Genomic DNA, 57,671 nt, shown 5'->3' with positions numbered 1-57,671 from the left:
GTCGCTGGTGGTGTTCACCGCCTTTGTCGGACTGGTCGCGGCACCGGTGACCATCAATCCGCTGCTGGCGGTGATCGCCATCCTGGCCATTGCGATTGGGGCCGGCGCCTCTGGCGCGCTCAACATGTGGTACGACGCCGACATCGACGCGGTGATGACCAGGACCGCCAGCCGCCCGGTGCCTTCCGGCCGGATCCAGCCGCACGAGGCGCTGAGCTTCGGCTTGGTGTTGTCGGTGCTGTCGGTGATGACGCTCGGCGTGTTGGTCAACTGGTTGTCGGCGACGCTGCTGGCCTTCACCATCTTCTTCTATGCCGTGGTCTACACGATGTGGCTGAAACGCTCGACGCCGCAGAATATCGTCATTGGCGGTGCAGCGGGCGCCATCCCACCGGTTATCGGCTGGGCCGCGGTGACCGGGTCGGTCAGCCTCGAAAGCATCATCCTGTTCCTGATCATTTTCCTGTGGACGCCGCCGCATTTCTGGGCGCTCGCGCTGTTCAAGTCCGAGGACTATGGCCGCGCCGGCATCCCGATGATGCCCAACGTCGCCGGCCATGCATCGACCCGCCGTCAGATTTTCGCCTACGCACTGGTGCTGGCTCCGGTCGGCGTGCTGCCCTGGCTGCTCGGCTACACGACGCCGTTCTATGGCGTGGCCGCCTTGCTGCTGGGGGCTGGTTTCGTCTGGTATGCCTGGAAAGTGCTTGGCATGGCCGACGATGACCGCGCCATGAAGCCGGCCAAGGCCCTGTTCGCCTATTCGCTGCTCTATCTCTTCGCGATCTTCGCTGTCTATCTGGCTGACAGTGTCGTCGAACGCGCGCTTGCCATGGGTGGGGCATGACCATGGTCGAGAAAGAACTCGAAACGGTCACCTTGACCGATCGCCAGAAGAAGGCCCAGCGCAGCCGTTCTATCGCCATCGGCGTGGCGCTGGCGGTGCTGGTCGTGATCTTCTACATCGCGACAATCGTGAAGTTCGGCCACAATTTGTCGGGCTCGATGTGATGAGCGCCGAGACGTCCAAGAAGACGGTAGGCAAGACCGGCAACCGCGTTGTCGCGGCTGTCTGCCTTGCCTTCTTCACCGGCATGATCGGCATGGCCTATGCCGCCGTGCCGCTCTACAAGATGTTTTGCCAGGCGACCGGCTATGGCGGCACGACGCAACGTGTCGAGAAGCAATATGCCGGCCGCGTGCTCGACCGCGAGATCACCGTCCGCTTCGACGCAAACATCGCCGGCGTGCCATGGGAGTTCCAGCCGGTCCAACGCTCGATGACCATGAAGATCGGGCAGACCGTGCAGGCGCATTATCAGGCGACCAACAAGTTCGATCGCCCCGTCACCGGCCGCGCGACCTTCAATGTGCAGCCGGAACTGGCGGGCCCGTATTTCAACAAGGTCGAATGCTTCTGCTTCACCGATACGACGCTGAAACCGGGCGAGACGCTGGACATGCCGGTCCTGTTCTATGTGGACCCCGACATCGTGAATGTGCCGGAACTGAAGGACGTGAAGACGATCACCCTGTCCTATACGATGTTCCCGGTCGAGAAGACCAAGCCGGTGGCGTCGTCCGGGCCGGCCCAGGGCAATAGCAAGACAGTTTCAGATACCGAAGGAAATCTCGGGGGTTGATATGGCAGACGCGCACGCAAAACCACACCATGACTACCATCTCGTCGACCCGAGCCCGTGGCCCTTCCTGGGATCGGTCGGGGCGCTTGTCACCGCTTTTGGCGGTGTCTGCCTCATGGAATACCTGAAAGGCGGCTCCTTCCCGATCTTCGGCGTCAACATCGCCAATCCGTGGCTGTTCTTCATCGGCATTGTGATCGTGCTGTACACCATGTTCGCCTGGTGGTCGGACACGATCAAGGAAGCGCATGAGGGCCACCATACGCGCGTCGTGTCGCTGCACCTGCGCTATGGCATGATCATGTTCATCGCCTCGGAGGTGATGTTCTTCGTTGCCTGGTTCTGGGCCTATTTCGATGCCAGTCTTTTTGCCGGTGAGGTGCAAAACTACGCGCGTCACACGTTTACCGGTGGTGTCTGGCCGCCGAAGGGCATGGAGGTTCTCGATCCCTTCCATTTGCCGCTCTACAACACCATCATCCTGCTGCTGTCGGGCACCACGGTTACCTGGGCGCACCACTCGCTCATCCATGGCGACCGCAAGGGCCTGATCAACGGCCTGGTGCTGACCGTCGGGCTCGGCATGCTGTTCACCATGGTGCAGGCTTACGAGTACATGCACGCGCCGTTCGGCTTCAAGGATTCCATCTACGGCGCCACCTTCTTCATGGCGACCGGCTTCCATGGCTTCCATGTCATCATCGGCACCATCTTCCTGCTGGTCTGCCTGATCAGGGCGATGAAGGGCGACTTCACCCCCAAGCAGCATTTCGGCTTCGAGGCGGCCGCCTGGTATTGGCACTTCGTTGACGTGGTCTGGCTGTTCCTGTTCGCCTCGATCTACGTCTGGGGATCGGTCGGCGCGGTGATCGAAGGCCACTGATCCAGCCTTTTGGATGTCGATTTCGGGAAGGCGGTCGCGGCGACGTGGCCGCCTTTCTTCTTTTCGGCGCAAGGGCAGCCGATCAATGAAAGATGCGGCTGACTTCGATTTGCGCATTGGCATTCCGGCTCTTGCCGCTGAGAAGGTCTGGTGCGCGTCGACCGGGCGAAGCGGCTTCGGCTGGTCGGGCTGGCTGCTTCAATTGGTCGACTGGACCGATGGCTGCATTGGGGTTACGGAGTCCGACATGGACCAAGTCTGGGCGATGGTGGCCGATGGGGCGCCGATCGAGATCGAGCAATAGCCATGAATGACGGCACTACGCATGAGTGAGGACAAGGCGATCTGGCCTCCGATCGATCCGATTTCGGCCGGCCTGCACGGCCGCTGCCCGCGTTGCGGCGAGGGGCGGCTGTTTTCCGGCTTTCTCACCGTAGGCAAGCGCTGTGTCAATTGCGGCCTCGACTATTCCTACGCCGATGCCGGCGATGGACCGGCGGTGTTCGTCATCCTGATCATCGGCTTCATCATCGTCGGTCTGGCGCTCTGGGTGGAAGTGACGCTGAGCCCGCCGCTCTGGCTGCATCTGCTGATATGGATCCCACTGGCACTGGTGCTGTGTCTGACGGCGCTTCGGTTGATCAAGGGCGTTCTGCTCACCCTGCAATACAGCAACAAAGCAGCCGAGGGGCGGCTGGATCGCGGCGAATGAGCGAAGCATCCTTCAAAGATCGCGGCCATTCGCGGCCACGATCGGCACTGTTGTTCGTCCTTGGCCTTGTGCTGTTCTTGATTCTGCTGGCGCTGGGCACCTGGCAGGTCCAGCGCCTGCACTGGAAGGAAGGCCTGCTACAGACCATCGACCAGCGCACCCATTCGGCGCCACGACCGCTTTCCGAGGTCGAGAAGGAATTCGCCTCGACCGGTGACGTCGACTACACCCCGGTCACGGTCACCGGCACTTTCCTGCATTCCGGCGAGCGGCATTTCTACGCGACCTGGGAAGGGGATGCCGGCTTCAATGTGTATACGCCGCTGGTCCTCGACGACGGCCGTTTCGTCCTGATTAACCGCGGCTTTGTTCCCTACGACCTCAAGGACGCGACGACACGCGCCAAGGGACAGGTAACAGGCAGGGTCGCGGTCACCGGGCTGGCCCGCAACCCGCTGCCGACAAAGCCCTCCATGATGCTTCCCGACAATGATGTGGGGAAGAACATCTTCTACTGGAAGGACCGCGACGTCATGGCCGCGAGCGCCGGCCTGCCGGCTGGGTTCAACTTGGTGCCGGTCTTCATCGATGCCGACAAGACGCCAAATCCCGGCGGCCTTCCGATCGGGGGCGTCACCATCATCGACCTGCCGAACAGCCATCTGCAATATGCCGTCACCTGGTACGGGCTTGCCGCGGCACTCGCCGCGGTGCTTGTCCTCCGGCTTCGCCGGCCCGCGAAAGAGGAATGAACGCAAGCTACGCTCCCTTTCCACCGATACCCTTGACAGGGTAGGGGTAGGCACCTCATTTCGGCGCTGACCAACCGGCAGGATTTGATGCTTCACACAATCGCCAAGCCTCCTCTGACGATCCGGCTCTGCCAGCCGCGCGGTTTTTGCGCGGGCGTGGACCGTGCCATCCAGATCGTCGTGCTGGCGCTGAAGAAATATGGCGCCCCGGTCTATGTCCGCCACGAGATCGTCCACAACCGCTATGTCGTCGAGGGGCTGCAGAGCCTTGGAGCCGTTTTCATAGAGGAACTTTCCGAAATCCCGGCCGAACATCGGCAGTCGCCGGTCGTCTTCTCCGCGCACGGTGTGCCCAAGTCCGTGCCGGCGGACGCGCAGGCGCGCAACCTGTTCTATCTCGACGCAACCTGTCCGCTGGTTTCCAAGGTCCACAAGCAGGCGATGCGTCACCAGCGGCTTGGCCGCCATGTGCTGTTGATCGGTCATGCCGGGCACCCCGAGGTGATCGGCACGATGGGGCAGTTACCGGAAGGCGCGGTAACGCTGATCGAGACCGAGGCCGACGCCGCCCGGCTTGTGCCCGCCGATCCAAAAGCACTTGGTTTCGTCACCCAGACCACGCTCTCGGTCGAGGATACCGCCGGCATCATCCGCGCATTGCAGGAGCGCTTTCCGGACCTGCAGGCGCCGGCGGCGGAATCGATCTGTTACGCCACCACCAACCGCCAGGAAGCGGTCAAGGACACGGCGCCCGGTGCTGATCTCTATCTGATCGTCGGCGCCCCCAATTCCTCGAATTCGCGCCGCCTTGTCGAAGTTGCGGAACGGGCAGGTGCCTCGATGTCGCTTCTCGTGCAGCGCGCCGCCGAAATTCCGTGGAATGACATCGGCACCATTTCGACGCTTGGCCTGTCGGCGGGAGCATCGGCGCCGGAGATCATCGTCGATGAGATCATCGACGCGTTCCGCCAGCGTTTCGACGTCACCATCGACCTGGCCGTCACGGCCACCGAAACAGAGGATTTTCCGGTCATGCGGGTACTGCGCGATGTCGAACTGACGCCGGCCGACATGGCCTTTGTCAACGGGACCGCGTGAACGGCCATGGCGGTCTACACCGACGTTGCGGAGGGCGAACTCGGCGCTTTCCTGAAGCACTATCCGGTCGGCGATCTCCTATCCTACAAGGGCATCGCCGAAGGCACCGAGAATTCGAACTTCCTGCTGCACACATCGAGCGGCTCCTACATCCTGACGCTCTATGAAAAGCGAGTCGAGAAGGCGGATTTGCCGTTCTTCCTCGGGCTGATGGGCCATCTCGCCAGCAAGGGCGTGTCCTGCCCGCTGCCGGTGACCGCGCATGACGGCAGCGTCATCGGCACGCTGGCCGGCCGGCCGGCCGTCATCATCACCTTCCTCGAAGGACTTTCGCTGCGGCGACCGGCCGCAACGCATTGCGCCGAGGTCGGCAAGGCGCTGGCGGCGCTGCACCTGGCCGGCGCCGATTTTTCGATGACGCGTCCGAACGCGCTCGCCCTCGACGGCTGGCGCAAGCTTTGGGATGCATCTCGCGGCCGCGCCGACGAGGTCGAGCCGGGCCTTGCGGCCGAGGTCGATGCCGACTTTGCCGATTTCGAGCAGAACTGGCCCAAAGGCCTCCCCAAGGGCATCATCCATGCCGACCTTTTCCCGGACAATGTCTTTTTCCTAGGCGAGAAGCTTTCGGGGCTGATCGATTTCTATTTTGCCTGTGACGATCTCTATGCCTATGATGTCGCCACCTGCCTCAACGCCTGGTGTTTCGAGAAGGATTTTTCCTTCAACCTTACCAAGGGCAAGGCACTGCTTGCCGGTTATCAAAGCGTGCGCCCCCTGAGCCATGACGAGAAGGCGGCGCTGCCGATGCTGGCGCGCGGTTCGGCGCTACGCTTCATGCTGACCCGACTTTACGACTGGCTGACCGTCCCAGATGGCGGACTGGTGATGAAACGCGACCCGACCGAATACATCCGAAGGATGCGGTTCCACCGGGCGATCAGATTTCCTTCGGAATATGGACTGGCCGAAAACGGGGTGTCATGAGCAAGCAGGTTGAAATCTTTACCGATGGCGCCTGTTCGGGCAATCCCGGCCCCGGCGGCTGGGGCGCCATCCTGCGCTTCAACGGCACCACCAAGGAACTCTTCGGCGGCGAGGCCGAAACCACCAACAACCGCATGGAATTGCTGGCGGCCATTTCGGCGCTGAATGCGTTGAAGGAGCCTTGCACGGTCGTGCTTCATACCGACAGCAAATACGTCATGGACGGAATTTCCAAATGGATCCATGGCTGGAAGAAGAATGGCTGGAAGACCGCCGACAAGAAGCCGGTAAAGAACGGTGAACTCTGGCAGGCGCTGGACGAGGCCAACCGGCGCCACAAGGTCACCTGGAACTGGGTCAAGGGCCACGCCGGCCACGTCGAGAACGAGCGCGCCGACGAACTGGCAAGGAAAGGCATGGCCCCGTTCAAGAAAGGGCCTTTCAGGCCGGTGGTGTCGGCGCCAAAGCCGGATGTCCAGGCCAAGCAGCCGCTGGCCTCGAAGGCGCGTCGTTCGACCCAGAGCTATTGAGCTTCTGGCATTCCCGGCGGGCCGACAGGAGAATTTCTGTTGTGCCGATCGCCTATTACATCACCCATCCTCAGGTTCAGATCGACGCCAGCGTGCCCGTGCCGGATTGGGGTCTGTCCGACATCGGTCGTGCCAGGGCGCATGCAATGCTGAACCAGCCGTGGATTGGATCGATCGGGCGCGTGGTGTCGTCGGGCGAACGCAAGGCAGTTGAAACCGCCGAGGTGCTCGGGCGGCACCTCGACCTTGCGGTGCAGGTGAGCGAACGGATGCATGAGAACGACCGGTCGGCGACGGGTTTCCTGCCGCCTCCGGCGTTCGAGGCGGTCGCCGACCGGTTCTTCGCCAATCCGCACGAAAGCATTCGTGGCTGGGAGCGGGCCATCGACGCACAGCAGCGCATCATGAGTGAGGTCGAGGCCGTGCTCGGTGCCGGCGGCGCCTGCAACATCGCCCTTGTCGGCCATGGCGGTGTCGGCACGCTCCTTCTGCTGTCGCTCAGCGGCAGGCAGATCAGCCGCGAAGCCGATCAGCTGGCGGGCGGCGGCGGCAACTATTTCGCCTTCGATCGCTATGAGTACGGCTGCGGTACGCCGATCAAGACAGCCTGTCGATCGGCCGCCATCCACGCCTAATTTGGCGGCGAAAACATACGGCGGGCCGATCATTACTACGATCGATTAGAAGCGCGGGCCATGCAGCTGGCAGACCAGCCGCGCATGGGAGTCAGTCGACCCGATAGCAGGCCTTCTGCACGAATGCTGGTGGAGGCGCCGTTTGTAATGCTCCACGAAACGATTCCAGACACGGACGATGGCCCGGTGGAGTGGGTTGAAACCGTCCGTGTGGTCGATGGGCGGCGGGATCTGAACCGTCTGTGCTAGCTGTCTAACGGATCAGCAGCGCCGTGCCCCAAAGCCCGAGCGCGAACACCGTGTGCGAGACCAGATTGAGCGCCCGGACCCGCATCGGATTGGGCCGCTTCGAGGCGGCCCAGCCGGCGCCCATGCCCGGCGCCAGCAGGAACCAGCCGGCGCCGACCGTGACGATGCCGAGGATGAAGGCCGGCAGGAAGGTCGGCGCGACCAGCCAGCCCGCACCCGCCAGCACGACCAGGATGATGCCGTAGACGATACCGACGAAGTAATGGAAAGCCCAGCCCAGCGCCTGTTCATACGCGTAGGGCGCCGCATCGCCGATATTGTCGTGAAACACCTGGTCGCGGAGGTGCCAGACCCAGCGCCCGACCGGGCCCCAGTTCGGGCGTGGCTGGCCGAATGCCTTGTGCAGGAAAAAGGCCCACACATCCATCAGGACGGTCGCACCGACGCCGATCGCGATAGCGCGCCAGAGTCAGACATCGTAGAATCCCCCCGAAAGCCGGCAATTCTGGAGCGCCGCCATTTGTCAGGCGAGGCCATTGCGGCCTCGCGTGATTGGTCGTCGAAGTTCAGAGCTGACCGAGAATATGAGCCGCGCCGGACTCGTCGACGCCGGGTTTGGTCTCGACATTGAGGGCGGTGACCTTGCCGTCGTCGATGATCATCGAAAACCGCTTCGAACGCAGGCCCATGCCGCCACCGGAGTAGTCCGCGTCAAGACCGACCGCCTTGGCGAAATCGCCATTGCCGTCGGCGAGGAACAGGATCTTGCCTTCGCCGCCGGTGAAGCGGGCCCAGGCGCCCATGACGTGGACGTCGTTGACCGAAACGACGGCGATGGTGTCGACGCCGCGCGCCAGGATCGCGTTGTGGTTCTCGAGATAGCCGGGCAGATGGTTGTTGCTGCAGGTCGGCGTGAAGGCGCCGGGAACGCCGAACAGCACCACTTTCTTGCCCGGAAAAATCTCGGCCGACGTGATCGGCTTGGCGCCGTCGGCGGTCATTGTCTTGAAGGTCGCCTCGGGCAGCTTGTCGCCAACGGAGATGGTCATGAGTTCCTCGCTCGGGATGGGGGAAGACGCGTGCTTGCGTAGCGAACTCGGCGGCTTCCTGCAACTATCGCGGCAGCGGCATCAGTACATGCCGCGGTTTTGGGATAACGACACGTACAAGAAGATGACCTTGCAGCGCATCGTATGGGATTCGTTTTCAATACGACGCGCTTCAAGGGAAAGGCAGCAACCCTTCGACCGCNCCCGCCGAACTCGTCAACGTGTAGTGAAGCCCGCCGTCGGTCGGCGTCGTCGAGGGGCGATCGAGGATCGGCACAGTGAAGATCAGCTTGCCGTCCTTTTCCGAGCGGGAAGGTGTTCCGAACATATAGTCGCGCTCGCCGGCAACGAAGAAATCCGCTGCCTGCGGATCGCCAGGAAAACTCGCCTCGACAACCAGCGTCTCGTGATCGCCGGACAGCACCTTGATGCCGAAGTCAGGCTTTGCAGCCGCCGGTAGTGCGGTGAAACCAGCCTTCACCAACGCCGCGTCGTCGGCATTATCGGGATCGGAAGCGGGGTCGACGCTCAGCCGTGTCTGCACGGGAATGCAGATGGATTCACAAATGCCGAGAAAGATGTCGGCATCGATGACGGCCGGCTGGTTCGGCGTCGCCAGCGTGAAAGTCACCGGCAGGGAAACCGGATAATTGTAACCGGCCCATTTGCCATAGCCATCGTCATGACGCTGCGGCGCTGGAAAAGACAGCGTCGCATCGGCTATATTGGTGCTGGCCGAAACGTCGAGCTGCGGCGGCACACCTGCGTCGCCCGGGTCGCGCCAATAAGTCTTCCAGCCGGGTTTGAGCGCGATATCGAGAACACCCTGGATGCGGCCGGCGTCGTCCGGCTTGCCTGATGTCACCAGCCGCACCTTGCCGCCTTCGCTGTTGTACCAGGCGGATGAGGAGGCGCTGGCAGGGAGGGCGGCCGCCAATCCAATGGCGGCGCCGAGCAACAGGATTTTCAAGCTTTGCATGACGGTGATTTGATCGTCCCTTCGTGGCCGCGCAATGATTTCATGGCCGTGCTGATATCATATTTGCGTGACCTTTGCGGGCAAGCCAAGGCCGGACCCGCAATATGAGCTTTGGTCGAATCCGCTACGGCGCATCTTTTCGGCGCCGGGGAAACGCGTTACCTTCCCTGGCATGGATTTGTTGCGCCACAAAAAGACAGCCGCCGGCCGCGGCTTTCTCGACGATCAGTTCCTGATTGCCATGCCTGGTATGAAGGACGACCGTTTCACGCGCTCGGTCATCTACATCTGCGCCCATAGCGATGAAGGCGCGATGGGCCTGATCATCAACCAGACGCAGCAGATGCTGTTCCCGGACCTTCTGGTACAACTTGGCATCATGAACGAGCAGGAGGCGATCCGCCTGCCGGCACAGGCGCGCGATTTCGTCGTGCGCAATGGCGGGCCTGTCGACCGCAGCCGGGGCTTCGTCCTGCATTCGGGCGACTACCGTGTGGATTCCTCGCTCACCGTTTCCGACGACATCTGCCTCACCGCGACCGTCGACATACTGCGGGCGATATCGTCAGGGCGTGGGCCGCGGCGCGCGCTCATGGCGCTCGGTTATTCCGGCTGGGGCGCCGGTCAGTTGGAAACCGAGATCGCCGAGAATGGCTGGCTGACCTGCCCGGCGACGCCGGAATTGCTGTTCGACGCCGACATCGAACGCAAATACGACCGGATTCTCGCCTCGATCGGCATCGATCTCGCTCATCTCAGCCTCGCCGCCGGACATGCTTGAGCCTCGTCTTTGCCGGCCAGGACTCCTTCGCTAGGTTAGGCGCAGCCGGAACGCTGCGGCGTTAGCGCAATCTCATCCCATGGCGGTGCGCGAGAACTGTTCAGGCTTGGAATTGCGCAAACAGGCGAAACCGCCTGTCCGCTTGTTATCCGCTATGCCGGCTCATGGCCGTACGCTTTGTCCTCATGCATCACGCGGCCGACGCCCGGCCAGCCAAGGTGCGCTCCAGCGATCCATGTTCCAGCCTCGGCCGCGTCGCGGAAAATCTTCCGGCGTGTCGCACGTGCGATCCGTTGATCGAGGGATCTCAAGGATCACCAGTGCATAGCCCTGCGTCTTCCAGGCGGTCCATCTCGGTGGGAGTTCGAGCGTGCGAGAAAGTCGGTCACGATCAACGCCAGCGGCTCGCTCATAATCGACGATACTCACCTGGTGATTGAGGCGGCGCTGGCCGCGTTGGTCTCGGTCTCGCCTATGATGAGCAAGTCGCGGAGTATATCGCGGAGCGACGGCTTGTCCGTGTCCTGGAGGAATGGACGCCGTCAATCCCAGGCTTTTTCCTGTATTATCCCAGTCGTCGGCTTCAGCCAGCGGCGCTGTCAGCATTGGTCAATGCGCTGCGACTCTCGCAACAATAGTCCGTGCGCGACGCGTTAGGTGTCGAGACCCTCCGTCGCTTGCGTGGAAGCGGCCGGCGGCACGACGCGATGGGCATCTACGGCATGTCGCGGCCAATAGGATTGGCCCGACCTGCTGCAACCTTCTGGTTTACACATGTCGTTGGTCCGGAACCGAGGACACGTCCGGGCGACATGCATTAGGCCTGCGTGAGCGGATACTGCTCCTTCAGCGTCTTCAGCACCTGGTCGCCCGGCATCGGCGCGCCGAACATGAAGCTCTGGACATATTCGCATCCCATCTGGCGCAGCTCCAGCGCATCGCGCTCGTCTGATATGCCCTCGGCGACTACCGAAAGGCCGAGCTCATGCGCCATGTTGACCATGGATTTGAGCAGCACCGTGCGTTTTGGCGTGCTGTCGTCGACGAAGCTCTTGTCGATCTTGATGGTATCGAACGGGAACCGCGTCAGATAGGCGAGCGATGAATAGCCGGTGCCGAAATCGTCCAGCGACAGGCCGATGCCGAGCTGCTTGAGCTTGGTCAGCACATGGGCCGTCTGCTCGGGATTGTCCATGACCAGCGACTCGGTCAGTTCGAGCCGGAAGCAGCGGGGCTTCAGATTGGCGCGCGCGATCACGGAACGCACGTCGCTGACCAGGTCGCGGCGGATGAGCTGGCGGCTTGACAGGTTGACCGACACCGACAGCGGCGCGTCGCCGATCTGCTTTTGCCATCCTGCCAGATCCTCGGCCGCCTGCTGCATGGCAAACAGCCCAAGCTGCACGATCAGCCCGCAGCTTTCCGCGACCGGGATGAAATCGGCCGGCGGGATCATGCCGCGGCGCGGATGGTCCCAGCGCAGCAGGGCCTCGAAGCCGGCGACGCTGCCATCCTCGAGCCGCACGATCGGCTGGTAGGCCAGGGTGAATTCGCGCCGCTCAATGGCGCGCCGCAGATCGGATTCGAACTGCAGGCGATCGGTGCCGACGGTGCGGAACGCCGGGCGGAACGGCTCGATCCTGTCGCCGCCGAAGCGCTTGGCCTGGTGCATGGCGAGCTCGGCGTCCTTGACCATGTCCTCGGCCGAGGTTTGCGCGGAGGTCCAGGTAATCAGGCCGATCGAGGCGGTCAGCACGATTTCGCGCTTGGCAAAGGTGATCGGATTGTTGATCGCATGCTTGATCGCATCGGCCACCCCGGCGATGCGGGCAGGGTCCTGCTCGGACAGCAGCATCAGGGCAAACTGGTCGCCGGCGAAGCGCGACAGCGAATCCTTCGGCTTCAACAGCCGATGCAGGCGGCGCGCTATAGTGAGCAGGATGGTGTCGCCGGCTGAAATGCCGAGCCCGTCATTGACCTGCTTGAAGCGGTCGATATCGATGACGAAGACGGTCGGCCGCACCTTCTCTTCGGTGCGAGCGATCGAAATGATCGCCTCCAGCCGGTTCATGAACAATTCGCGGTTCGGCAGGCCGGTCAGATTGTCGTGCACGGCGTCGTGCAGCAGCCGTTCCTCGGATTTCTTCTGTTCGGTGACATCGACCATGGTGCCAACGCAGCGGATCACCTCGCCGTCCGAACCGATGACGGGTCGCGCGCGCAGGGCAAACCAGTGATAGTGCCCGTCGGCGCCGCGCAGGCGGAAATTCTGTGCTACCCGGCCACGACGGTGTTCGAGAACCACGTCGAGCGTCGTGCGGAATGTGTCGCGGTCGTCGGCATGCAACACCGGCAGCCAGTTGCGCGCGGCACCGCCCAGGCTGTTGGGGGCGAGGCCGAGCTGGATGCTGACGTCGGGTTTGGTCACAACGCGGTCGCGCAGCACGTCCCAGTCCCACACCGTATCGCCCGATCCCGCGACGGCCAGCGCCTGCCGCTCGAGGTCGGAGAACAGCCCCTGATGCAGCGCACCGCCAGCAAAGGCGTGCTGCATGACGGTGAAGCCGATCAACAGGATGATCAGGATCAAGCCGCCGCCAAGTGCCGGCTGGGCGATGTCGTTGTCGAGCATGCCGGTGATCGCCATCCACGATCCGCATAGCCATAACAGCACCATGACCCAGCTGGGCACCAGCATGATCGCTCGGTCATAACCACGAATACCGAGGAAGATGATCAAGCCCAGCCCGGTCAGTGCGGTCGCGGCGAACGAGATGCGGGCGATGCCGGCGGCGACCGCCGGATCGACGATGGCGACACCGGCGATCAAGAGCAGCCCCAGAATCCAGACCAGGGCGCCATAGCTGAAATGGCCGTGCCATCGGTTGAGGTTGAGATAGGCAAACAGGAACACCACGAAAGTCGCCGCCAGCGCCACCTCGGTGCCGGCTCTCCACATCTGCTCGTTGCCGGGCGAGATCTCGATGACCTTGTTGAGGAAGCCGAAATCGACACAGATATAGGCAAGCACCGCCCAGGCGAGGGCCGCCGTCGCCGGGAACATCGACGTCCCCTTGACCACGAACAGGATGGTCAGGAACAGCGCCAAAAGGCCGGCGATACCGATGACGATGCCGCGAAACAGCGTGTAGGAATTGACCGAATCCTTGTAGGATTCAGGATCCCAGAGGTAGACCTGCGGCAGCTTCGGCGAGGCGAGTTCGGCAATGAAGGTGATCACCGTGCCGGGGTTCAGCGTCACCCGGAACACGTCGGCGTCGGGGCTGGTCTGGCGGTCGAGCGCGAAGCCTTCGCTGGGCGTGATGGCGGCGATGCGCGTAGAACCCAGATCCGGCCAGAAGATGCCGGAATTGACCAGCCGGAAGTGCGGCGCCACGATCAGCCGATCGAGTTGCTGGTCGGTGGTGTTGGCGAGCGCGAAGACAGCCCAGTCGCCGGTCGAGCGGGCATCGTTGGCTTCGACCTCGATCCGCCGCACGATGCCGTCCGGCCCGGGCGCGGTCGACACCTGGAAGTTCTCACCCTGGTTGCGGTAGATTTCGACGGCGCGCGAAAGATCGAGCGCGACATCGTCGCGGGCGATCTTGATGGGTTCCACGGCAAAGGCCGACGAAGCCGCGCACAGCGTCAGCATCGTCGCCAGCAGAAAGGCGAACAGCGGCCCGTTTCGCAGGGAATTCGTCAAAAATCAGTCCTTCGTTCCAGCGCCCGGCGGATCGTCGGCGATCCGGGCGTAGAGGTAGTGGTCCTGCCAGATGCCGTTGATCCTGAGATAGGATCGCAGAAGTCCTTCGCGCCGGAATCCGGCTTTTTCAAGCACGCGGATCGACCTGATATTGTCGGGAATACAGGCGGCTTCGATCCGGTGCAACCTCAGTGTATCGAAGGCGAAGCGGGCCACCACCTTGACCGCGTCTGTCATCAGGCCGCGGCCGCCGAAGCGCTCGCCGATCCAGTAGCCGACATGGCCGCTTTGCGAGACGCCGTGGCGTATGTTGCCGAGCGTGATGCCGCCCGCGAGCTTGCCGCTCGATTTCTCGAAGATGAAGAAGGCGATCGCGCTTCCCTGTGCGTAGTCCTCGCGATAGCGGCTGACGCGCAGGCGCCATGCCGTGCGGTCGAGTTCGTCGGGGGTCCAGCGCGGCTCCCACGGTTCCAGGAACGCCCGGCTTTCGCCGCGCACCGCCGACCACTCGCGGTAGTCATTGGTGAGCGGCACGCGCAGCGTGACGAGGTTGCCCTTCAGTGCCGGCAGGTCACGGCGAAAGAAAGGGAGCGCGAACACGGCGCTTGGGACTTAGACGGCGAGCCTGCGGGCCGTGGTCTGCGTGCCCGGAAGCGAATCGAGGATCGCCTCATATGGTGCCAGCGTACCCACGGGCCCGACAGCGGTAAGCGTCGGCTTGGTCGAGAACATCCGCGACGACAGGTCGGTCAGGCGCTCGATCGTCAGCGCCGCCAGGCGCTCCATCAGCTCTTCCTTCGCGATCGGCCTGCCGAAAAGGAGTAGCTGCCGCGCGATCTGCGAGGCGCGGCTGGCCGGGCTCTCGGCCGACATGATCAGCCCGGCGCGATATTGTGCGCGCGCGCGGTCGAGTTCTTCCTGCAGGATGCTCTCGCCGGCCTTCTGCAACTCGTCGATGATGACAGGCACCAGCTTGGCGATATCGCTTTGGCCCGTCGCGGCATGAACGCCGAATATGCCCGTATCGGAAAAGCCCCAGTGGAAGGCATAAACCGAGTAGCAGAGGCCGCGTTTTTCGCGGACCTCCTGGAACAGACGCGATGACATGCCGCCGCCGAGGATCATAGACAGCACCTGCGAGGCGTAGAAATCGCGCACATGGTAGGCGCGGCCCTCGAAGCCCAGCACGATCTGCGCATCCATCAGGTCGCGGTCCTCGCGGAAGTCGCCGCCGACATATTGCGCGTATTGTGGAATGGTGCTGTCGGCCTTGCTGCGGAAACCGCCGAGCCGGTTTTCGACCTCGCGCACGAACTTGTCGTGCTTGATGTCGCCTGCGGCCACGATCACCATCCGTTCGGCGCCATACTGGCGTTCGATGAAATCGTGCAACTGCTTGGAGGTGAAGGATTTTACCGTTTCGGGCGTACCCAGGATCGAGCGGCCGATGGTCTGGTGGCGAAAGGCCGTCTCGGTGAAACGGTCGAAGACGATGTCGTCGGGCGTGTCGTGCGCGGCGCCGATCTCCTGCAAGATGACGTGCTGCTCGCGCTCAAGTTCCTGCGGGTCGAATTCGGACTCCTGCAGGATGTCGGACAGGATATCGACGGCCAGCGGCATATCGTCGGAGAGCACCCTGGCGTAGTAGGATGTGGTCTCGACGCTGGTGGCCGCATTGATCTCGCCGCCGACGTCCTCGATTTCCGAGGCGATCTCGAAGGCGCTTCGCCGCTTCGTCCCCTTGAACGCCATGTGCTCGAGCAGATGGGCCATGCCGTGCTCGTCTTCGCGTTCATTGCGGGCACCCGATTTGACCCAGGCACCCAAGGCAACCGATTCGATACTTGGAAGGGTTTCGGTGGCGACTGTCAGGCCGTTCGACAGACGGCTTACCTCAACACCCATATGGCTCGTACTCCCTAACGCGCCGCCCGCGCGCGGCGACTGACGTAATCTTCCACCATTTTGAGGTCGGATGGAAGTACCGTGTATTTTTCCTCGAATGTCATCAATCCCCCTAACCATGCGGGCAGGGCGGGCGAGACACCGCTGGCGGCTTCCACGGCGGCCGGGAATTTCGCCGGATGGGCGGTGCCGAGCACCACCATCGGCACGGCGCCGGCAGCCCTGGCCGTCGCCACATGCATGGCTGCCGCCGTATGTGGATCGAGCAGGTAGTTGCTGTTTGCCAGCGTCGAGCGGATGGTGGCGGCGACCTCGTCCGTATCGGCGCGGCCGGCGTCGAATTCGGTTCGCATACCGGCGATTTCCGCGGCTTCGATGGTGAAGGCGCCCGATTGTTTGAGGCCGGCCATGTAGCGCCGCACCGTTGCGGCGTCGCGGTTTGACGCCTCGAAAAGCAGGCGTTCGAAGTTCGACGAAACCTGGATGTCCATCGACGGCGAGGTGGTCGCAAAGACCCCTTTGGTCCGGTATTCGCCGGTCGCGAAGGTGCGTGCCAATATGTCGTTATCGTTGGTGGCGATGACCAGCCGGTCGATCGGCAGGCCCATCTTCTTGGCGGCGTAGCCGGCGAAGATATCGCCGAAATTGCCGGTCGGCACGGTGAAGGACACCGGCCTGTCCGGTGCGCCGAGCGACAATGCCGAGGAGAAATAATAGACGATCTGGGCCATGATGCGCGCCCAGTTGATCGAATTGACCCCCGATAGCGACACCTGGTCGCGGAAGCCGTGATCGTTGAACATGTCCTTCAGCAGGCCCTGACAGTCGTCGAAATTGCCTTCGATCGCCAGCGCATGGACATTTTCAGCCTTCGACGTCGTCATCTGCCGCTGCTGCACCGGCGAGACGCGGCCATGCGGAAAAAGGATGAAGATGTCGGTGCGGCTGCGCCCGGCAAAGGCGTCTATGGCCGCGCCACCGGTATCGCCCGAGGTGGCGCCGACGATGGTGGCGTGCTGGTCGCGTTCGGCAAGCACATGGTCCATCAGCCGGGCAAGCAACTGCATCGCCACGTCCTTGAACGCCAATGTCGGTCCGTGAAAGAGTTCGAGGACAAAAGTGTTGGCACCGGTCTGCACCAGCGGGCAGACGGCCTCATGGCGGAAGGTGGCATAGGCTTCGCGGACCAGGCGCTCGAAGACCGGCGCGGCGATCTCGCCGCCGAGGAACGGCGTCAGCACGCGCATTGCGAGGTCTGGATACGCTAGGCCGCGCATGGCTCGAATCTCGGATGGAGAGAAATGCGGCCATTCGCGCGGTACATAGAGCCCGCCATCGCGCGCCAGGCCGGCCAGGACGGCGTCGGAAAATCCAAGCGCGGGCGCTTCGCCGCGGGTACTCACATAATGCATGTCACAGATCCGTTTGCCGCCTGTTTTTCCGTTCACCACAAGGTGGTTAATTTCTGCACCGGCTCTAGTCGCATTTTTGCCGCGCGGTTGATATACGTCACCAGCTTTGCGAGAGGGAAGTGCGGTTTCATGGCGTTTCGTATATCAAGTGGTCGCTTTTTGGCGGGTCTTGCGCTCACGGGCTTTATGCTTGCCGCCGCGGGCTGCCAATCAGGCGACAATGGCATCCTGAACCTCGGTTTCGGCAAGAAGGATCCGACGGCGCCACCGCCGCCCCAGGACCCCAAGGTGTTGGCCAGCCAGCTGAACGCCTATTGCCCAAGGGTGACGGTGCGCGACGGCACGGCCTTCTTCAATACCTATGTCAACGAGGTCAAGAAGCCCAAGCCGAAGCTTAAGAAGACCGGCGATGCCGCTGCGGATGCCGCGGCTCAGGCCGCCGCCGAAGCTGCTGCTGCTACGCCGCCCGACGATTCGGCGATGATCATTTATCAGGCGTCGATCAGCGACGTGACCCGCGATTGCAGCCGTGCCGACGGACAACTGACGATGAAGATCGCGGTGGCCGGCAAGATCGTCCCAGGACCGAAGTTCACGCCCGGCACCATCACCATGCCGATCCGCACCGCGGTCATGCACGGCACCGACGTGCTTTATTCGCAGATCCACCAGTATCAGGTTCAGGTAACCGATCCCTCGGTCGCGACCCAGTTTGTCTTCACCGATACCAACGTCGTCGTCCCGGCGCCGACGGCGGCCGACTACCAGGCCTATGCCGGTTACGACGAAACCGCGCCGAAGGCCACGACCGACAAGCCGAGGAAGAAGACCCACAGGAAGAAGACGGTCGCGACGAACTAGGCGGCTGTCGACCTAGCGTGCGTCCGGTCGGACGCATGCATCTCAGGCATCCGCCGACCACTCCGATAGAGCGGCAATGACGCTCTTCAGTTCCGCCCAGCGGCGGATCACCGTCTCGGCGCCGGCCTCTGTCAAGGCATCGGCATGGCCGGGATAGCTGTGGCTGGCGCCCGTAAAACCGATCACGCGCATGCCGGCGGCCTTGGCGCCGGTGACGCCGTGCACGGAATCCTCGATGACGAAGGTGTTCGCTGGGTTGGCGTCGAGCTTTTCGGCGGCATGTAGGAACACGTCTGGAGACGGCTTGGTCTTTCCGGTCGGCGTTTCCATCGCCGAGAAGATGCGGCCGGCGAAGAACGGCAACAGATGCACTTTCTCTAGCATGAACTCGATCCGCTCCGAACGTGAGTTGGAGCAGATGCAGCGTTGCGACGTGACCGAGGCGACCGCTTCGCGAACGCCTTCGATGGCGCGCACGTCGCTGCGCAGTTTGCGGTCGACCAGTTCCTCGGCGCGATCGATCAGCGACACCTGGAACGGGATTTTGGACTTCTCCTCGATTCGTATCAGTATGTCCTTGAAGGTCAGGCCGGCATAGGTCTCGGCAATCTCCTCCGCCGAGATTTCGTATCCGGCCAGGGTTATCAGTTCCGCTTCGACCCGCGCGGCGATGATTTCGGAATCGACGAGCACGCCGTCGCAATCGAAGATGACAAGGTCTGGCTGGGGCATGGTGATCCGGACGAGGGAGGGTGGAGGAATGGCCGCTCAGGGCCCAAGCGGCGCGGCATACACCAATGGACACGGCTTCGCAAACTCCTCCACGGCATCGATAAAGCTTCACCGAATATTTACGCTGATCGGTAACCATAACGGGCAGTAAACAGTAACGCGTGCCTTGGGTGTACAAAATGTCAGCCGTGCGTCTTCTCGACGAGCTCTCCCACGCTCCCCAGCAATCCGAATGGCTGGACACGATCCTGAAAGGCGACTGCGTCGCGGCGCTCGACCGCCTGCCGGAAAAGTCGATCGACACTATCTTCGCCGATCCGCCCTACAATCTGCAGCTCGACGGCGACCTGCACCGTCCCGACCAGTCCAAGGTCGATGCGGTCGACGACGACTGGGACCAGTTCGAGAGCTTCGAAGCCTATGACGCCTTCACCCGCGCCTGGCTGCTGGCGGCACGCCGCGTGCTGAAGCCCCACGGCACCATCTGGGTCATTGGCTCCTATCACAACATCTTCCGCGTCGGCGCCAAGATGCAGGATCTCGGCTTCTGGATTCTCAACGACGTGGTCTGGCGCAAGACCAATCCGATGCCGAATTTTCGTGGCCGCCGCTTCCAGAACGCGCATGAGACGATGATCTGGGCTTCGCGTGACCAGAAGGGCAAGGGCTATACCTTCAACTACGAAGCGCTGAAGGCGTCGAACGATGACATCCAGATGCGCTCCGACTGGCTGTTCCCGATCTGCACCGGCGGCGAGCGCCTGAAGAACGAGAATGGCGACAAGCTGCATCCGACCCAAAAGCCCGAGGCGCTGCTTGCCCGCATCATGATGGCCTCGACCAAGCCGGGGGACGTCGTGCTCGACCCGTTCTTCGGCTCCGGCACGACAGGCGCGGTTGCCAAGCGCCTCGGTCGTCACTTCGTCGGCATCGAGCGCGAGCAGGCCTATATCGACGCCGCCAATGAGCGCATCGATGCCGTGCGGCCACTCGACGAAGCGGATCTCACCGTGCTTACCGGCAAGCGCGCCGAGCCGCGCGTCGCCTTCGTCAGCCTGATCGACACCGGGCTGATGACGCCCGGCGCCACGCTCTATGACGCCAAGAAGCGCTGGGCCGCCAGGGTTCGCGCCGATGGGACCGTCGCGATCGGCGACAGCGCCGGCTCGATCCACAAGATCGGCGCCGAGGTGCAGGGATTGGACGCCTGCAACGGATGGACCTTCTGGCATTATGAGCGCAGCGGCGGGCTTACCCCCATCGACGAACTGCGCCGCATCGCCCGGCTCGGCATGGAACGGGCAGGTGGCTGAGCCCTGCAACCTGCCTCATATTTTTTGATTCAAAGTCTCAACGGGTCGCCGCAAGCGATGGAGATCACGCCCTGATCCCCAATCGCTCAAGGTCTGCTTTAAGCGTGCTGGCATCGGTGAACAGCACCGCTTGCCAGCCCGCGGCCTTGGCGCCGTCGACATTTTTCTGGCTGTCGTCGATGAACAGCGTCGCCGACGGGTCGAGGCCGAACGCGGCCACGTGGTGATCGTAGATGCCACGATCCGGTTTGATCTTGCCGATCTCGCCCGAGATGGTGACGCCGCGCGGACGGCCGAGAAAATCGAAACGTTCGCGCGCTTCGGCCAGCGTGTCGGAAGCAAAGTTGGTCAGCATCGTCACATCGTGGCCGCTGTCGATCAGGCCGAGCATGATGGCGACACTGTCGTCATAGGCATGCGGAACCATCTCGTGCCAGTGGCGGCGGAAATTGCGGATGTTTTCGGCGTGCTCGGGGTGCGCAGCGATCAACAGCGCTTCGGCCTCTTCCCACGTCCGGCCGCGATCCTGCTCTATGTTCCAGTCATGCGTGCAGATATTGTCGAAGAACCACTTTCTCTCTTCGTCGTCGGGAATGAGGCGGCTGAACGGAATGTTCGGATCGTAATGGATCAGCACCTTGCCGATGTCGAACACGATGTGGCGGATTTCAGTCATGGGGCCTCTTCGCACTCAATGGCGACGGTTTTTTCGTCGCGCCGGGTATCGCAGCCTCGATTGCCTTTTTCATGACGGTGGGCAGCGCCTCGCCTGAAATCTCATGGGCGGGCGACCAGAAATGTCCTGCCGGGGCATCACCTTCGATGTGAGCGCGAAAGACTTCGAGTTCGAGCGTGAAATGGGTGAACACATGCGCGACTGTCCCGGCGCGCCGCCAGTCCCCGGGAAAGGGCGCTGCCGCCTCTGTGGTCGCTCCGTCCACCCGAGCTGTCCAGGCGGTGGTCGGCACTTCCGTCATGCCGCCGAGCAGCCCTTTCTCAGGCCGCTTGCGCAAAAGAATGGCACCGTCGTCACCCATGGCAACGAAAGCAGCGCCGCGCCGCAACGGCTTTTCGGCCTTTGGCGGCCGCACAGGGAAATTCTCGGGATCTCCTGAAACAACGGCGCTGCAGTCCTCGCGCAACGGGCACAGCATGCAGCGCGGCCGGCGCGGCGTGCAGATCGTGGCGCCGAGATCCATCATGGCCTGGGCGAAGTCGCCGGGCCTTGTCGCCGGCACCATGCGCTCGACATGAACCCGTATCTCGGCCTTGGCTTCGCTGAGCGGCGTCGTGATCGAAAACAGCCGTGAGATTACGCGTTCGACATTGCCGTCGACAACGGCGGCGTGGCGGTCGAAGGCGATGGCCGTTATTGCCGCCGATGTATAGGCGCCGATCCCCGGCAATTCTCGAAGTCCGGTTTCGGTGTCTGGAAACCGGCCGCCGCGCGCCGCCACCAGATCGGCGCAGGCCTTGAGGTTGCGGGCGCGGGAGTAGTAGCCGAGCCCCGCCCAGGCTTTCATTACATCCTCCGTCGGCGCCGCGGCCAGCGCTTCGACATCGGGCCATTTCTCGATAAAGGCGAGGAAATACGATTTCACCGCCTCGACGGTGGTCTGCTGCAGCATCACCTCGGACAACCAGATACGGTAGGGGTCGGGCCGCACACCGCGCGCATGCTCGCGCGGTGTCACGCGCCACGGCAAATCGCGATGATGCGAGTCATACCAGGCGAGCAGGCGCAACGCCGTATCATTCGAGATGGCCTTGCTGGTCTGGGCCTTGCTGGTATGGGCCTTGCGGGTCTGGTCTGCTGGTGCCATTGATCTTTGCGTTGGCCTGGCCGGTATCTGCTGGGTCGTGCTGGAGAACGCACATGGCAGGGAAAAGGCGCTTCGGAGATCGGAAGAGCACACGTNGTGGCCGCGCCGCCTGCACGAGGATGATCCGTTCGAGCCGGCCGTACTGGTCATCGCCTGCGAAGGCATGGCCGCGCTTCATCTGCAGCACGAGACCGGCGAGATCATCAACCGAGTGAACGCCTTCCTGGGTTTCAGGGCGATAGGTCGCATCAGGATCGTGCAGAAGCCGATAAGCTCGGGAAGAGCCCGGCCCAAACCCACCCTCAGGGCGTTGAGCGCGGCCGAAAAGGCGAAATTGTCCGATACTGTCGGGCTGATAGAGGATGACGGGCTGCGCGCCTCGTTGGAACGGCTGGGCGCGACCATTCTGGGCGCAAGGAAAGCCTAGACGGCTGCAATGACACTGGGGACGATCCCGGGGCCGTCTGGCCACGGGCGAAGTGGAATGGTTACAGTCGCCCCGGTCGGCCCAAATGGAGACAACCCTTGGTTCTAACTGGAAACGGTCATAGGTTTGTCGTTAATCTCGCGCATTCGTGATCGCCCTTGTCAGGTTTCGCGATTGGATTGGGGACAGGTATGCCTTAATTCGCGCCAACTCTCGCCTTTTCGTGCCTTTGCATTGCAAAATCCAACCTTAATCAGGTGATTCGTATGAGCCGTCCCCCGTTTGGCCAAAGCTTCTCTCGCAGAAACGTCCTGACGTCGCTGGCCGCGATCCCGGCGGTGGCCCTGCTCGCCGCCTGCAGTGATTCCGGCGAAGAGGCGAAGGCTGCGGACGTCAAACCCGCGAACCCCGCAACGCCCGCAAAGCCGGCCACGCCCGCCGCGGTCCAGGTGCCGGAAGCGCAGGGCAACGTCGACATGACCGAACTGATGAAGCCGGGCGCGCTGCCCGACAAGCAGCTCGGCAAGGATGATGCCAAGGTCACCATCGTCGAATACGCCTCGATGACCTGCCCACACTGCGCGCATTTCGCCGAGACCACCTTTCCGGATTTGAAGACCAAGTACATCGATACCGGCAAGGCGCGCTACATCCTGCGCGAATTCCCATTCGATCCGAGCGCCGAAGCCGGTTTCATGCTGGCGCGTTGCGCCAAGGATAACTATTTCCCGATGGTCGACGTGCTGTTCAGGCAGCAGGCAAACTGGGTCGGCGTGTCGAACACCAAGGAAGCGCTGCTGCAAATTTCCAAGCTTGCCGGTTTTACACAGGAGTCCTTCGAGGCCTGCTTGACGGACCAGAAACTTCTGGACGATGTGAGATCGGTCCAGAAGCGTGGCGCCAATGAATTCAAGGTCGACTCGACGCCGACCTTCTTCATCAACGGTAAGACCTACAAAGGGGCGATGTCGATTGAGGAAATGTCGGCCATCATCGACCCTCTGCTCTGACATCGGCTCAGTGCTGAAGCGGCAGCGCTCCGGCGCTGCTTGCCTCTTTATCCGTTCGCACGCTCCACGCCCTGTCGCAAAACCTCGGTACACTCTTGCCGAACCGGTGTATGAGGCGCGCGAATGAAGTTTTCGCGCCTCCGCCTCCTTGGTTTCAAGTCCTTCGTCGAACCCGGCGAGTTCGTCATCGAACGCGGCCTGACCGGCATTGTCGGGCCGAACGGCTGCGGCAAGTCGAACCTGGTCGAGGCGCTACGCTGGGTGATGGGCGAAAGCTCCTACAAGAACATGCGCGCGTCCGGCATGGACGACGTCATCTTTTCCGGCTCGGGAACCCGTCCCGCCCGCAACACCGCCGAAGTCACGCTTTTCCTTGACAACAGCGACCGCTCGGCTCCATCCGCCTTCAACGATGCCGACGAACTGCAGGTGTCGCGCCGCATCGAGCGCGAGGCGGGCTCGCTCTACCGCATCAACGGCAAGGAAGCGCGCGCCAAGGACGTGCAGCTTCTGTTCGCCGACCAGTCGACCGGCGCGCGCTCGCCCTCGATGGTCGGGCAAGGCCGTATCGGCGAGCTGATCCAGGCCAAGCCGCAGGCCCGTCGCGCCTTGCTCGAAGAAGCCGCCGGTATTTCCGGCCTGCACACCCGTCGCCACGAGGCGGAACTGCGGCTTAAGGCGGCCGAGCAGAACCTCGAACGGCTGGACGATGTCGTAGGCGAGCTGGAAAGCCAGATCGAAAGCCTCAAGCGCCAGGCGCGCCAGGCGTCGCGCTTCAAGAACCTGTCGGCCGACATCCGCAAGGCGGAAGCAACGCTCTTGCACCTGCGCTGGACGCTGGCCAAGACACAGGAAGGCGAGGCGCGTTCGGCGCTGGCTACGGCCACGGCGCTCGTCGGCGAGCGCGCCGCCACGCAGATGAACGCGGCCAAGGAGCAAGGCATCTCCGCCCATCGCTTGCCTGACCTGCGCGACGCGGAAGCCGCGGCTGCCGCGGCTTTCCAGCGCCTGTCGATCGCCAGGTCGCAGATCGAGGAAGAAGCTGGCCGTATCCGCAACCGGCAGGCCGAACTCGAACGCCGGCTGCAGCAGCTCGACGGCGACATTGCCCGCGAAGAACGGATGGTGCGCGACAATGCCGACGTTCTCGAGCGCCTGCGTGCGGAAGAGGCCGCGCTGAATTCCGAAAACGCCGGCGCCGCCGAGCGCGAGGCCACCACCCGCGCGGTGTTCGAACAGGCCGCCTCGACGCTTGCTCAAAGCGAGGCCAAACTTGCCGCGCTGACCGCCGAGCGCGCCGAGGCCGCCGCCTCGCGCCACCAGATCGAACGGACTTTGCGCGAAACCGCGGAGCGGCGTGACCGGTTCTCCCGCCAACTCGGTGACGTCGACCGCGAATTATCGGACATCCTCTCCAAGGTCGCCGGCTTACCGGATCCGGCCGAGAAGCAGGTTCTGGTCGAGCAGGCGATGGCGTTGCTGGAGGAGTCCGAGGCAGCGGTGGAGCAGGCTGAACAGTCGGTCACCGACGGCCGTGGCGCTGAAAGCGCTGCCCGCCCGCCGCTTCAGGACGCCAAGGCCGAGCTGGCGCGGATCGAGACCGAAGCGCGCACGCTGGCCAAGATCCTGAACGCGGCCAGTGGCGACCTCTTCCCTTCGGTGCTGGAGCAGATCAGCGTCGAGCGTGGCTTCGAGACGGCGCTGGGGGCCGCCCTTGGTGAAGACCTTGACGTGCCGCTCGACCGCAGCGCACCGGCGCATTGGGGCGAAAGCGAAATCCAGCCCGACGATGCCGCGCTTCCGGAAGGGATCAAGAGCCTTGCCAGCGTGGTTAGCGCGCCGGCGCAACTAGCCCGACGTCTTGCGCAGATTGGCATCGTCGAGGCCACTGACGGTCGCCGGTTGCAGGGGCTTCTGGCTCCAGGCCAGCGCCTGGTCAGCCGCCAGGGTGCGCTGTGGCGCTGGGACGGACTGACCGCCAGCGCCGATGCACCGACCGCCGCGGCACAAAGGCTGGCACAGAAGAACCGGCTTGCCGAACTCGATGCCGAAGCGGTGCAGGCGACGCTTGTGCTGCGCCAGGCCGAGGAAGCGCTAGCGCAAGCCGAGCAGGCGCTCCGCCAGGCAAGCGAAGCCGAACGCAATACGCGCCAGGCGGGACGTGAGGCCCAGCACCGGCTGGACGCCGCTCGCAATGTGCTGGCCGACGCCGAAAGGGCCGGCGGTGAACTATCGAGTCGGCGTGCCGCGCTGGACGAGGCGCGCGCCCGCATCGTCGACAGCCATGAGGAGACGTCAGCGGCTTTCGTCGAGGCTAAGATGCTGCTGCAGGACGCGCCCGATCTCGGCGACCTGCAATTCCAGCTCGAACAGTCCTCGGCCAATGTCTCGCGCGATCGCGCCGCGCTTGCCGATGCGCGCGCCGTCCATGAGGGCTTGCGGCGAGAAGCCGAGGCACGCACACGCCGGCTTGATGCCATAGGTGCCGAACGCAGCAACTGGCTGGTGCGCGCCGAAAACGCCTCGACGCAGATCGCATCGCTCACCGAACGTAAGGCAGAGGCCGAGGCCGAGCGCGAACGGCTGGCCGATGCGCCTGACGAGATCGACGCCAAGCGGCGTGCGCTGCTGTCGCAGCTCACCGAGGCCGAAACCTTGCGCAAGGCGGCAGCGGACCGGTTGCAGGAGGCGGAGAACAGGCAGGCCGAACTGGACAAGGCGGCCACATCAGCCATCCAGTCGCTGGCCGAAGCGCGCGAAACCCGCGCCCGCGCCGAGGAACGGCTGACGGCGGCCGACGAACGCCGGCTGGAGATCGAGGCGCGCATCCAGGAAACGTTGAACACGCCGCCGCATCTGGTCATCCGCCACACCGGCCTGGAAGCCGACGATCCGATGCCCGAAATGCCCGAGATCGAGCGCCAGTTGGATCGGCTGAAGGTCGAGCGCGAGCGGCTCGGCGCCGTCAATCTGCGCGCCGAGGAAGAGCAGAGGGAGCTTTCCGAGCGCCTGGAGGCGATCGTTTCCGAGCGCGAGGACATTATCGAAGCGATCCGCAAGCTCAGGCAAGCGATCCAGAGCCTCAATCGTGAGGGCCGCGTACGGCTGCTGGCCGCCTTCGATGTCGTCAACGGCCACTTTCAGCGACTGTTCTCGCATCTGTTCGGTGGCGGCACGGCGGAATTGCAGCTGATCGAATCCGAGGATCCGCTGGAGGCGGGCCTGGAGATTCTTGCCCGACCGCCCGGCAAGAAGCCGCAGACCATGACGCTGCTGTCGGGCGGAGAGCAGGCGCTGACGGCGATGTCGCTGATCTTCGCCGTCTTCCTGACCAACCCGGCACCGATCTGCGTGCTCGACGAAGTCGATGCGCCGCTCGATGATCACAATGTCGAGCGCTTCTGCAACCTCATGGACGAGATGGCCAAGACCACCGAGACGCGTTTCGTCATCATCACCCACAATCCCATCACCATGGCCCGCATGGACCGGCTGTTCGGCGTAACCATGGCCGAGCAGGGCGTCAGCCAGCTTGTCTCTGTCGATTTGCAGGCGGCAGAGGCGATGCGCGAGGCGAGTTGACGCGTCCGACCGCTATCGCGAGTTGAAGCTTCCGGCCGTCATCGGCGGACCGCTTAGTTTTCTGATCGCGTCTGTGGGAATGGTGTTTGGCCGAGGCCCAGACGAAATAGAGCAGACTCATCTTCAGCACAGGCACGCGACGATCCCGCTCGCCATCATGCAGTTCGCGCTAGACCTTCACCTTCAGCGCCAACTTGTTGATTTGCTAATACATGCGTCGCGTAATCCAGTTCGCGCAGATTGCCGCCAGCAGTCCGCAAGCCACGCCGACGCAGTCGGCGATCCAGTCGAACACGTCGAAATCACGCTCTATCAGCGACGTGCCCTGGAGGATTTCGATCGCGGCTCCAACCAGGGCGAGGAAGATGATCAGCCTCGTCTTGCGGCCGGGCCAGCCCAGACTTCCCAGAAATGCCAGGATCGCGAAGGCGCTCGCGTGGTTGGCCTTGTCGTAGTGGAAGCCGATGTCGATGCCGAATTCGTCGAGGCGAGATATCGGCAGCAACGCGAGCACCAAGACCGCAATGAGCGTGGCGATAAAGGCAATGCGCTCGGCGGCCGAGTAAAATTTCATTCTGCTCCAACAGTATTCCGTCGATACACAGCCATCGAGGTCGGGTCCGGAGATATTGGTCAGGTGCCAATGTCTGGTGTCAGTGGCAGGCTGGCGTCCACGGCCACGATTGCATAAGCCGGCTTTGAAAAGCAACGAGCCCGTCTCGCGATCACGAAGGATCCCAAGGCGTGCCCGCCCGTTTGCCGGGCAGGGCACGCCCTTTCCGCCAATTGGGATGGAATGGTGCGGGGTCGTCACATTGAAGCGCGTTGGATACGCGACAGTCCAAAACCGCCTTTGCCCGACAAGCTCTCTTCGGCCGGCCGGAACATATCCTCGAAGTCCAGGTCCTGCTCGAAAACCACGCCCCCGACGGACACGGCCAGAACCTCCTCGGCTCCCTGAGGGGCGAAATAAACCTGCGAGACAGTGGCACGGATACGCTCGCCCACCGTCCTGGCGTCGGCCTCATCCGTTCCGGGAAGGAACACACCGAACATGGAGGCGCCTATGCGGCCGACGACGTCTTGCGAGCGCACGCAAGACCGGATGGTTGAAGCGATCAGACGCAAGGCCTCGTCGCCCCAGTTCAGGCCGAAGCGCAAGTTGATGGCGTTCAGGTGTTCAGGATGAATGACCAGGAAGGCGCCCGATCTCTCGCCTTGTGGGGAAGACCTGATCGCCCGTCTCTCGATCAGCGACGTGAAGACCCTCCCATTCAGGCAACCGGTCAGCGTGTCGAAGGTCGCGGCCCGGTTGAGTTCCCGCCGATAGCGACGGATCTCGGCCAGTTTCAGGCCTATGAACACAAACAGCGGCAGGCAGATCACCACAGGCAAAAGCGTTGCGGTGATCATGCCGCGCCCGAAAGGCGTCAGCGTCTCGCTGAACAACAGCAGATAGTTCAGGATCAGGGACACGCACAGGCTGCCGACGGTTCCAAGAATTGCCAGCCAGGCAATGGTCTTCCATTCGTGATGGGCCGGGACATCAGCTGCTGCATTGCTCATCGTCGATCTCCGTTCGAGCGCCAAGCATAAGACCGGCAAGTTACGATTTCGGTTTCGAAGAACAATACAATTTGACACGTCGGGTAGATAGCCAAGGTTCTGAACGGAGGATGCGGCCCCCTTGCGGCGAATCCGGTGCTGTCGCCTATGGTGGGCCGAAGATTCCCATCTCCGCCGCCCTCGCTGTTGCTTCGGCCTTGCCATAGATGCCGTTCGGCAAGGCCAACGCCCAGCCATTCGATACCAGCCAGGCGCCGACATCCTGTTTGCCCAGCTTGCATGTCGCCGCGACAGGGAAGCGGTCGACCACCGGAGGCACGAAACAGTTCAGCGCTCGCCCGCGCATCCAGTTGCTGAAAGCCGCGTAGGCCCGCTGTCCGCAAGGCCACGCGCTCTCGTGAAACAGGCAGACCCTGTCGGTCTGGACGCCCCGGGTTCCGCTGATGAACAGTTTCCGCCCCATGGAGTCGAAACCAGCCGACGACGTAGCCACTGGATGGTACAGCAGTGTTTCCCGCCAGTCCCTGGGCATCGATGACTTGGGGCGCGTTGCGAGGCCGAGATCGCCAAGCGGCAAACGAGGTTCCACCCGCTCCATCTCAGATCCCTCGATCTGCGGAGGTGCGATGAGATCCTCGGCAATCTTGCGGGCTGAGTTGACGATCGTTCGAGCCGGACGTCGCGCGACGTCATCGCCGACATCAGGGGCTGGGTCGGTGAGGCTTCGGTCGACGGGGAACAGGGTCGCTGCCTTGACCAGCAGCAGGATGCCGACGAGAAGTTCGAGGCCAGCGAGCCCGATCGTCATGCGGACGCGCCCCCGATGACCCATCGGGCCGCCCGCGCCCAATGCGCTAGAAGCTGGACGTCGATNGGAGTTCAGACGTGTGCTCTTCCGATCTCCCATCGGGCCGCCCGCGCCCAATGCGCTAGAAGCTGGACGTCGATTTGGCAACCAGTTTGAGCGCACCTTTTTCAATCCGGTAAAACGGCATCGAGCGTTCGCTGGATCCATCCGCGCGGAACCTGAACAAGCCGGTCGATCCGCGAAAGCCATTCGGGTTCTCGAAGACCTGCCTGTTGAAACCGTTGGGTCCGGCAGCGCTTGCGATGCCCGCGGTCAGCGCGACCATATCATAGGCATAAGCGACATTGACGTCGGCCTGGTAGTTGAAGCTTGCCTTGAAACGTTCCGAAATGGGGCCTGATTCATGTTGGTCGATCGTCGCGATATAGGCGCCTTCGAAAAGCGGACTGGTCGGGTGCTCCAGCCAGCGGTTCGTGCCAACCACGGAGGTTGATTTTCCAGGAATGCCCTTTGCCTTCAGGGCGATCAGGATTGGCGATGGATTGCTGTCGCCACTGGCGACGATCACGGTGTCGGGGGCGTCCACGAGCGAGCCCATGTCCGCAACCGCCTTTGCCGCGCTGTCGGCGCTGGTATAGGGGATGGTGATCGCAAGTGCGGCGCCGTACACGCTGAGGCTGTTGGCGACCCGTTTTTCGACGATATCGGCACCCGCGCCCGCCGGCACCAGCAGGACGAATTTCTTGCCGCCCTCGGCCGCGATTGCGCCGGCGCCTGCCGCGGCGCTGTCCGCCTCGCCAAGGCACACCGCATAGACGCCGGGGCCGCCGGCAAAATTGTCCGCGAGAGCCAGAACCACCGGCCGGTTTGAGCCCGACAGTTTCGCGACATGCTGCGCCGCCGGCAGTTCGGTCGGACCGATGACCACTTTCGCTCCCGAAGTTATGGCCTTTACCGCCAGTTGCTGGGAGTAAGCCGCGTCTCCCCTTGTGTCCTCGACGGTAAGCGTCAGCAGCGGGTTGCCGAGGTCCGTCATGGCGAGCTTGGCGGCGTCGAGCATCTTTCTGCCGTTTTCGCCAGCGGATCCGGAAGCGGACAGCGGCAGCAGCATGGCGACTTTCGTGGGTCCCGTGCCGAGGGACTGCGTCGCCTGGCTTGCGTTTGCCACGGCAACGACAGCAGCCGGCTGGTCGGCGACCTGGATGGCAGCGGGGTCGAGCGCGTCCGACACCGAGCCTTTGGATTGGCAGCCGAGCAACGATAGCGCCAGTGCGGAAGCGACCACCCATGTCCGCAGGCGGCGAACCTGTCGGTCAGATTCCATTTTTCTGCCTGCGCGCTTTCGCTCCTGCGGTCAGTTCATGTACTCGACCATACGGTCGTGAAAACACTCGCACTTGTTGAGCGTGTCTTCGTCCTTGTAGTTCGTCTTCAGGTAGCCGTAAGCCATGCCACAGGCGACCTTGGCTTCCGATGCCCAGACGAAGACCGGCCGGGATGAATGGATCCATTCCGGGCTGTTGGCGACGGCGACCGACTCGTCCATCAGCTTGACGACCTGTCTCGTGAGATCGACCGTGTTGTCGGTCAGCACGAGGTTGGAGGTTCCAACGGTGCGACAATAGTCGGCCACGGGTCCCTCGATGATGTCGGCGGCAAAGCCGGTCGATCCAGCCAACAGCAGCGCCGTGGCCGAAATCAGCAATCTTGAACGAATTCTCATGTAAGCCCCTCTCCAAATTACAGTTTTATGTTTCGCTAATATGTAGCACGAGAGAACGGCCACGTATAAGTGCTAAATCGTTGCCGTGTGCTGTGTGTGGGCCGTGTCGTCGTAAATCAGATTGATGGTGCCGGCGACAGGTGCGTTCTGCAAGACGGCGACGTCGACGAAATTGGCGCCGCCGGTTGTACCATTGGCGTCGACGCTGAGCGTGTGTGATGCCGAATCGTATTTCACGAAGTCCCCGATATTTGCCCCTGGTCCTGTTTCAAACAGGGATGACAGGTCGATCTTGTCGCCTTGCGCACCACTGTAGTCCGCGATCAGGTCCTTGATGTCCAACCCGTCGAGCTTGAATGTGTCGGCGCCCGTGCCGCCGGTCATGGTGTCCTGGCCGGCGCCGCCGATCAGAAGGTCGTTGCCGGCATTGCCGTTGATCGAATCGTTGCCGGCGCCGCCATAGAGCACGTTGTTGGCGCCGTCGCCGTTCAGCGTGTCGTTGAAATCCGACCCGATGATATGAGGCGCCGCCAGCGTCGAAGTATACAAGTGAGAGTCACCGGCCAGATCTGATGAGTGATTCTGGATGGTTTGTCCCGTCGGGCTCAACGTGATGCCGATGGTCCCCGCAGCTGTGTCGTTATCGCCATCGACAACACTAACCGGAAGAGCGAAGCTCACCGGACTGTTTGTCGACGCTGCTGCGCCAAAATCTCCGAGTTTGAACGTGTCACCCGACTCGTAGCCAATCTGGAGACTGTTGTACCCATTTGCCGTGTACGTAGCTATTGAGGTGTTCTGCAGGATTGATCCGACGACTGCCTCGTATTGAAGTCCAGGAGCGGCACCGTCGACGAAATGCACGGTAAATACGTGACCGCCAACCGTGACGTTCGTCGTCGTGGTGCTGATGTCGGCGAACGTCACCAGCTTGGTCTCGCCGTTGTAGCTCAATGCAACCGCGGTAACGGAATCCTGGACGCCGTCGCCAACCGTTACGTTCCCGACACCATCCGGATCGTCGAAGGCGGCGAAGCGAGCCGCGGACTGAGATGAGATACCGGTGAACTTCGCCGACGCGCCGTTCGTAGTATAATGTCCTTCGAAGAGATGGGTCGAGGGCGACGAGTAGCTGCCGTTCGGAGGGTTGCCGGTCAAGTCTACGACGAAGTCAAGGCGCATTTTCTCACCTGACCCAACCGAATTGCCGCCGCTGACACCGCCCTCATTCGCATTAGTGTTCAAAGTTCCGGAGCTGACACCGCTTTCTATCGGCGTAAGCAGCAGATCCTTGCTGTCGTCGTTGGCCGCCGTATTGAAGCCTGCCCAGGCCCCGTTGCCGCCAACGAAATCATAGCCACCTCCGTTGAAATCGACAGTGGTTATGCTGTCCACAGTTCCGTTCATATCGACGGAGTAGGAAGCGGTCGCCGGGTTGAGCGTAATGACAAACACGGATGTGGCGCCGGCCAGACCCGTGAGTGTGTGGCCGTCTGCTGAGACGTCATACACAATCGAAATGCCGTTGGAGGTCAGTCCGCTTGCCGTGCCCTCGAGCGACGTCGGGAAGATGACTGTTCCGCCATCAGCGCCGTAGTTGTTGGTAAGTATCCCGTCGATATCGAGGTCGAACGAGACAGGCGCTCCTGCTCCGTTTGCCACAACCGCGGAGGCCGGGACTATCGCCGTCGGACCGTCATCGAGGAAGGTCAGGTTCTGGCCGATGTTGAGTAGGGCCGAGGAGCTGTCGCCGTCCTTGTCGGTGATGGTTGCCGTCAGCGTCACGAGATTGTCCGCCGACAGGCTGACCGGCTCGTTCGGGTCCGTCGTCGGATGGACGACCGCCCGCACCTGGTCGAGCGTCACATTGCCCGCCGCGTCGGTGGTGACCGTGAACACGATCACACCGCCGATGCCCGCACGGCCGACCACCTGNCCGTTGCGCCGGCAGTGAAGCCCAGCGCGTAGGTGATGGTGCCGGCGCCATCGGCGCCGTAGCTGGAGGTGAAGGCACTGGCGAAGCTCGCCGTCGCATTCGTGGCCAGGATGGTCTCGTCGACCGTCAGCGAGGCGCTGGCGCCCGGCGCCGAGATCGTCGGCACATCGTCAACGATGTCAATAGTGATGGTTGAGGTCGAGCTGTTGCCGAAGCTGTCGGTCACTGTGTAGGTGAACACGTCCTTGCCGAATTCCGTCTCGGCGCCGTTGTCGGTGGCCGGCGTCGTCGTGAAGGGCGTCGTCAGCGTGTAGGTATAGTGGCCGTCTTGGTCGATCTGCAGCACGCCATAGGTGCCCTGCACGGTCACCGGGCTGCCGTCGACCGCCGATGAGGTGGCGCCGGTGACGTTGGTCACATGCGGGCTATCGGGATCGCCGAGCGTCAGCGCCCCCGTCACTGTCTCGGCCGTGCTCGACGGATTCGAGCCTGTCACCGTGCCGTGGTTGATGTCGTCGCCGGTCGTGCTGGTGTCCAGCGCCGCCTCGTTGACCGTCTGCGTTGCCGCTACCGGTTGCGGCTCGCCGCTCGCCACTGTGATCGTCAGCGTCGAGGGCGAGGTGTCGCCATCGCCGTCGGTGACCGTGTAGTTGAATACGTCGATGCCCGACACGTTCGGATTGGCATGATAGCTATAGGCGCCGTCCGTGCCGACCGTTAGCACGCCATACGTGCCCGTCACCGTGCTGCCCGCCGCACCCGCCCAGGCGATCGAGGCAATACCGTCGGCACCCGCAGTGTCCGCGCCATTGTCGCCGTTGGCTTCAGCATCCGTAATCACGTTGCCGGCCACCGTCTGGCCCGACTGCGCCGCATCCGTATCAGCGTGCGCCGTTGGCACGTCGTCGACCACGGTGATGGTCAGCGTGCCTGTAGCGGATTCGGGGTTGCTGGGGTCGGTGTCCGTCACGCCGATCGAGACAGGGATCGTGGTGTTGCTGGTGTCGCCGGTATCGTCCAGCAGCGCGTAAGTGTAGTGAATGTGTCCCGCAGTCGGAGTCGTGGCCTCGTACCACGCCGTGAGCGTCCCCGTGGAGTTGGAGATGACCGTCGTTGCGGTGGCTGCACTGGTGCCCGTAATCGTAACGCCCTGCAGGGAGACCGCCGACACTCCGTCCGGCGAGCTGATGTCAATGGCGCCCGAAACCGTTGTGGGATATGGCGCTTCGCCCGCATGCGAGCCCGCCGGCTCGCCGGGGCGTGCCGTAAGGCCCGCCTCGTAGACCGTCGTGTCGGCGTCACCGGTTGCGGGGACCGTATCGATGTGCGGGGCGGAATCGCCGATGCCGATGGTCAGAGTGGTCTGCGAGGTGTCGCCGNTGGCTTCATAGACGGTGGTGGTGGCGCCGCCGGCAGCCGGAATGGCGTCGGTCGGGGTTGAATCGCCGATGGCGATGGTCAGCGTGGTGTGCGAGGTGTCGCCGTCGCCGTCCTTGATGGTGTAGGTGAAGACGTCGTTGACGCCGCCGGGCGTGCCGGCATCGCGAACGTAGCTGTAGGTGCCGTCGGCGGCCAGCGTCAGCTTTCCGTAGGCGCCCTGAATTTCGACGCCGAGCGTGGCTGCATTGTCGACAGCGGCATTGGTGTTACCAGCCTGGACGCCAACCACTGTCGCGCCGTCGGCGCCCTTGGTGTCGGCAACACCGTCCGTGGTGTTCGCGTCGACAGCGTCCGTACCGCCGACAAGGACATTGCCCGTCGCCGGGCCAAACTGGCCTGAGGCGACGCTGTCGGTGTCGGCAACCGCCGTCGGCACGTCGTCGACGATGGCGACGGCAAAGTTGGTGCTGGCCGTATCGCCGTCGACGTCCGTGACGGTGATGCTGAAATTGTCCGGAACCGTGTCGTTGGGATTGAAACCGTCCCCCTGTAGGGGATGAGTGACCGATTCAGTCACTGTGTAATTATATTCGATAGCACCCGTGCTCGGATTGTAGGAGACGATCGTCAGGTAGCCGAAATCGCCCGGAATCTGCTGGCCGACGCCGGTAACGGTGACGCCGTTGATAACGATCGACCCGATACCATCCGGCGCGTCGACGGTGATCGTTCCTTTGCCGGAGGTTTCCGCGTTACTCGGCGCGTCGCTACCCGGCGATTGTGACGGACCACCGTTAAGACCGGTTTCGCTGGCCGCCTCGTCCGGGGCAAGCAAGGACGTGGCCACCACTGAAACCGGCCGGTCGACGACAGACGGGAAAAGTTCGCGCCGGTCCAGAAGCCCAAATTGGAGAGCCGTCGGCGGCAACAGTGCCGACAGGCCGAACCCGTCACCAATACCGCCGGGGGGAACCGAGAAATTCCCGCCGGCGCTCGAGGTCGTGCTGCCGCCGGCCGATATCGAGCCGTCCGCGCCGAAGGCGACATCGACATGGCTCGCTTCCAGCGCTGCGATCAGGGCCACGCGCGGCACTTCGACTTCGCCTATGATGAAGGTCGGCACATGCAGGGCACCGTCCTTGATGACGATGACCGAGCCGTCCGCCTGCTCGAGCACGAGGTTGTGGCCGTCGACCTTGATGTTGTCGATCGAGACATTGGCGGGAAGTTTGACGACGTTGCTCGCGTCCGCGACATATTCGTGCGGGGCATTTAGATCGGAAGAGCACACGTCTGAACTNGTGCGGGGCATTTGCCGCGGGCGGAGCTGCCGCTGGCGCGCCGCCACCGACATCGACCGGCACAGGCTCGGCCGCGGCCGGCGCTGTTTGAGCCGGTGCCGCCGCTTGCTCGGCGGGCGCGGCTTGCGCCACCACCTGGGTCAGCGCTGTCAGGTCGTGATGATCGTTGGAGACGGAATGCTCGTCCCACGAGTTCGAAAGGTTGTCCAATTCAATACTGTTCGTCATAGCTTAAACCCCTCCGGCATTTCCCGCATAGAGACAGGCGGCGGCGTGACTTTGCAACGGTCCGCCAATCCATTCTATATATTTGGATATGCCTTCGATGACTTTTTTTACGCTTGGTAAACTGTGAACATATAATCAGTTATATGTTATCTGGCAAGCATAACGCTTCGCCACCGGCGGCGCAGAAAACTTGGTAAATAGAAGTATAAATACACGTAAAATTTTACTAAAATAAGCAACGTGAATTCGTGGGAAACTTATCCATCTTCCTTTCCAGTAATTTGAGACAAAGTTGGTAGCGTCCACAGTCAAAGGTGGGCGTCATGAAAAAACAAAAGAATGCTCCGGGGAAGAGCAAGCTCAAGCTGCTTCTGCTGGCGGTGGGGATAGCCGGCTCGGCGCAGCCAGCCCTTGCCGGGCCCGTCATCAGGAATTTCATGCCCGAAACAGCACTGCTTGGAGTGGTCCAGGCGCCGCTTGGTCTCGGCGGCATTTCGCTGCAAAGATACCAGCCCTGGCAGCCGGCCACCCCCCACCGGATCAGCCTTGTCCTCAATGGCTACAGTCCCGTTTTCGCGCAAGACGGGTCCAGCACCTCGATGGCTCACGAAGGCGGGGGTATCGACCCGATTAAGACTGCGTCGATCATTCCGGGCGTTTTCGGGTCGGTTGCGCTGTCCATGCGCAATTTTCCCGTTTCGGCGCGTTGGGCACCGGTTTACCGAGCCATAACCGCTTGCACCGCGGGCAGCCCCTGTGACCACGAGAGCCCGGCCTTCGCGGCCATGGTCTCGGCTGCCCAAGGCAAGGGGTTCGTCGAAAAACTGTCGTTCATCGACAGCGGCATCAACCACCTGATCGCCTATAAGAAGGACAGCGTCGTTTACGGCAAGCTCGACTACTGGGCGAAGCCTTCGGAGATCCTCGCCAATCGTGCCGGCGACTGCGAGGACTTCGCCATCCTCAAGATGACGGCGTTGCTGAGGGCCGGCATTCCGGCACGCAGCATGTCGCTCGTCGTTCTGCAGGACCGCAAGCGAGGCTTCTTCCACGCCGTGCTTTCGGTCAGCACCGCAAGCGGCGCTTACATTCTCGACAGTCTCAACGATACGGTGCTCAAGGACAGCGCCCTTCCGAATTATCAGCCACTGTACTCGTTCAGCACCGACCGGGCCTGGATTCACGGCTCCAAGTCGGGGGACGCCCAGATGGCCGATGTCAAGGGCGGTTTCGCAACCGTCGCCCCTGGGGAAGGCGTCCAGACGGAAGTCAAGTAAGGGGCCCGCGCACCGACTTTCTTGTGCTGGTTGAATGGCGGAAGAATTGCGGGAAAGGTCCCTTGGTGGTTTTCCGGCGGAATTGCCTCAAGCACATAGGGCCGTTCGGCGTTTGCGCGAACCGATGAATGGCGCTAGCCGTTGAAGACAAAGGCCATCAGCAATTCGAGATCCAGCACCGGCGCACGCACCACGTTCAGCTGGCCCCGATAACGGCGTTCGCCGGCTCCGATCACAAACCCGCTCGCGACGGCAACGTCGCCATTGGTGTCGAGGCGGGCGAATATATCGGCCACGTTGAGATCCAGCGCCAGCTTCAGGTCCTGGCGCGTGTCTTCGTCGAATGCCGCGGGCAATTGTCGTTTGACCAATTGCTGGAACGGCGCATTGAACGTCACGATCTTCTTCGTCGAGGCCAAGGCGAAGGCCGGCGACGGGCAGGCAAGTAGAATGGCGTTTATCGTCCTGATCGATGCAAGCCTGCGCAAATTCAGATTCTCGCGCCCCAACTCGCGTATGCAGGCCACCCGGATTGCCGAGGTCAGGTTTCCTTTCTCCGCGTGACCTTCGGCGATCTCGTCGACCAGCATGCCGATCGTGCATTTGCGGCTCTCAGCCATCTGTTTCAGCGAAACCCAGAAAGCCCGTTCCAGCCGAATGCCGCGCCTGATACCGCCGCGCGCCACGACGCGGAACTCGAGTTCGAAATCTTCTGTCGGGAGGGGCAGAAGCAAGAGGTCGCTACCGGTCGCGGGAGAGGTGGCGCTAGCGCTCACTCATTGCCTCCTGGCGGGCTTTGTTGATCGGCTTCAGCAGGTAGCTCAGGATCGTCTTGCGACCGGTCTTGATATCCACGGAACAGATCATGCCGGGGATGATCGAATATGCCTTTCCGTCTCGCTCCAGTGTCGATCTATCGGTCGAAACACGCACCTGATAGTAGGGCTCGCCCGTCTTCTGATCGACCAGGCTGTCGGCGGTTATGTTTGAAACTTTGCCTTCGATGCCGCCAAAGATCGAGAAATCGTAAGCCGTGACTTTGATCAAGGCATCCTGGTCTGGGCGGATAAAGGCGACATCGCGGGGCGAAACACGCGCTTCGACCAGCAATGTCTCGGAAGTGGGCACGATGCCGGCCACGACAGTACCCGGCTGGACGAAGGCGCCGACCGTGTTCAGTTCCATCGTGTTGACGATACCGTCCACCGGCGAGCGGATATCCGTTCGCGCGACCTTGTCGGTCGCGCCGCGAATGGTTTCGTCCACCACTGAAAGATCGGCCAGGGCCTGCGTCAGGTCATCGAGCGCTTCCTGCTTCAACTGCAGCCCGAGTTCCTCGACCTGGAGCTGCGCCTCGGTGATCGCCGACTTGCCCTTCTTTATCGTCTCGCCGGCCAGGTTCAATTGGCCGTTGAGTTCGGTCTGTTCCTGCTCGACCTTAAGCTGCTCGGTCCTTGCCATCAGACCTTTCTTGACCATCCCCTCGACCAGCTTCGCTTGCTGGTCGCTCACCGCCAGGTTTTTTGTCAGGCGGTCGAGATTGGCGTCCGCCTCGTCCAGTTCCTTTTCGCGCTGGTCGAGTCGCGACTTGAGCACCGACAGCTTGTTGTCGAAGTTTTCGCGCCGGGCAACGAGGAGATTTTGCTCGTTGTCACAGATTTCCGGCGCCACGGATTGGATGTCCTGCGGACAGGGAAACGATCCGGTGATGCTGCCGCTCTGTTCGTATTTGAGCCTGGCGATGCGTGTTTGCAGGGCCCGCGCCTTGGCTTGCTGTTCGCCGAGGCTGGACGTGTTCAAGGTATTGTCGAGACGGATAATGAGGTCGTTCTTCCTGACGACCTGCCCCACCTTCACGGCGATTTCCTGAACGACGCCCGGCTCGCTGGCTTGAATGACCTGGGTCTTGGAGGCCGGTATGACCTTGCCGTCGCCACGCGCGATCTCGTCGACCTCGGCGAAGGACGACCAAGCGACAAAGGCGACGAAGAGCGCCCCTATGATGAATATGGACGCCGTCGCAAAAAGCGGCGGGCGGTCTTCCCTGGCAAGCATTTCCCACGTCCCGTTATTATATCGGTTTCAGCCCGACATAATTTGTTCATTCAGGAATTCGTTCTCTGCAGCGCCTGAATGACTTGTTCTTTTGGCCCGTCAGCAACAATCTTTCCTTGTTCGACAACAATAAGGCGATCAGCCAATTCGAGCATGCTGAAGCGATGCGTCGAGACGATCAGCGTCGTGTTGTGGTCGAAAGCGGTCTTGAGTTGCTTTATCAGTTGCCGTTCCGACGCCAGATCCATCGAGCCGGACGGTTCATCCAGAAAGACGATCTTCGGCTTGGTCAAAAGCAGCCGGGCGATCGCCACCGTCTGTCTCTGCCCACCGGAAAGATTGGTGCCCCGCTCACCGACATTCATGTCGTAGCCACGCGGGTGGCGAGACACGAACTCATCGACGCCGGCGGCTTTCGCGGCTTCGATGATTTGCTCGTCGGTCGCCTCCGGAGACGCCATCAGCAGGTTCTCCTTGATGGTGCCCGAAAACAGATCGCCGGCTTGCGCGACGATGCCGACGGCGGCGCGCACCTCTGACGGGTGATACTGGCGGATGTCGATGCCATCCACCAGCAATTCGCCGGAGCTTGGCAGAAAAAGCCTGCCGATCAGGCGTCCCATCGTCGTCTTGCCTGACCCGATGCGGCCGATGATGCCGATGCGCTCACCCGGCTTCACCGAAAAGTTCAGGCCAGACAGAACCTCGTTTTCCGATCCGGGGTAGACGAAGCCGACATTCTTGAACGTCATCGCTCCATTGCGAATCGGGCGATTGACGAAGCCCACCGTATCCGGCCGGTCCTCCGGCTGGGCCATGATGGAATTCACCATTCTCAAGGAGAGCATGGCCTGGCGAAATCTCGACAGGGTGATCGCGATCTGGCCGAGCGGAGCCACGGCCCGGCTCGCCAGCATCACCGTTCCGATGATGGCTCCTGTCGAAACATGCCCTTCCGAAAAGGCGTAGGCTCCAGCCACGACCAGGGCGACCGTCACAAGCTGCTGGATGGCCTGGGTGATGTTGCCGGCCGCCGCCGAGAGCTGCTTGATCTTCTCGGAGGTGTTGGCCGCATTCTTCGAATGCTCGCCCCACTTCCTCAGCAAATAGGCTTCGGCGCGCAGCGACTTGATCGTTTCCAGCGTGGAGATTGACTCCACCAGCAGAGCCTGGCGCTGGGAGGCTTCATTCATGGAGGCTGCGACCCGTTTGCCGATGCGGCGTTGCGTGACCAGGCCAACGACTACCGACGCCACGAATGCGAGGGCCGGGATGACGACCAGCCAGCCGCCGATCGCGTAGATGACGAGCAGGAAGATGAAGACGAAAGCCGTATCGATGAACACGCTGATCGTGTTGGAGGTGAAAAATTCCCTGACGAACTCATATTGGGTGATGCGGTTGGCATATTCGCCTGTCGAGCCCGGGCGCGCGGATAGGGATGAATTCAGCACCTTCTCGAACAGCAGATACGATATCCGCAAATCCGCCTTGCGCCCGGCATAGTCGATGAGCGAAGCTCGGGCCGTTTTCAAAAGCAGATCGAAGAGAATGACGGCGCCGACGCCGATCGCCAGCACCCAAAGCGTCGATATCGCCTTGTTCGGCAATATGCGGTCATAGACATTCATGGTGAAGATCGGCGAGGCGATGGCCAAAAGGTTGATGAAGATCGCCGACAGCACGANTTCCCTACACGACGCTCTTCCGATCTGATCGGCGAGGCGATGGCCAAAAGGTTGATGAAGATCGCCGACAGCACGACCTTGGAATAGGTGCGCCAGAAAGCGCCCATTGTCCCCGTCAGCCAATGGCGCCGCTCGATCTGCTGCGCCGAGCCGACCTTCATGCCCTCGGTGGCGTTGGCATAGGTGATGGAGAAGGATACACCGCCACTGATGTAACTTGCGGCCAGCTCGGATTTGCCGACAGTCGTGCGCCCGTCTTCCTGCGGGGCCGTGAGATACCCGTCGCCGTCGGTTTCCGCCAGCAGGGCGATCGGCAACTGACTGACGCGGAAGAGAATTGCCGGGAGATCCACGCGACCGCGCAGGAAGTCGCGATGGTTGAATTCCTGGGTCTCGAGGCCGATACGCTCGGCAAGATGTCGGATCTCGGTGACCTCGATGCGCGTGTCCGAAATCGGCACTCCGGCAAACAGCACGGTCTCGGCGCTCGGCCTGCCGAGATAGGCGGCCACCGCCGAAAAGCAGGCCTTGAACGCCTCCTTGGGCGACAGAATATGTGGCTGCTGATTCACGACCCGCCCGCCAGAACCCCTAACACCCCTTACGGCTCACTTCTTCCTGACAGGGGCGAGGATGTCGAAGGGCAGATCGTTCTTCTGTTCCGACGGGGTCCGTGCATAGGTTTCGGTGTCCGGGATCTCCGGAACCGCGAATTCCTCCTTGGCATAGGCCGCGGCCTGCTTCGGCGGCTGGATGTCCATCGTTTTCAGCAACTGCCCGGTTGCCGCCAGAAGCCGGTATTGGGCAAAGAGGGATGCGTAGGACGCGGTGTCCGCCAGCGTTGCTGTGTTGAACCGCGTATTCTGCGCATCCAGCACATCGAGCAGCGAGCGCTGTCCGACCTTGAACTGCTCGCGATAAGAGGCAACCAGCTTCTCGTTGGAAGCGGCTTGCAGCTTCAGGGTCTTTGCCAGGTCGGCTTGCCGGAAGCGGCGATCCCAAGACGTGCGAACGGCTTCTTCGATCTCCCGCAGAACCTGATGCAGCCCAAGCCGCTGTTCGCTGGCGCGGCGGATCTGCTCCTGTTCATTCGCTTTGTCGATGCCGCCCCGATACAGGTTCCACCGCAGCACCACCCGTGCCTGCAGATCGGACGTGTCTCCATTGTCGCCGTCAATGTCGTATCCGGCGCGGGCAACGCCTTCGGCGACGACCGACGGGCCGTATTTCGCCCGAGCGGCGTCAACCTGCGAGCCCGCGGCGGCGATATCGCTATTGGCCATGTGGACGCGCGGGTTGTTCTCCCGCGCAATGCCCAGCGCGTCGTCCAGGGACCTTGGCAGCGCAGAGGAAACATCGCCTGGCCGCGATGCATTGGTCAGAGGTTTCCCGACGGTCTTGAAGAAGCGTATCCTCGAGGCCTCGAGTTCCTCGGAAGCCTCCTGCATGCGGGCCTTGGCCGCAAACAAGCGCTCCTCGGCCTGTTGCCGGTCTGCTTCGTTCAACCCGCCGCCTGCTATGCCTTCCCTGATGTCGTGGAGAATCGCTTGGTGGAAGCCCAGATTCTTCTTTGCCTCGGTCACGATCGAGGCCTGAAGCATGTATTCCAGGTAATCCTGGACGACAGACAGCCCGATGAACTCGGATCGCTCCAGCACGCGGAATGAGGCGCCATCGACTCGCGAGGCTTGACGGTTGAGTTCGGCTCGCCTTGCGCCACTATCATAAAGCGTTTGCGAAACCGTCAGATCGGTCTCCGCGGGATAAAGCGCATCGTGCTCGATGGAGAGCGCGCGGCGGGAGGAGTTGTCCAGACGGCGAGCACCAGCGGATGCCTCCAGGTCGACGCTTGGAAGATAGAGCCCTTTTGCTTGCCGCAGTTCGAACTCGATGGCCTCGCGGTTTTCGATGGCTTGGCCGATTTCCGGGTTGGATTCCACCGCGACCGCCATGGCTTCCTTGAGTGTCAGTGCATGCGCCCCCCAGCAGCTCAGCATGGTAGCCGTCATCAAGAGACCAACGCCCATGACCTTGGTCGACAGACCTGTCGTCTTCATTTTCCCACCCACGTTTCCCCGCGCTTTTTAAGAGCGCCCCAGCCGGGCTTGGCGCCTGGCCTTGCCACTATCTTGCAAATTAATGTCCGCGTTTCATTATTAAGCTGTGACTTAATCATAGAATCTAAGCAGACGGCCAAAAAATGTAGCAAAAATAGCACACATTTGAGACGCTGGCGGGACCAAGTGCCGGTATGGTAGCTGAAGCCCGAGACAAGATATGGAAGATGGACAACAGCAAGCTTGTTCTCGCATATGCCGACGAGTACGCATGTCCGCAAACAATGTTGCTCTTGCGGACGCAACAAGGCGCCTTCAACAGTTCGGGTGCAGGAGGATTTGGTCCGGCTCCACCCAGATTGACAACATGTTCTGGTCGCGCTTTCACCCGGTGTGGTTGGTGCATCGCCGAGGCACGGCCGAGCGTGACACTTCTTGGTCAAGTCTGGGCTCAGGGTATTGGGAGCAGGGCCTGTTCGGCGCGTGCTTCGGTCTCGAATGGAGTCTGCGTTTGGCTGGGGCGCCAGGATTCGAACCTGGGAATGTCGGTACCAAAAACCGATGCCTTACCACTTGGCGACGCCCCAATAGCCGTCAGAGTCGCTGTGCGGCGCGTTATTAGCAGAGCAGCCGAAAAGCACAATGCTATGAATGACTGCGAAGACGCTCGGCTGACCAGCGATGCAATCGGCGCCAGGTGATCCACAAGATGCAATCGGCGCCAGGTGATCCACAAACGGACTAGTGGGACCACACAGCCAGCTCGTTGCCGGCTGGATCGACGAAGTGGAAGCGTCGGCCGCCAGGGAATGAGAATATCGGCCTGACGATCGTTCCGCCGGCACTTTCGACGGCGCGAAGGGTTTCCTCCAGATTGTCGCTGTAAAGCACGGGCAACGGCTTGGCCGGTGCTTCCGCGGCATCGGCCTGAAAACCGCCATCCAGGCCCTCGGCGAAGGCCGAATAGGTCGGCCCATAATCCGTGAAGGACCAGGCGAAGGCGGCGCTGTAGAAGGCCTTCAACCGATCCAGTGTGCCGGCGGTCGCCGGCATCTCCAGATAGTCGAGTTTTCCAGGCTGTTTCATGGCGCACCTCTTGTTCCCTTTATGTTCTAGACGTCGCGCGGTGAGGTGGCAAGTCTTTTTGCCACAGGCCCAGGGGGAGTTTTTTCTTAATCGATTGTAGCGGCCGAACGGCTTGCCGACGCCTTGCCTTTCGCACTGCAGCATCATATCGCTCCAAAGTCGGGCACGATGGAACTTTGCGTTTCGCCAATCTTTCCAATCTCCTGCAACCGGAGAGCAAGCATGACCAAATGGGTTTTCACCTTTGGCGATGGTGCGGCGGAAGGCCGTGCCAGCGACAAGAATCTGCTGGGCGGGAAGGGCGCCAACCTGGCCGAGATGTGCAGCCTGGGGCTGCCAGTGCCGCCGGGCTTTACGATCACCACCGAGGTCTGCAATGCCTATTATGCCAACGGTCGCACCCACCCGGCGGGATTGGAGGCTGATGTCGCGGTCGCCCTCGACCATATCGGCCGGCTGACCGGTCGCCGGTTCGGCGACCCGTCGAAGCTGCTCCTGGTTTCGGTGCGTTCCGGCGCCCGGGCGTCGATGCCCGGCATGATGGATACCGTGCTCAATCTCGGATTGAACGACGAGACAGTCGAGGCGCTGGCCGCCGATTCCGGCGATGCGCGCTTTGCCTATGACAGCTACCGCCGTTTCATCCAGATGTATTCCGACGTCGTCATGGGCCTCGATCACGAGGTGTTCGAGGAAATCCTGGAAGACCAGAAAGCCGGCCTCGGCCACGAGCTCGACACCGAACTGACGGCGACCGAATGGCAAGGCGTCATCGCGCTCTACAAGGCCAAGGTCGAGGAGGAACTCGGCAGGCCGTTCCCGCAGGATCCTCACGAGCAACTCTGGGGAGCGATCGGCGCGGTGTTTTCAAGCTGGATGAACAACCGGGCCATCACCTACCGGCGTCTGCACGATATCCCAGAAAGCTGGGGCACGGCGGTCAATGTCCAGGCCATGGTGTTTGGCAATATGGGCGAGACCTCGGCCACCGGCGTTGCCTTCACCCGCAACCCCTCGACCGGTGAAAAAATGCTTTATGGCGAGTTCCTGGTGAATGCGCAGGGCGAGGATGTCGTCGCCGGCATCCGCACGCCGCAGAACATCACCGAGGCTGCGCGCATCGCGGCCGGTTCCGACAAGCCGTCGCTGCAGAAGCTGATGCCGGATGCCTTCCAGTCCTTCGTCACCATCTCCGACAGCCTGGAAAAGCACTACCGCGACATGCAGGATCTCGAATTCACCATCGAGCGCGGCAAGTTGTGGATGCTGCAGACCCGGTCCGGCAAGCGGACCGCCAAGGCGGCGCTCAGGATCGCGGTTGAAATGGCAAGGGACAGCCTGATCACGAAGCAAGAAGCCGTCGCACGCATCGATCCGGCATCTCTTGACCAATTGCTCCACCCGACCATCGACCCGAAGGCCGCGCGAGACGTCATCGGCGTCGGGCTGCCGGCGTCTCCGGGGGCTGCCACCGGCGAGATCGTCTTTTCCTCCGGCGATGCCGAGGATCTGAAGACACAGGGGCGCAAGGCGATCCTGGTGCGTATCGAGACCAGTCCGGAAGATATTCATGGCATGCATGCGGCCGAAGGCATCCTGACCACGCGCGGCGGCATGACCAGCCACGCCGCGGTCGTCGCGCGCGGCATGGGCAAGCCTTGCGTGTCCGGAGCCGGCTCGCTTCGCGTCGACTACAAGGCAGGCACACTGATCTCGATGGGGCAGACCTTCCGCAAAGGTGACATCATCACCATCGACGGCGGCAACGGCCAGGTGCTCAAGGGCGCCGTGGCGATGCTGCAGCCGGAATTGTCCGGCGATTTCGCCGCCATCATGGAATGGGCGGACGCGGTGCGCCGCATGAAGGTGCGCACCAATGCCGAAACGCCGCTCGATGCCCGCATGGCGCGCTCCTTCGGCGCCGAGGGCATTGGGCTATGCCGCACCGAGCACATGTTCTTCGACGGCGCCCGCATCGTCGCGATGCGCGAGATGATCCTGGCCGACAGCGAGAAGGACCGCCGCGCGGCGCTGGCCAAGCTTCTGCCCATGCAGCGCTCGGATTTCCTGGAATTGTTCGAGATCATGGCCGGCCTGCCGGTGACGATCCGCCTGCTCGATCCGCCGCTGCACGAATTCCTGCCCAAGACCGAAGCGGAAGTCGCCGAAGTCGCGGCCGCCATGAACGTGTCGGCAGACAAGCTCAGGCAGCGCACCGAGGCCTTGCACGAATTCAACCCGATGCTAGGCCATCGCGGCTGCCGGCTCGCCGTCTCCTACCCCGAAATCGCCGAGATGCAGGCGCGCGCCATTTTCGAGGCGGCGGTCGAGGCGGGCAAGAAAGCCGGCGCGCTGGTCGTCCCCGAGATCATGGTCCCGCTGGTCGGTCTGGCGAAGGAACTCGATTTTGTGAAGGCGCGCATCGACGCCGTCGCCAAGAGCGTCATGGACGAGAGCGGCGTCAACATCGATTACTTGACTGGGACCATGATTGAGCTCCCCCGCGCGGCGATCCGCGCCCATGTCATTGCCGAGTCGGCCGAATTCTTCTCCTTCGGCACCAACGATCTCACCCAGACCACCTTCGGCATCTCGCGCGACGATGCCGCCTCCTTCCTGGAGACGTATCGCCAGAAGGGCATTATCGAGCAGGATCCGTTCGTCTCGCTCGACATTGAGGGCGTCGGCGAACTGGTGCGCATGGCGGCGCAGAAGGGCAGGGCGACGCGACCCGACATCAAGCTTGGCATCTGCGGCGAACATGGCGGCGATCCCTCGTCGATCCGCTTCTGCGAGGAGGTCGGGCTCGACTACGTCTCCTGCTCGCCTTACCGCGTGCCGATCGCCAGGCTGGCAGCGGCGCAGGCCGCGGTGCAGACAACGACGACGGCTCGTGGATAGACCGGTCCGAGCTTACGGTTTTGTATGAAAACTCACGCGAACGTGCTAGAGGTATCGCGCAATCTCGCCATTGTTTCTGACCAATTTCGTGATGATCGCCAAACGTCTCCGGAAACATATGTTGCAGATTTCACCCGCTCCGTTCCGCTCGATCCTGATCATTCAAACGAAGTTTATAGGCGATATCGTCCTCGCCTCGACGCTCGCTAGGAACCTTCGGCTCGAATTCCCCGGTGCCAGCATTGTGTTCCTCTGCGAAGCGCACTTGGAGAGCTTCGTGGTTGCGCATGGCCTCGCTTCCGAGGTGGTTCCGTTCAGGCGGGCTCGCGCGCGGGGCACCCCGCTGGAGCGCGGAAAAGAGCTCTACGCAACGGTGAAGGCACTGCGCGGCTTCCGCTTCGATTTGACGATCGACTTGACCGATTCAAAGACCTCTCGGCTTCTCAGCGGCTTGGTCAACGCAAAGACGCGAGTCGGCTACAATCCCCCGGAAAGGCCGCTGAAGCTGCTGGAGCGGCAGCCCGCCAATGTGTTCGCCAAACCATTCGGGTTTGGCGGCCAGCATTTTGTTTATCGCTATCTCTCCCCTCTTGAAGCGCTCGGCATCGATCTGCGGGTGACGGTACCGAGCCTCCAGCCGCCGCCAATCGAGGCCGCGAAAGCCTTGGCGCTTCTGGGCACGCACCACATCCGTCCGAACGCCTTCGTCGCTGTCCACGCAGGCGCGAGTTTCAAGGGCCGGCAGTGGCAGCCGGAACGGTTTGCCGAGGCCATTGACCAGATTGCGGCCGAAACCGGACTGGGCATCGTCCTGGTGGGAGGGCCGGGCGAAGGTGAAACCGCCGCGCGGATCGTTGCCGAGACGGCGACGCCGGTGGTCGACCTGGTCGGAGCGCTGTCGCTCGAGACGCTGCTGGCCGTTCTGGAACAGGCTCGGCTGTTTCTGGGCAATGAAAGCGGGCCGATGCATATGGCCGCTGCCGCCGGCACCCCGGTTGTCGGCCTTTTCGGCCTGACGCATCCGTCGCGCTGGGGACCTGTCGGCGTGCCCAGCATCGCGCTTCGGCCGTCAATGCCATGTGACTGCGTGGCCAAGGATTTGTGTCGCCGAACCGATCCCAGCAAGGCGTGCTGCGTTTGGCGCCTGGAGGTGAAGCCGGTTGTCGAAGCGGCGCGCGAAATTCTCGCGCGCACTGAGCTGAAAAATGAACGCTCTGGCTGAGGGCGATGGAACGGCAAGACTTTCGCTGAACGGCTCGTCGACCAAGTGGGAGGTCAAATTGCCGCGCCAGGCGTTTTTCTGCTATCCCCCGTCCGATTTCCGCCTTCATGCGGGTCTTGGGATATCGGCTTGAAACCGCCGGTCGGGAACTTGGTTCGATGCATTTGCCGCAAAAACATCTCTGCGTGATTGCCATGTCGGTGGCGCTGATATCCAGCGCTCATGGCGCGCCGCTGGTCGAACCCACGCTGCACATCAAGCCGGCTGAAAGCGGAACCGGTCGCGTTGCACTCACGCTCGATGCCTGCGGCGGCAAGACCGACACGCGCATTCTCTCGGCGTTGGTGGACAACAAGATACCGGCCACCATTTTCGTCACCGGCGTCTGGCTGAAGCGCAACGCCGAGGCCGTGGCGATCATGCGGGCTCATCCCGACCTGTTCGAACTGGAAAATCACGGTGGCCGTCATATTCCGGCTGTCGACACGCCCCGGAAGATTTATGGCATACGCAGTGCCGGCAGCCCGGAAGCAGTCCTTGCCGAAGTCGAGTCGGGGGCCGCGGCTCTGGCCACGACCGGCGAACCGGCGCCGAAATGGTTCCGTGGCGCAACAGCCGAATACAGTCCCTCGGCGATTGCGATGATCCGCAAGCTCGGCTTCAAGATTGCCGGCTTCTCGATCAATGGCGACGGCGGCTCGCTGCTCGGCGCCAAGGAGACGGCCAGGCGCATTGCCGCCGCCAAGGACGGTGATGTCATCATCTCCCACATCAATCAGCCGACCCATGCCGCCGGCGAGGGCGTGGTTCAAGGCCTGCTGGCGCTCAAGGACAAGGGCATGACCTTCGTGCGCCTCGACGATGCCGACGGAACTGGCAACCACGGCACCACCGACTAGGGGCCGGCATCACCTGAATATCGATGCCCCCTGAGTGTCTTCAAGCCGAAGCGTTCAGTCCGGCTTGACCTCGATGCTGACCTTGCTGGCGTAGAACGCGCCGTGGTCGCGGATGGCGGTCATCTCGTCGAAGGGCTGCCGATAGGCCCACATCGCGTCCTTGCCCGCTTCGCCCGCCGGCAGCACGCTCCAATAGCTGGCATCACCCTTGTAGGGGCAATGCGTCGCGTGATCCGTTCGGCTGAGCTTGTCGAAATCGATGTCGGCGAACGGAATATAGAAGGCGGCGGGGTAGGGGGCCTCCGTCAGCACCTTCGCCTTGGCGGAAGAAGCAATGACCGTACTGCCGGCGCGGATTGTGACGGTCCCGGAATAGGGCTCTATCGTGATGATCTTGTCGGGATTGCGCTGGAAGCCGGGTGCCGGGTTGGCGATCTTGTCCATGCTGGTTCTCCTTGCCCCGACCTTAGGTGTGGTGGGCGGCCGGATAGAACAAGGCCCCCGGTAACAAACAAACAGACGCCAAGCGCCCGTGCGTGGCGCAAGACTGACCTTCGCGTGGCAGCGGAAAATCAGGCAGCGGTTTTGAAGGCGTCCATCAGCCCGGCATAGGCGGCCGCGATGCCCGCCACCGGGTTGCTGCTTCTCGAGATGGTCTCGACTTTCAGCGCCCCTCCGACGGTTGGCAAGGTGAGCAGCAGGAACTGGCGATTGCCGCCATCGCCGACGGATGCCGCCGCGACGTGCTGGCCTTCGCCTTCGTTCTGGACGCACATCTTGAACAGCAGTGTGCCGCCGACCGCTTCGAGGGCGCCCCCGACAACTTCGACGAACTCGTCTTCGGAAACAGTCTTTTCGTCCGGCACCAGATCGGCCAGGCTTTCGGCAAGCGTACTCTCGAGAACCTTATCGTCGAGCGCGTCCATGCGAACCTCTTTCAGTCGCCAATCGCACCCCTTTGCCCGTTAACGAAGCTTAACACCGACGATGGCCGGATTATGGCACTTTCTGCGGTTGGTCCGACCACGAGGAGTTTGCGCCGATGGAATCTATTTTAAGCTCCTGCAATTCGACTGGCGGGCGGCCAAATTTCAGGAGCGCTTCAGCAGCGACCAGACGGCCGGCACGAGGCTGGCCGCGAGCGCGACTTTGATGAGATCGCCGACGATGAACGGCACGACGCCGAACTGCCAGGATTTTTCCGGACCGATGAGCAGCGCCAGCCAGGCGAAACCCATCACCATCATCACCACTTCGGCAACCAGCATGGCGTTGAAAAGCTTGATCGGATGACGGTCCCAGCCACGGTCGGCGGCCCAGCCGACAATCGCCGCCATGACCACGAAGCCGGCGAGATAGCCGCCGGTCGAGCCAAGCATGTAGGCAATGCCGATGCCTTTTTCCGGCGTGCCCTGGAAGACCGGGAAGCCCATAGCCCCTTCCGCCATGTAGAGCAGCAGGGTGGCGACGCCGAGCCGCATGCCGAAGGCGGCGGCGATCAGCAGGACGGCAAGCGTCTGCATCGAGATGTCGACAGGCCCGAGCATCACCTTGGTCTTGGCCGAAAGAGTTAGGAGCAGCGTCCCGGCGATCGCCAGCAAAAACTGCGTTGCAAGTCGCGCGGCAACTTCCTGCGGCAAGGCCAGGAAAACAAGCGGGCGCGTCGTCGTTGCGGTTGTCATGGTCTTCCCCAATCCAATCTTGCCGCGAACCAGAAATCGCGGTCTTGCATTTTCCTATATTGGCTTGCGTGCTATGCGGCAATCTGTTTTGCCGTTCCGGGAACAAAGCGCCGACATGGCTCTCAAATTCGATACCAGCTTCGACCCCGCTTACGGCCGAGGTGTAAGCGTGGCCCCCGACGTGCAACGACTCACGGCCCCCAATCCCAGTCCCTTCACTTTCCACGGCACCAACAGCTACGTCGTGGGCCACGATACGCTGGCGGTGATCGATCCGGGACCCGATGACGAGGCGCATCTTCAGACCTTGCTCGACCTGATAGCGGGCCGGCCGGTGAGCCACATTTTCGTCAGCCACACGCATCGCGACCATTCTCCGCTGGCGGCCCGGTTGAAGGAGCGCACCGGCGCCCAAGTGCTGGCGGAGGGACGGCACCGGCCGGCGAGGCCCTTGCACATTGGCGAAACCAATGCGCTCGACGCCAGCGCCGACACCGCCTTCGTTCCCGATATCGCCTTGCCTGACGGCGAACTGGTCAGCGGCGACGGCTGGGCGATCCGGACCGTCCTGACGCCCGGCCACACCGCCAACCATGCGGCATTCGCGCTGGAAGGCACCGGCATCCTGTTTTCAGCCGATCACGTCATGGGCTGGGCAACCTCGATCGTCGCGCCGCCGGACGGGGCAATGGCCGACTACATGGCATCGCTGGACCGCCTGATCGAGCGCGGCGACCGGCTGCTGCTGCCTGGCCATGGGGGACCGGTGACGGCGCCGCGCGCTTTCATGCGCGGGCTGAAGACCCATCGCAAAATGCGCGAACGAGCCATATTGGAACGGATCAGGGCCGGCGACAGGACGATCCCCGACATGGTCAAGGCGATCTACAGGGATACCGATCCCCGGCTGCACGGCGCTGCCGGCCTGTCGGTGCTTGCCCATCTGGAGGACCTGGTGGCGCGCGGCGTGGTGGCGACGGACGTCGCTCCCGCAATAGATGGCATTTTCACGCCAGGCCGATAGCCCTGCCGCCACCCACCCGTTCACCCAACCATGGTCGCGGGGCGCGCGATTTGCCCGAAAAATGCTATTGTGCCGGCGCCGCGCCGATCTGGCCGGCGACTTCCTGATCCAGTTCCGCGAGGAATTCAGTGATGCGCGCGGCATTGTCGCCAAGGTCGTGGCGGCCGTAACGCGAGGCGGAGCGCATGTCGACGATGACCGTGTCGCCGTCATCCGTGACGCGAATGGCGACGTCCGCAGGAAGGCCAAGAACGAAACTCGAGGCGACGGCGGTGATGGTCACCTCCGTCTGTCCGGCGAGTTCGGGATAAGGCTCCGAAAGGTCCCAGCCGCGCCGGTCGAGCACCGTTTCAACGGCGTTGACGACGGTCTCGAACGGCAGGTCGTAGCTGCGTGCGGTGACCAATGGATAGCTGTCCGTCTGCAACGTCTGCTCACCTGGCGTTGATGGGGACACTGCGTTCATGTCCTTGGTCCGGTCGCTGACATCGAGCAGGGGCGGTTCATCGAAATCGGTCGAAATGTCCCGTAGCGGCGGATAGATCGTCGCCCAGTAGGCGGCAACGCCGTAGGGGGTGAGCACCAGCAGCGCCAGCAAGGCGCCGACGGTGAGATCACGGCCACCACGGTCACCAAAATTCCACAGCCTCGCAAAGGCCAGGCCAGCAAACAGCAGCGCCAGCGCCGCCAGCAGGGCGGCAATGCCCAGCACCCACAGGAAGACCGGCGTTTGGACGAGGCCGAAGCGATGGCCGACAAAGTTCGTCAGCAAAAGCACCGCCGAAAAGGCGCCCGTGCGCCGCGACCAGCCGGCAGCCTTCGACGTTTGCCGTTCGGGAATGCTAACCATTATTCTCTGCGCTGCCCCAACCCGGATGAGGTTTAGTGCCTTTTTGCGGAAACACGCAACATCCTCTCAATCCGTCGGCAAGCGATAGTCCCTGAACTGCTGACGCAAGGTGATCTTCTGGATCTTGCCTGTGGCGGTGTGCGGTATCTCGCCGACGAAAGCGACGTCGTCCGGCATCCACCATTTGGCCACCTTGCCATCCATGAAATCGAGAATCCCGGCCTTGGTGGGTTCCTTGCCCGGCTTGGCAACGACGACCAGCAGGGGCCGCTCGCCCCATTTCGAATGCTTGACGCCGATGGCCGCCGCTTCCGCTACATCGGGGTGGCCGACGGCCAGATTCTCCAGGTCGATGGTCGAAATCCATTCGCCGCCGGACTTGATGACGTCCTTGGCACGGTCGGTGATCTGCATGTAGCCGCCGGCATCGATATGGGCGACGTCTCCAGTGTCGAACCAGCCGTCCACGTCGAACTGCTCCGCGCCCGCACCGCCATAATAGGCGCGGGCGACGGCGGGGCCGCGCACCTTCAGCCGGCCGAACGTTTTGCCGTCCCATGGCTGCGGATTGTTCTCGTCGTCGGTTACCTTCATTTCGACGCCGAAGGGCGGGTAACCCTGCTTGCTTTGGACGTCGAGCCGAGCCTCGCCCTCGAGGCCGGCATAGTCCGGCTTCAAGGTGCACAGCGTGCCGAGCGGCGACATTTCGGTCATGCCCCAGGCATGGATGACCTGCACACCGTAGCTGTCCTGGAATTTCGTCATGATCGCACGCGGGCACGACGAGCCGCCGATTACGACCTTGCCCAGATGGGGAAGCGTCTTGCCAGTCTCCTCCAGATATTGCAGCAGCATCATCCACACGGTCGGCACGGCGGCGCTGAATGTCACCTTTTCCTGATCGAGCAATTCATAGATCGAGGCGCCGTCCATTTTGCAGCCGGGCATGACCAGCTTGGCGCCGATCATCGGGCCGCTCTGGCCAAGGCCCCAGGCATTGGCGTGGAACATCGGCACCACCGGCAGGATCGTGTCGCGTGACGACAGCCCCATCGCGTCGGGCATGGACGCGATCATGGCGTGCAGCACGTTCGAGCGATGACTGTAGACGACGCCCTTGGGATCGCCTGTCGTGCCCGATGTGTAACACATGCCGGCGGCGGTGCCTTCGTCGAAGGTCTTCCAGGCGAAATCGCCATCGACCTCATCAAGCCAGTCCTCATAGGCGACGGCATTGGGCAAGGTCGTCTGCGGCATGTGTGCCTTGTCGGTGAGCACGATCACCTTTTTCAGCGATTTGACGGCACCGGCGATTTTTTCCAGCAAAGGTATAAAGGTCAGGTCGACGAAGACGGCCTTGTCTTCGGCATGGTTCATGATCCAGACGATCTGCTCGGGAAACAGGCGCGGATTGAGCGTGTGATAGATCGCGCCGATGCCCATGATGCCGTACCACGCCTCGATATGGCGCGCGGTGTTCCAGGCCAGCGTGGCGATGCGGTCGCCCAACCCATAGCCGTCTCGCTCCAGCCGCTGGGCGACCTTGAGAGAACGGCGGTGGATGTCGGCATAGGTCGTGCGTACGATCGGCCCCTCGATCGAGCGCGACACGATCTCGCGCACGCCATGTTGCCGTTCAGCGTTGTCGATCAGCTTGTGGCACAGCAGCGGCCATTCCTGCATCAGTCCCAGCATGCCGGGTTCCTCCCTCACGCTTTTGGCGGTGCGCTTTTGATCGCATTGTGAAGCGAACCGGGGAATTGTCCAGCGTCCACAAGCGCAGCGGACGAAAGTCGGAGTTCGACCTGTATTGGCAAACGGTTGAATCCGGACGGCTTTTTGATTTCGCTCGGCTGCATCGGGCCCGGACCGGCCGTCGATGGTGGTCTGGCCAGGCGGTTGGCCGAATTGGCAGGGGCAATTGGTCGGCACCAAAGATATCGCCTTTATATCGGCTCGGGGTTCGCCCGTTTTCTTAACGAGTGGAGAATAATCCGGAACATTAGCCGCAGCTTTTAAATTACGATGCAGCAATGCTGCCGATAATAACTTCTGCCGACTAGTTCCGTTAAATAGATGCTTGCTGGTGAGGTCGCACTGGCGTAGCTCTTGATCTTGGACTGAGTCGAATCGCCAATGGTGATCGGTCCGGTTCGATTTGCGAACGAACAGCCTGCCAAGTGTAGTGGCGATCGCCGACACGGGCACCTTTCGGGGGAAGGAAAGGGGAAGAAGTTGAATGTCGCAACATCAACGATTGTCGGAAGCCGGCACTTCCTGTTCAGAATTCGTTTCCAACTCGTCGGCGGACTGACATTCGCGATCATCGCTCCAGCACTGATCCGGATAGCATCCTATGCGGATGCGATCTATTCGGCCAATCTGCAGATAACGGTTGCGGCTGCCATCATTGCGCATGTTACCGGCTTTCTTGCCTATCGCCGCATTGGCAATTTTCCGGGCGTGGCCGCGGCCAGCTACATCCTGCCGACATTCCTCCTGTCCTACGGTCTAGTTTTCCTGACGATTTTCTTTTTCCGCTTCGAGTATAGCCGGTTTCAGGCCGCCGCCAGCTTCACGCAGTCCACGCTGTGGTATTTCGGCCTGAGCCTCATGACCCGGCGTCTTGAGCCGTACCGGCTGGCCGTCATTCCCGGCGGCAACGTCGAGCGCCTCAGGGCGTTGCCGGGCGTGCACTGGTTCTGGCTAAAGTCGCCCGGCATCGTTATCGAAAGGGTTAACGGTGTGGTCGTCGATTTGCGTGCGGACCTCGGCGCCGAATGGGAACGCTACATCGCCGACCGGGCGCTGTCGGGCACGCCCGTCTATCACGTCAAGCAGGTCAGCGAATCGCTGACGGGTCGCGTCGAGATCGAACATCTGTCGGAGAACACACTCGGCTCGCTCAATCCGAACCAGGCTTATCTCAAGATCAAGCAAGCCATCGACTGGACCTCCGCGCTTGTCCTCGTCGTGGTTCTTTGTCCCGTTCTGCTGCTGGTCGCCCTGTCGATCCGGCTGGACTCGGAAGGTCCCGTGCTGTTTCGCCAACCCCGCATGGGCTACCGAGGCAGGATCTGCACCGTCTACAAATTTCGTTCGATGAGGCAGCAGGTCGGCTCCGGCAGCGACAAGGACAAGGCGATCACGAAACCGGATGACGATCGCATCACGCGGGTCGGGAGCTTCCTGCGCAAGTTCAGGATCGACGAACTGCCGCAGGCCATCAACATCCTGCGCGGTGAGATGAGCTGGATCGGGCCACGGCCGGAAGCCGTCGTGCTGTCGCAATGGTACGAGGCGGAACTGCCGTTCTACCGGTACCGGCACATCGTCAGGCCGGGCGTGAGCGGGTGGGCACAAGTAAATCAGGGCCATGTCGCGGCGGTCGGTGACGTCATGGAAAAATTGCACTATGATTTTTACTACATAAAGAACTTCTCACCTTGGTTGGACGTGCTGATCGTTCTCAGGACCATAAAAACGATGTTCACCGGTTTTGGTGCGCGATAGCGATCATACGTGCAGGAAGCAATGGATCTCGCCTCAAGGAAAATAGCTGTCATCGGACTTGGCTATGTCGGTCTGCCGCTGGCCGTTGCCTTCGGGGCGACCAGGAATGTGATCGGTTTCGACATCAACCCGTCGCGCGTGGAGGCGCTGAAGCGCGGCGAGGACCACACGTTAGAAGCCAGCGAGGAGGAAATCGCTGCCGCCAGAGGGCTGAAATTCACCAGCGAGAAGGCCGATCTGCGCGACTGCGGAATTTTCATCGTTACCGTGCCCACGCCGATCGACCGGGCCAACAGGCCGGACCTGAAACCTCTCGTCATGGCGTCGACAACGGTCGGCGAGGTCATATCCCCGGGCGCGGTGGTGATCTTTGAATCCACTGTCTATCCCGGCTGCACGCAGGAAGTCTGCGCACCGCTGATCGAGAAACATTCCGGGCTGCGCTACAACAGCGATTTCTTCCTCGGCTACAGTCCCGAGCGCATCAACCCCGGCGATCGCGAGCACCGGTTGCAGACGATCGTGAAGGTCACCAGCGGTTCCACGCCGGAGGCGGCGGAGGCCATCGACGCGCTCTATGCCTCGATCGTGCCGGCGGGTACGCATCGTGCCTCCAGCATTGCCGTGGCCGAGGCCGCCAAGGTCATCGAGAACACGCAGCGCGACTTGAACATCGCCCTGATGAACGAGCTGTCGCTGATCTTCGGCAAGCTGGGCATCGATACATCGGAAGTGCTGGAGGCAGCCGGCACGAAACGGAATTTCCTGCGCTTCACACCCGGTCTCGTCGGCGGGCACTGCATCGGCGTCGACCCTTATTATCTCACTCACAAAGCCCAGGAACTCGGCTATCATCCCGAGGTGATTCTTGCCGGCCGCCGTATCAACGACGGCATGGGCCAGCACGCGGCGGACCAGACGGCCCGCCTGATGATGCGCAAGGGCATACCTGTCGTGGGCAGCCGAATCCTGGTCATGGGTGCCGCCTTCAAGGAGAACTGTCCCGATCTGAGGAATTCCAAGGTGGCCGATATCGTTGCACAGCTCCGGCAGTACAATGCCAGCATCGACATCTGGGATCCTTGGGTTGGCGCGCAAGAGTGCGCGCGCGCCTTTGGCGTAGCCAGCGTGAAGGAAAAGCCCGCGGAGCGCTATGACGGCGTCATCGTCGCTGTCGGACACGCGCAGTTCCGCGGCTTGGGCGTTGCGGGCCTGAAGGCACTTTGCAAGGACCCCAGCGTAATCTACGACATCAAGGGGCTGTTCTCGAGGGACGTTACGGACGGGCGCTTCTGATGAAGGTATTGGTCACCGGCGCTGCCGGCTTCATAGGTTATCATGTCGCCAGGCGGCTCCTGGAGCGCGGTGACGAGGTTGTCGGCATCGACAGCATCAACGATTACTACGAC

Annotated in this window: 51 protein-coding genes and 1 tRNA gene (1 of these 52 running past the window's edge); 26 read left to right on the top strand and 26 right to left on the bottom strand. The window is 62.2% G+C overall.

Going from position 1 to position 57,671, the window contains the following annotated elements:
- The 11 genes from X742_RS152255 to X742_RS0137215 form a co-directional block, all read left to right on the top strand.
- On the top strand, positions 1-847 hold the 3' portion of the coding sequence (locus X742_RS152255) for a heme o synthase (RefSeq protein WP_023772918.1). The gene continues 98 nt to the left of window position 1, outside the view; 847 of the gene's 945 nt are visible here — the last part of the coding sequence; its start codon lies off the left edge, out of view; the stop codon is at positions 845-847.
- A 2-nt stretch (positions 848-849) separates the two neighbouring features.
- The gene (locus X742_RS152260) at positions 850-1,011 is read left to right on the top strand and encodes a hypothetical protein (RefSeq protein ID WP_084056264.1); all 162 of its coding nucleotides are present in this window, start codon (positions 850-852) and stop codon (positions 1,009-1,011) included.
- Positions 1,011-1,643, top strand: a complete 633-nt coding sequence (locus tag X742_RS152265; protein WP_023772916.1) for a cytochrome c oxidase assembly protein — start codon at positions 1,011-1,013, stop codon at positions 1,641-1,643. The genes X742_RS152260 and X742_RS152265 overlap by 1 nt, the downstream gene beginning before the upstream one ends.
- 1 nt (position 1,644) lies before the next feature.
- Positions 1,645-2,526 (top strand): cytochrome c oxidase subunit 3, encoded by an 882-nt coding sequence (locus tag X742_RS152270; protein WP_015318792.1) that lies wholly within the window; start codon positions 1,645-1,647, stop codon positions 2,524-2,526.
- An 85-nt stretch (positions 2,527-2,611) separates the two neighbouring features.
- On the top strand, positions 2,612-2,830 hold the full coding sequence (locus X742_RS1000000174025) for a hypothetical protein (protein WP_023772915.1): 219 nt from the start codon (positions 2,612-2,614) through the stop codon (positions 2,828-2,830).
- A gap of 21 nt (positions 2,831-2,851) precedes the next feature.
- The gene (locus X742_RS152280) at positions 2,852-3,238 is read left to right on the top strand and encodes a DUF983 domain-containing protein (protein ID WP_015318791.1); all 387 of its coding nucleotides are present in this window, start codon (positions 2,852-2,854) and stop codon (positions 3,236-3,238) included.
- Positions 3,235-3,990, top strand: coding sequence for an SURF1 family protein (locus X742_RS152285; RefSeq protein ID WP_023772914.1), 756 nt, complete (start codon positions 3,235-3,237; stop codon positions 3,988-3,990). The genes X742_RS152280 and X742_RS152285 overlap by 4 nt, the downstream gene beginning before the upstream one ends.
- Before the next feature lie 87 nt (positions 3,991-4,077).
- Positions 4,078-5,088, top strand: coding sequence for a 4-hydroxy-3-methylbut-2-enyl diphosphate reductase (gene ispH, locus X742_RS152290; RefSeq protein WP_015318789.1), 1,011 nt, complete (start codon positions 4,078-4,080; stop codon positions 5,086-5,088).
- Positions 5,089-5,094: 6 nt separating this feature from the next.
- Positions 5,095-6,072: a homoserine kinase gene (locus X742_RS152295; RefSeq protein WP_023772913.1), complete on the top strand. Its 978-nt coding sequence runs from the start codon at positions 5,095-5,097 to the stop codon at positions 6,070-6,072.
- Positions 6,069-6,602: a ribonuclease HI gene (rnhA, locus tag X742_RS152300; RefSeq protein ID WP_023772912.1), complete on the top strand. Its 534-nt coding sequence runs from the start codon at positions 6,069-6,071 to the stop codon at positions 6,600-6,602. Before X742_RS152295 ends, rnhA begins: the two co-directional genes overlap by 4 nt.
- A 41-nt stretch (positions 6,603-6,643) precedes the next feature.
- The gene (locus tag X742_RS0137215; RefSeq protein ID WP_023794582.1) at positions 6,644-7,237 is read left to right on the top strand and encodes a histidine phosphatase family protein; all 594 of its coding nucleotides are present in this window, start codon (positions 6,644-6,646) and stop codon (positions 7,235-7,237) included.
- 253 nt (positions 7,238-7,490) lie between these two features.
- On the opposite strand, the gene X742_RS0137210 is transcribed toward X742_RS0137215, so the two are convergent.
- From X742_RS0137210 to X742_RS152310, 3 genes are all read right to left on the bottom strand, one after another.
- Entirely contained in the window at positions 7,491-7,913 is a 423-nt protein-coding gene (locus X742_RS0137210; protein ID WP_198019214.1) for a DUF2938 domain-containing protein, read from the bottom strand.
- A 139-nt stretch (positions 7,914-8,052) separates the two neighbouring features.
- Positions 8,053-8,535, bottom strand: a complete 483-nt coding sequence (locus X742_RS152305; protein WP_023772911.1) for a peroxiredoxin — start codon at positions 8,533-8,535, stop codon at positions 8,053-8,055.
- Positions 8,536-8,707: 172 nt separating this feature from the next.
- Positions 8,708-9,514, bottom strand: a complete 807-nt coding sequence (locus X742_RS152310; protein ID WP_023772910.1) for a protein-disulfide reductase DsbD domain-containing protein — start codon at positions 9,512-9,514, stop codon at positions 8,708-8,710.
- 172 nt (positions 9,515-9,686) lie between these two features.
- Between X742_RS152310 and X742_RS152315 the strand changes: the two genes are divergently transcribed.
- Entirely contained in the window at positions 9,687-10,295 is a 609-nt protein-coding gene (locus tag X742_RS152315) for a YqgE/AlgH family protein (RefSeq protein WP_015318780.1), read from the top strand.
- A 497-nt stretch (positions 10,296-10,792) separates the two neighbouring features.
- Entirely contained in the window at positions 10,793-10,933 is a 141-nt protein-coding gene (locus X742_RS1000000176725; protein WP_348524177.1) for a hypothetical protein, read from the top strand.
- Positions 10,934-11,112: 179 nt separating this feature from the next.
- Here the strand turns inward: X742_RS1000000176725 and X742_RS152320 are convergent, their stop codons facing one another.
- Genes X742_RS152320 through thrC form a run of 4 tightly spaced genes read right to left on the bottom strand, consistent with a single transcriptional unit; the run spans position 11,113 to position 17,318 of the window.
- Positions 11,113-14,001, bottom strand: coding sequence for an EAL domain-containing protein (locus X742_RS152320; protein ID WP_023772909.1), 2,889 nt, complete (start codon positions 13,999-14,001; stop codon positions 11,113-11,115).
- 3 nt (positions 14,002-14,004) lie between these two features.
- Positions 14,005-14,601, bottom strand: coding sequence for a GNAT family protein (locus X742_RS152325; protein WP_023772908.1), 597 nt, complete (start codon positions 14,599-14,601; stop codon positions 14,005-14,007).
- A 12-nt stretch (positions 14,602-14,613) separates the two neighbouring features.
- Positions 14,614-15,906: a pitrilysin family protein gene (locus tag X742_RS152330; protein ID WP_023772907.1), complete on the bottom strand. Its 1,293-nt coding sequence runs from the start codon at positions 15,904-15,906 to the stop codon at positions 14,614-14,616.
- A 14-nt stretch (positions 15,907-15,920) separates the two neighbouring features.
- A complete protein-coding gene (gene thrC, locus X742_RS152335) occupies positions 15,921-17,318 on the bottom strand; it encodes a threonine synthase (protein ID WP_023772906.1) in 1,398 nt (465 codons plus the stop codon).
- Positions 17,319-17,447: 129 nt separating this feature from the next.
- On the opposite strand from thrC, the gene X742_RS152340 reads away from it, so the two are divergent.
- Positions 17,448-18,179, top strand: a complete 732-nt coding sequence (locus X742_RS152340; RefSeq protein ID WP_023772905.1) for a hypothetical protein — start codon at positions 17,448-17,450, stop codon at positions 18,177-18,179.
- A gap of 42 nt (positions 18,180-18,221) precedes the next feature.
- On the opposite strand, the gene X742_RS152345 is transcribed toward X742_RS152340, so the two are convergent.
- Entirely contained in the window at positions 18,222-18,911 is a 690-nt protein-coding gene (locus X742_RS152345; RefSeq protein ID WP_023772904.1) for an HAD family phosphatase, read from the bottom strand.
- Between the two features lie 179 nt (positions 18,912-19,090).
- Here X742_RS152345 and X742_RS152350 point away from each other — a divergent pair, with 179 nt between their 5' ends.
- Entirely contained in the window at positions 19,091-20,224 is a 1,134-nt protein-coding gene (locus tag X742_RS152350) for a site-specific DNA-methyltransferase (RefSeq protein ID WP_023772903.1), read from the top strand.
- Positions 20,225-20,288: 64 nt separating this feature from the next.
- Here the strand turns inward: X742_RS152350 and X742_RS152355 are convergent, their stop codons facing one another.
- A complete protein-coding gene (locus X742_RS152355; RefSeq protein WP_023772902.1) occupies positions 20,289-20,900 on the bottom strand; it encodes an HAD family phosphatase in 612 nt (203 codons plus the stop codon).
- Positions 20,893-22,047, bottom strand: coding sequence for an A/G-specific adenine glycosylase (mutY, locus tag X742_RS152360; RefSeq protein ID WP_051407648.1), 1,155 nt, complete (start codon positions 22,045-22,047; stop codon positions 20,893-20,895). The genes X742_RS152355 and mutY overlap by 8 nt, the downstream gene beginning before the upstream one ends.
- A gap of 37 nt (positions 22,048-22,084) precedes the next feature.
- On the opposite strand from mutY, the gene X742_RS152365 reads away from it, so the two are divergent.
- From X742_RS152365 to smc, 3 genes are all read left to right on the top strand, one after another.
- Positions 22,085-22,474 (top strand): DciA family protein, encoded by a 390-nt coding sequence (locus X742_RS152365; RefSeq protein WP_023772900.1) that lies wholly within the window; start codon positions 22,085-22,087, stop codon positions 22,472-22,474.
- A 266-nt stretch (positions 22,475-22,740) separates the two neighbouring features.
- Positions 22,741-23,484, top strand: a complete 744-nt coding sequence (locus X742_RS152370) for a DsbA family protein (protein WP_023772899.1) — start codon at positions 22,741-22,743, stop codon at positions 23,482-23,484.
- Between the two features lie 123 nt (positions 23,485-23,607).
- Entirely contained in the window at positions 23,608-27,066 is a 3,459-nt protein-coding gene (gene smc, locus X742_RS152375) for a chromosome segregation protein SMC (protein WP_023772898.1), read from the top strand.
- A gap of 205 nt (positions 27,067-27,271) precedes the next feature.
- Here smc and X742_RS152380 read toward each other — a convergent pair whose 3' ends face one another.
- The 6 genes from X742_RS152380 to X742_RS1000000176545 all read right to left on the bottom strand — a co-directional run bounded on the left by X742_RS152380 (position 27,272) and on the right by X742_RS1000000176545 (position 33,095).
- Positions 27,272-27,640 carry a VanZ family protein gene (locus tag X742_RS152380; protein ID WP_023772897.1) on the bottom strand — a complete coding sequence of 123 codons (369 nt, stop codon included), beginning with the start codon at positions 27,638-27,640 and terminating at the stop codon, positions 27,272-27,274.
- A gap of 236 nt (positions 27,641-27,876) precedes the next feature.
- Positions 27,877-28,632 carry a GGDEF domain-containing protein gene (locus X742_RS152385; protein ID WP_023772896.1) on the bottom strand — a complete coding sequence of 252 codons (756 nt, stop codon included), beginning with the start codon at positions 28,630-28,632 and terminating at the stop codon, positions 27,877-27,879.
- A gap of 145 nt (positions 28,633-28,777) precedes the next feature.
- Positions 28,778-29,440 (bottom strand): thermonuclease family protein, encoded by a 663-nt coding sequence (locus tag X742_RS152390; protein WP_084569546.1) that lies wholly within the window; start codon positions 29,438-29,440, stop codon positions 28,778-28,780.
- A 121-nt stretch (positions 29,441-29,561) separates the two neighbouring features.
- Positions 29,562-30,764, bottom strand: a complete 1,203-nt coding sequence (locus X742_RS152395; RefSeq protein ID WP_023772894.1) for an ABC transporter substrate-binding protein — start codon at positions 30,762-30,764, stop codon at positions 29,562-29,564.
- Positions 30,765-30,794: 30 nt separating this feature from the next.
- Positions 30,795-31,163 (bottom strand): hypothetical protein, encoded by a 369-nt coding sequence (locus X742_RS152400; RefSeq protein ID WP_023772893.1) that lies wholly within the window; start codon positions 31,161-31,163, stop codon positions 30,795-30,797.
- Positions 31,164-31,235: 72 nt separating this feature from the next.
- Positions 31,236-33,095, bottom strand: coding sequence for a DUF5801 repeats-in-toxin domain-containing protein (locus tag X742_RS1000000176545; protein WP_023772892.1), 1,860 nt, complete (start codon positions 33,093-33,095; stop codon positions 31,236-31,238).
- A gap of 3,236 nt (positions 33,096-36,331) precedes the next feature.
- Here X742_RS1000000176545 and X742_RS152415 point away from each other — a divergent pair.
- Complete coding sequence (locus tag X742_RS152415; protein ID WP_023772890.1) at positions 36,332-37,285, top strand: transglutaminase-like cysteine peptidase; 954 nt, start codon at positions 36,332-36,334, stop codon at positions 37,283-37,285.
- Between the two features lie 134 nt (positions 37,286-37,419).
- On the opposite strand, the gene X742_RS152420 is transcribed toward X742_RS152415, so the two are convergent.
- The 5 genes from X742_RS152420 to X742_RS152440 all read right to left on the bottom strand — a co-directional run bounded on the left by X742_RS152420 (position 37,420) and on the right by X742_RS152440 (position 44,171).
- A complete protein-coding gene (locus tag X742_RS152420; protein ID WP_280790482.1) occupies positions 37,420-37,971 on the bottom strand; it encodes a ribbon-helix-helix domain-containing protein in 552 nt (183 codons plus the stop codon).
- A gap of 79 nt (positions 37,972-38,050) precedes the next feature.
- Entirely contained in the window at positions 38,051-39,340 is a 1,290-nt protein-coding gene (locus tag X742_RS152425) for an HlyD family type I secretion periplasmic adaptor subunit (protein WP_023772888.1), read from the bottom strand.
- Between the two features lie 2,296 nt (positions 39,341-41,636).
- The gene (locus X742_RS152430) at positions 41,637-43,085 is read right to left on the bottom strand and encodes a TolC family protein (protein ID WP_023772887.1); all 1,449 of its coding nucleotides are present in this window, start codon (positions 43,083-43,085) and stop codon (positions 41,637-41,639) included.
- A gap of 512 nt (positions 43,086-43,597) precedes the next feature.
- A tRNA-Gln gene (locus X742_RS152435) sits at positions 43,598-43,672 on the bottom strand.
- A gap of 154 nt (positions 43,673-43,826) precedes the next feature.
- A complete protein-coding gene (locus X742_RS152440; protein ID WP_023772886.1) occupies positions 43,827-44,171 on the bottom strand; it encodes a VOC family protein in 345 nt (114 codons plus the stop codon).
- A gap of 222 nt (positions 44,172-44,393) precedes the next feature.
- Here X742_RS152440 and ppdK point away from each other — a divergent pair, with 222 nt between their 5' ends.
- The 3 genes from ppdK (at position 44,394) to X742_RS152455 (ending at position 49,193) form a co-directional block, all read left to right on the top strand.
- On the top strand, positions 44,394-47,072 hold the full coding sequence (ppdK, locus tag X742_RS152445) for a pyruvate, phosphate dikinase (protein ID WP_023772885.1): 2,679 nt from the start codon (positions 44,394-44,396) through the stop codon (positions 47,070-47,072).
- 118 nt (positions 47,073-47,190) lie between these two features.
- The gene (locus tag X742_RS152450) at positions 47,191-48,294 is read left to right on the top strand and encodes a glycosyltransferase family 9 protein (protein ID WP_023772884.1); all 1,104 of its coding nucleotides are present in this window, start codon (positions 47,191-47,193) and stop codon (positions 48,292-48,294) included.
- Between the two features lie 158 nt (positions 48,295-48,452).
- Positions 48,453-49,193, top strand: coding sequence for a polysaccharide deacetylase family protein (locus tag X742_RS152455; protein WP_023772883.1), 741 nt, complete (start codon positions 48,453-48,455; stop codon positions 49,191-49,193).
- A 54-nt stretch (positions 49,194-49,247) separates the two neighbouring features.
- Here X742_RS152455 and X742_RS152460 read toward each other — a convergent pair whose 3' ends face one another.
- The 3 genes from X742_RS152460 to X742_RS152470 form a co-directional block, all read right to left on the bottom strand.
- Positions 49,248-49,637, bottom strand: coding sequence for a DUF427 domain-containing protein (locus X742_RS152460; RefSeq protein ID WP_023772882.1), 390 nt, complete (start codon positions 49,635-49,637; stop codon positions 49,248-49,250).
- A 128-nt stretch (positions 49,638-49,765) separates the two neighbouring features.
- Positions 49,766-50,119, bottom strand: coding sequence for a hypothetical protein (locus tag X742_RS152465; RefSeq protein WP_015318748.1), 354 nt, complete (start codon positions 50,117-50,119; stop codon positions 49,766-49,768).
- A 165-nt stretch (positions 50,120-50,284) separates the two neighbouring features.
- Positions 50,285-50,875, bottom strand: a complete 591-nt coding sequence (locus X742_RS152470; protein WP_023772881.1) for a biotin transporter BioY — start codon at positions 50,873-50,875, stop codon at positions 50,285-50,287.
- Between the two features lie 115 nt (positions 50,876-50,990).
- Between X742_RS152470 and X742_RS152475 the strand changes: the two genes are divergently transcribed.
- Positions 50,991-51,899: an MBL fold metallo-hydrolase gene (locus X742_RS152475; RefSeq protein WP_023772880.1), complete on the top strand. Its 909-nt coding sequence runs from the start codon at positions 50,991-50,993 to the stop codon at positions 51,897-51,899.
- A 64-nt stretch (positions 51,900-51,963) separates the two neighbouring features.
- Here the strand turns inward: X742_RS152475 and X742_RS152480 are convergent, their stop codons facing one another.
- Entirely contained in the window at positions 51,964-52,749 is a 786-nt protein-coding gene (locus tag X742_RS152480; protein ID WP_023772879.1) for a DUF1499 domain-containing protein, read from the bottom strand.
- Between the two features lie 66 nt (positions 52,750-52,815).
- Positions 52,816-54,444 (bottom strand): fatty-acid--CoA ligase, encoded by a 1,629-nt coding sequence (locus X742_RS152485; RefSeq protein WP_023772878.1) that lies wholly within the window; start codon positions 54,442-54,444, stop codon positions 52,816-52,818.
- 540 nt (positions 54,445-54,984) lie between these two features.
- On the opposite strand from X742_RS152485, the gene X742_RS152490 reads away from it, so the two are divergent.
- The 3 genes from X742_RS152490 to X742_RS1000000174020 all read left to right on the top strand — a co-directional run.
- Positions 54,985-56,262: a sugar transferase gene (locus tag X742_RS152490; protein ID WP_023772877.1), complete on the top strand. Its 1,278-nt coding sequence runs from the start codon at positions 54,985-54,987 to the stop codon at positions 56,260-56,262.
- 21 nt (positions 56,263-56,283) lie between these two features.
- A complete protein-coding gene (locus tag X742_RS152495; RefSeq protein WP_023772876.1) occupies positions 56,284-57,558 on the top strand; it encodes a nucleotide sugar dehydrogenase in 1,275 nt (424 codons plus the stop codon).
- The coding region (locus tag X742_RS1000000174020; protein WP_156939397.1) for an NAD-dependent epimerase/dehydratase family protein at positions 57,558-57,671 on the top strand (114 nt) is incomplete at its 3' end. The genes X742_RS152495 and X742_RS1000000174020, both read left to right, overlap by 1 nt.

Origin of the sequence: Mesorhizobium sp. LNHC229A00 (assembly GCF_000502415.1) — a bacterium.
Classification (GTDB): Bacteria; Pseudomonadota; Alphaproteobacteria; order Rhizobiales; family Rhizobiaceae; genus Mesorhizobium.
The sequence above is the reverse complement of the archived record's forward strand: the minus strand, read 5'-3'. Positions and strand labels throughout refer to the sequence as shown.

What these genes read in the sequence shown, in the direction of transcription:
- X742_RS152260 (WP_084056264.1), top strand. Translation starts at nt 850, where the DNA reads ATGGTCGAGAAAGAACTCGAAACGGTCACCTTGACCGATCGCCAGAAG.
- X742_RS152265 (WP_023772916.1), top strand. Translation starts at nt 1,011, where the DNA reads ATGAGCGCCGAGACGTCCAAGAAGACGGTAGGCAAGACCGGCAACCGC.
- X742_RS152270 (WP_015318792.1), top strand. Translation starts at nt 1,645, where the DNA reads ATGGCAGACGCGCACGCAAAACCACACCATGACTACCATCTCGTCGAC.
- X742_RS1000000174025 (WP_023772915.1), top strand. Translation starts at nt 2,612, where the DNA reads ATGAAAGATGCGGCTGACTTCGATTTGCGCATTGGCATTCCGGCTCTT.
- X742_RS152280 (WP_015318791.1), top strand. Translation starts at nt 2,852, where the DNA reads ATGAGTGAGGACAAGGCGATCTGGCCTCCGATCGATCCGATTTCGGCC.
- X742_RS152285 (WP_023772914.1), top strand. Translation starts at nt 3,235, where the DNA reads ATGAGCGAAGCATCCTTCAAAGATCGCGGCCATTCGCGGCCACGATCG.
- ispH (WP_015318789.1), top strand. Translation starts at nt 4,078, where the DNA reads ATGCTTCACACAATCGCCAAGCCTCCTCTGACGATCCGGCTCTGCCAG.
- X742_RS152295 (WP_023772913.1), top strand. Translation starts at nt 5,095, where the DNA reads ATGGCGGTCTACACCGACGTTGCGGAGGGCGAACTCGGCGCTTTCCTG.
- rnhA (WP_023772912.1), top strand. Translation starts at nt 6,069, where the DNA reads ATGAGCAAGCAGGTTGAAATCTTTACCGATGGCGCCTGTTCGGGCAAT.
- X742_RS0137210 (WP_198019214.1), bottom strand. Translation starts at nt 7,913, where the DNA reads ATGGATGTGTGGGCCTTTTTCCTGCACAAGGCATTCGGCCAGCCACGC.
- X742_RS152305 (WP_023772911.1), bottom strand. Translation starts at nt 8,535, where the DNA reads ATGACCATCTCCGTTGGCGACAAGCTGCCCGAGGCGACCTTCAAGACA.
- X742_RS152315 (WP_015318780.1), top strand. Translation starts at nt 9,687, where the DNA reads ATGGATTTGTTGCGCCACAAAAAGACAGCCGCCGGCCGCGGCTTTCTC.
- X742_RS152330 (WP_023772907.1), bottom strand. Translation starts at nt 15,906, where the DNA reads ATGGGTGTTGAGGTAAGCCGTCTGTCGAACGGCCTGACAGTCGCCACC.
- thrC (WP_023772906.1), bottom strand. Translation starts at nt 17,318, where the DNA reads ATGCATTATGTGAGTACCCGCGGCGAAGCGCCCGCGCTTGGATTTTCC.
- X742_RS152340 (WP_023772905.1), top strand. Translation starts at nt 17,448, where the DNA reads ATGGCGTTTCGTATATCAAGTGGTCGCTTTTTGGCGGGTCTTGCGCTC.
- X742_RS152345 (WP_023772904.1), bottom strand. Translation starts at nt 18,911, where the DNA reads ATGCCCCAGCCAGACCTTGTCATCTTCGATTGCGACGGCGTGCTCGTC.
- X742_RS152350 (WP_023772903.1), top strand. Translation starts at nt 19,091, where the DNA reads ATGTCAGCCGTGCGTCTTCTCGACGAGCTCTCCCACGCTCCCCAGCAA.
- X742_RS152355 (WP_023772902.1), bottom strand. Translation starts at nt 20,900, where the DNA reads ATGACTGAAATCCGCCACATCGTGTTCGACATCGGCAAGGTGCTGATC.
- mutY (WP_051407648.1), bottom strand. Translation starts at nt 22,047, where the DNA reads ATGGCACCAGCAGACCAGACCCGCAAGGCCCATACCAGCAAGGCCCAG.
- X742_RS152370 (WP_023772899.1), top strand. Translation starts at nt 22,741, where the DNA reads ATGAGCCGTCCCCCGTTTGGCCAAAGCTTCTCTCGCAGAAACGTCCTG.
- smc (WP_023772898.1), top strand. Translation starts at nt 23,608, where the DNA reads ATGAAGTTTTCGCGCCTCCGCCTCCTTGGTTTCAAGTCCTTCGTCGAA.
- X742_RS152380 (WP_023772897.1), bottom strand. Translation starts at nt 27,640, where the DNA reads ATGAAATTTTACTCGGCCGCCGAGCGCATTGCCTTTATCGCCACGCTC.
- X742_RS152385 (WP_023772896.1), bottom strand. Translation starts at nt 28,632, where the DNA reads ATGAGCAATGCAGCAGCTGATGTCCCGGCCCATCACGAATGGAAGACC.
- X742_RS152390 (WP_084569546.1), bottom strand. Translation starts at nt 29,440, where the DNA reads ATGACGATCGGGCTCGCTGGCCTCGAACTTCTCGTCGGCATCCTGCTG.
- X742_RS152395 (WP_023772894.1), bottom strand. Translation starts at nt 30,764, where the DNA reads ATGGAATCTGACCGACAGGTTCGCCGCCTGCGGACATGGGTGGTCGCT.
- X742_RS152400 (WP_023772893.1), bottom strand. Translation starts at nt 31,163, where the DNA reads ATGAGAATTCGTTCAAGATTGCTGATTTCGGCCACGGCGCTGCTGTTG.
- X742_RS152415 (WP_023772890.1), top strand. Translation starts at nt 36,332, where the DNA reads ATGAAAAAACAAAAGAATGCTCCGGGGAAGAGCAAGCTCAAGCTGCTT.
- X742_RS152425 (WP_023772888.1), bottom strand. Translation starts at nt 39,340, where the DNA reads ATGCTTGCCAGGGAAGACCGCCCGCCGCTTTTTGCGACGGCGTCCATA.
- X742_RS152430 (WP_023772887.1), bottom strand. Translation starts at nt 43,085, where the DNA reads ATGAAGACGACAGGTCTGTCGACCAAGGTCATGGGCGTTGGTCTCTTG.
- X742_RS152440 (WP_023772886.1), bottom strand. Translation starts at nt 44,171, where the DNA reads ATGAAACAGCCTGGAAAACTCGACTATCTGGAGATGCCGGCGACCGCC.
- ppdK (WP_023772885.1), top strand. Translation starts at nt 44,394, where the DNA reads ATGACCAAATGGGTTTTCACCTTTGGCGATGGTGCGGCGGAAGGCCGT.
- X742_RS152450 (WP_023772884.1), top strand. Translation starts at nt 47,191, where the DNA reads ATGTTGCAGATTTCACCCGCTCCGTTCCGCTCGATCCTGATCATTCAA.
- X742_RS152455 (WP_023772883.1), top strand. Translation starts at nt 48,453, where the DNA reads ATGCATTTGCCGCAAAAACATCTCTGCGTGATTGCCATGTCGGTGGCG.
- X742_RS152460 (WP_023772882.1), bottom strand. Translation starts at nt 49,637, where the DNA reads ATGGACAAGATCGCCAACCCGGCACCCGGCTTCCAGCGCAATCCCGAC.
- X742_RS152465 (WP_015318748.1), bottom strand. Translation starts at nt 50,119, where the DNA reads ATGGACGCGCTCGACGATAAGGTTCTCGAGAGTACGCTTGCCGAAAGC.
- X742_RS152470 (WP_023772881.1), bottom strand. Translation starts at nt 50,875, where the DNA reads ATGACAACCGCAACGACGACGCGCCCGCTTGTTTTCCTGGCCTTGCCG.
- X742_RS152475 (WP_023772880.1), top strand. Translation starts at nt 50,991, where the DNA reads ATGGCTCTCAAATTCGATACCAGCTTCGACCCCGCTTACGGCCGAGGT.
- X742_RS152480 (WP_023772879.1), bottom strand. Translation starts at nt 52,749, where the DNA reads ATGGTTAGCATTCCCGAACGGCAAACGTCGAAGGCTGCCGGCTGGTCG.
- X742_RS152485 (WP_023772878.1), bottom strand. Translation starts at nt 54,444, where the DNA reads ATGCTGGGACTGATGCAGGAATGGCCGCTGCTGTGCCACAAGCTGATC.
- X742_RS152495 (WP_023772876.1), top strand. Translation starts at nt 56,284, where the DNA reads ATGGATCTCGCCTCAAGGAAAATAGCTGTCATCGGACTTGGCTATGTC.